This window comes from Paenibacillus sp. P4_A9 (genome assembly GCF_056402415.1).
The window spans coordinates 1-57,252 of sequence record NZ_JBFUHL010000010.1; the positions used below are offsets into that span (position 1 = coordinate 1).

63 protein-coding genes, 1 pseudogene and 1 other annotated feature are annotated in these 57,252 nt (G+C 45.3%); of the genes and pseudogenes, 28 read left to right on the plus strand and 36 right to left on the minus strand.

Annotation, left to right across the window (positions count from 1 at the left end; translation table 11 throughout):
• The coding region (locus AC1DVJ_RS09870) for an IS3 family transposase (protein ID WP_477590321.1) at positions 1–216 on the plus strand (216 nt) is incomplete at its 5' end.
• A 438-nt stretch (positions 217–654) separates the two neighbouring features.
• On the opposite strand, the gene AC1DVJ_RS09875 is transcribed toward AC1DVJ_RS09870, so the two are convergent.
• Complete coding sequence (locus AC1DVJ_RS09875) at positions 655–999, minus strand: thioredoxin family protein (protein ID WP_477590322.1); 345 nt, start codon at positions 997–999, stop codon at positions 655–657.
• A gap of 186 nt (positions 1,000–1,185) precedes the next feature.
• Here AC1DVJ_RS09875 and AC1DVJ_RS09880 point away from each other — a divergent pair, with 186 nt between their 5' ends.
• From AC1DVJ_RS09880 to AC1DVJ_RS09890, 3 genes are all read left to right on the plus strand, one after another.
• Positions 1,186–2,031, plus strand: a complete 846-nt coding sequence (locus AC1DVJ_RS09880) for an SPFH domain-containing protein (protein WP_477590323.1) — start codon at positions 1,186–1,188, stop codon at positions 2,029–2,031.
• 12 nt (positions 2,032–2,043) lie between these two features.
• Positions 2,044–2,235, plus strand: coding sequence for a type II toxin-antitoxin system antitoxin (locus AC1DVJ_RS09885; RefSeq protein ID WP_477590325.1), 192 nt, complete (start codon positions 2,044–2,046; stop codon positions 2,233–2,235).
• 156 nt (positions 2,236–2,391) lie between these two features.
• Positions 2,392–3,687, plus strand: coding sequence for a DUF2515 family protein (locus AC1DVJ_RS09890; RefSeq protein WP_477590327.1), 1,296 nt, complete (start codon positions 2,392–2,394; stop codon positions 3,685–3,687).
• Between the two features lie 17 nt (positions 3,688–3,704).
• Here the strand turns inward: AC1DVJ_RS09890 and AC1DVJ_RS09895 are convergent, their stop codons facing one another.
• From AC1DVJ_RS09895 to AC1DVJ_RS09935, 9 genes are all read right to left on the minus strand, one after another.
• Positions 3,705–5,399, minus strand: a complete 1,695-nt coding sequence (locus AC1DVJ_RS09895; protein ID WP_477590329.1) for a putative polysaccharide biosynthesis protein — start codon at positions 5,397–5,399, stop codon at positions 3,705–3,707.
• Positions 5,400–5,445: 46 nt separating this feature from the next.
• Positions 5,446–5,925 carry a DUF456 domain-containing protein gene (locus AC1DVJ_RS09900; RefSeq protein WP_477590331.1) on the minus strand — a complete coding sequence of 160 codons (480 nt, stop codon included), beginning with the start codon at positions 5,923–5,925 and terminating at the stop codon, positions 5,446–5,448.
• 49 nt (positions 5,926–5,974) lie between these two features.
• Complete coding sequence (locus tag AC1DVJ_RS09905) at positions 5,975–6,712, minus strand: Cof-type HAD-IIB family hydrolase (RefSeq protein ID WP_477590332.1); 738 nt, start codon at positions 6,710–6,712, stop codon at positions 5,975–5,977.
• 42 nt (positions 6,713–6,754) lie between these two features.
• Complete coding sequence (gene asnB, locus AC1DVJ_RS09910; protein ID WP_477590334.1) at positions 6,755–8,629, minus strand: asparagine synthase (glutamine-hydrolyzing); 1,875 nt, start codon at positions 8,627–8,629, stop codon at positions 6,755–6,757.
• Positions 8,630–9,105: 476 nt separating this feature from the next.
• Complete coding sequence (locus AC1DVJ_RS09915) at positions 9,106–11,169, minus strand: peptidoglycan D,D-transpeptidase FtsI family protein (protein WP_477590336.1); 2,064 nt, start codon at positions 11,167–11,169, stop codon at positions 9,106–9,108.
• Between the two features lie 24 nt (positions 11,170–11,193).
• Positions 11,194–11,928 (minus strand): HAD-IA family hydrolase, encoded by a 735-nt coding sequence (locus tag AC1DVJ_RS09920; protein WP_477590338.1) that lies wholly within the window; start codon positions 11,926–11,928, stop codon positions 11,194–11,196.
• Positions 11,929–11,938: 10 nt separating this feature from the next.
• Entirely contained in the window at positions 11,939–13,087 is a 1,149-nt protein-coding gene (locus tag AC1DVJ_RS09925) for a transglutaminase domain-containing protein (RefSeq protein WP_477590339.1), read from the minus strand.
• Between the two features lie 40 nt (positions 13,088–13,127).
• On the minus strand, positions 13,128–13,556 hold the full coding sequence (locus tag AC1DVJ_RS09930; RefSeq protein WP_477590341.1) for a hypothetical protein: 429 nt from the start codon (positions 13,554–13,556) through the stop codon (positions 13,128–13,130).
• Between the two features lie 55 nt (positions 13,557–13,611).
• A complete protein-coding gene (locus tag AC1DVJ_RS09935) occupies positions 13,612–13,767 on the minus strand; it encodes a hypothetical protein (protein ID WP_477590343.1) in 156 nt (51 codons plus the stop codon).
• Positions 13,768–13,993: 226 nt separating this feature from the next.
• Here AC1DVJ_RS09935 and AC1DVJ_RS09940 point away from each other — a divergent pair, with 226 nt between their 5' ends.
• Positions 13,994–15,172 (plus strand): MFS transporter, encoded by a 1,179-nt coding sequence (locus AC1DVJ_RS09940; RefSeq protein WP_477590345.1) that lies wholly within the window; start codon positions 13,994–13,996, stop codon positions 15,170–15,172.
• 161 nt (positions 15,173–15,333) lie between these two features.
• The gene (locus AC1DVJ_RS09945) at positions 15,334–15,687 is read left to right on the plus strand and encodes a toprim domain-containing protein (RefSeq protein ID WP_477590347.1); all 354 of its coding nucleotides are present in this window, start codon (positions 15,334–15,336) and stop codon (positions 15,685–15,687) included.
• Between the two features lie 11 nt (positions 15,688–15,698).
• Here the strand turns inward: AC1DVJ_RS09945 and AC1DVJ_RS09950 are convergent, their stop codons facing one another.
• From AC1DVJ_RS09950 to AC1DVJ_RS09985, 8 genes are all read right to left on the minus strand, one after another.
• A complete protein-coding gene (locus AC1DVJ_RS09950) occupies positions 15,699–16,331 on the minus strand; it encodes an SCO family protein (RefSeq protein ID WP_477590348.1) in 633 nt (210 codons plus the stop codon).
• Positions 16,332–16,353: 22 nt separating this feature from the next.
• Entirely contained in the window at positions 16,354–17,331 is a 978-nt protein-coding gene (cyoE, locus tag AC1DVJ_RS09955) for a heme o synthase (RefSeq protein ID WP_477590349.1), read from the minus strand.
• Between the two features lie 395 nt (positions 17,332–17,726).
• Positions 17,727–18,581 (minus strand): urease accessory protein UreD, encoded by an 855-nt coding sequence (locus AC1DVJ_RS09960; protein WP_477590351.1) that lies wholly within the window; start codon positions 18,579–18,581, stop codon positions 17,727–17,729.
• On the minus strand, positions 18,574–19,233 hold the full coding sequence (ureG, locus tag AC1DVJ_RS09965; RefSeq protein ID WP_477590352.1) for an urease accessory protein UreG: 660 nt from the start codon (positions 19,231–19,233) through the stop codon (positions 18,574–18,576). Before ureG ends, AC1DVJ_RS09960 begins: the two co-directional genes overlap by 8 nt.
• A gap of 30 nt (positions 19,234–19,263) precedes the next feature.
• Positions 19,264–19,980: an urease accessory protein UreF gene (locus AC1DVJ_RS09970; RefSeq protein WP_477590354.1), complete on the minus strand. Its 717-nt coding sequence runs from the start codon at positions 19,978–19,980 to the stop codon at positions 19,264–19,266.
• 30 nt (positions 19,981–20,010) lie between these two features.
• Positions 20,011–21,726 carry an urease subunit alpha gene (ureC, locus tag AC1DVJ_RS09975; protein ID WP_477590356.1) on the minus strand — a complete coding sequence of 572 codons (1,716 nt, stop codon included), beginning with the start codon at positions 21,724–21,726 and terminating at the stop codon, positions 20,011–20,013.
• On the minus strand, positions 21,707–22,090 hold the full coding sequence (ureB, locus tag AC1DVJ_RS09980) for an urease subunit beta (RefSeq protein ID WP_477590550.1): 384 nt from the start codon (positions 22,088–22,090) through the stop codon (positions 21,707–21,709). Before ureB ends, ureC begins: the two co-directional genes overlap by 20 nt.
• Positions 22,091–22,112: 22 nt before the next feature.
• Positions 22,113–22,415 (minus strand): urease subunit gamma, encoded by a 303-nt coding sequence (locus tag AC1DVJ_RS09985; protein ID WP_477590358.1) that lies wholly within the window; start codon positions 22,413–22,415, stop codon positions 22,113–22,115.
• Positions 22,416–22,698: 283 nt separating this feature from the next.
• On the opposite strand from AC1DVJ_RS09985, the gene urtA reads away from it, so the two are divergent.
• From urtA to gerQ, 7 genes are all read left to right on the plus strand, one after another.
• Positions 22,699–23,949, plus strand: coding sequence for an urea ABC transporter substrate-binding protein (gene urtA, locus AC1DVJ_RS09990; RefSeq protein ID WP_477590360.1), 1,251 nt, complete (start codon positions 22,699–22,701; stop codon positions 23,947–23,949).
• 159 nt (positions 23,950–24,108) lie between these two features.
• Complete coding sequence (gene urtB / locus AC1DVJ_RS09995; protein ID WP_477590362.1) at positions 24,109–25,014, plus strand: urea ABC transporter permease subunit UrtB; 906 nt, start codon at positions 24,109–24,111, stop codon at positions 25,012–25,014.
• Between the two features lie 21 nt (positions 25,015–25,035).
• Entirely contained in the window at positions 25,036–26,118 is a 1,083-nt protein-coding gene (gene urtC, locus AC1DVJ_RS10000; protein WP_477590364.1) for an urea ABC transporter permease subunit UrtC, read from the plus strand.
• A 36-nt stretch (positions 26,119–26,154) separates the two neighbouring features.
• Positions 26,155–26,946 (plus strand): urea ABC transporter ATP-binding protein UrtD, encoded by a 792-nt coding sequence (gene urtD, locus AC1DVJ_RS10005; RefSeq protein ID WP_477590366.1) that lies wholly within the window; start codon positions 26,155–26,157, stop codon positions 26,944–26,946.
• Complete coding sequence (urtE, locus tag AC1DVJ_RS10010; RefSeq protein ID WP_477590368.1) at positions 26,939–27,634, plus strand: urea ABC transporter ATP-binding subunit UrtE; 696 nt, start codon at positions 26,939–26,941, stop codon at positions 27,632–27,634. Before urtD ends, urtE begins: the two co-directional genes overlap by 8 nt.
• A 217-nt stretch (positions 27,635–27,851) precedes the next feature.
• Positions 27,852–28,544: a response regulator transcription factor gene (locus tag AC1DVJ_RS10015; protein ID WP_477590370.1), complete on the plus strand. Its 693-nt coding sequence runs from the start codon at positions 27,852–27,854 to the stop codon at positions 28,542–28,544.
• 151 nt (positions 28,545–28,695) lie between these two features.
• Positions 28,696–29,139: a spore coat protein GerQ gene (gene gerQ / locus AC1DVJ_RS10020; RefSeq protein ID WP_477590372.1), complete on the plus strand. Its 444-nt coding sequence runs from the start codon at positions 28,696–28,698 to the stop codon at positions 29,137–29,139.
• Between the two features lie 56 nt (positions 29,140–29,195).
• Here gerQ and AC1DVJ_RS10025 read toward each other — a convergent pair whose 3' ends face one another.
• Positions 29,196–29,492 carry a hypothetical protein gene (locus AC1DVJ_RS10025; protein WP_477590374.1) on the minus strand — a complete coding sequence of 99 codons (297 nt, stop codon included), beginning with the start codon at positions 29,490–29,492 and terminating at the stop codon, positions 29,196–29,198.
• Positions 29,493–29,618: 126 nt separating this feature from the next.
• Here AC1DVJ_RS10025 and AC1DVJ_RS10030 point away from each other — a divergent pair, with 126 nt between their 5' ends.
• Complete coding sequence (locus AC1DVJ_RS10030; protein WP_477590375.1) at positions 29,619–30,602, plus strand: metal-dependent hydrolase; 984 nt, start codon at positions 29,619–29,621, stop codon at positions 30,600–30,602.
• Between the two features lie 169 nt (positions 30,603–30,771).
• On the opposite strand, the gene AC1DVJ_RS10035 is transcribed toward AC1DVJ_RS10030, so the two are convergent.
• Positions 30,772–31,002: a small, acid-soluble spore protein, alpha/beta type gene (locus tag AC1DVJ_RS10035; protein WP_477590377.1), complete on the minus strand. Its 231-nt coding sequence runs from the start codon at positions 31,000–31,002 to the stop codon at positions 30,772–30,774.
• Between the two features lie 169 nt (positions 31,003–31,171).
• Between AC1DVJ_RS10035 and AC1DVJ_RS10040 the strand changes: the two genes are divergently transcribed.
• Complete coding sequence (locus AC1DVJ_RS10040) at positions 31,172–31,357, plus strand: DUF5325 family protein (protein WP_477590378.1); 186 nt, start codon at positions 31,172–31,174, stop codon at positions 31,355–31,357.
• A gap of 58 nt (positions 31,358–31,415) precedes the next feature.
• Here the strand turns inward: AC1DVJ_RS10040 and trpS are convergent, their stop codons facing one another.
• Positions 31,416–32,399 carry a tryptophan--tRNA ligase gene (gene trpS / locus AC1DVJ_RS10045; protein ID WP_477590380.1) on the minus strand — a complete coding sequence of 328 codons (984 nt, stop codon included), beginning with the start codon at positions 32,397–32,399 and terminating at the stop codon, positions 31,416–31,418.
• A gap of 75 nt (positions 32,400–32,474) precedes the next feature.
• Positions 32,475–32,746, minus strand: a binding site (T-box leader).
• Positions 32,747–32,972: 226 nt separating this feature from the next.
• On the opposite strand from trpS, the gene AC1DVJ_RS10050 reads away from it, so the two are divergent.
• On the plus strand, positions 32,973–33,962 hold the full coding sequence (locus AC1DVJ_RS10050; protein ID WP_477590381.1) for a permease: 990 nt from the start codon (positions 32,973–32,975) through the stop codon (positions 33,960–33,962).
• Between the two features lie 298 nt (positions 33,963–34,260).
• Here AC1DVJ_RS10050 and ilvD read toward each other — a convergent pair whose 3' ends face one another.
• The 3 genes from ilvD to AC1DVJ_RS10065 all read right to left on the minus strand — a co-directional run bounded on the left by ilvD (position 34,261) and on the right by AC1DVJ_RS10065 (position 37,268).
• Complete coding sequence (gene ilvD, locus AC1DVJ_RS10055) at positions 34,261–35,946, minus strand: dihydroxy-acid dehydratase (protein ID WP_477590383.1); 1,686 nt, start codon at positions 35,944–35,946, stop codon at positions 34,261–34,263.
• A 139-nt stretch (positions 35,947–36,085) separates the two neighbouring features.
• Complete coding sequence (rnhA, locus tag AC1DVJ_RS10060; RefSeq protein WP_477590384.1) at positions 36,086–36,733, minus strand: ribonuclease H; 648 nt, start codon at positions 36,731–36,733, stop codon at positions 36,086–36,088.
• Position 36,734: 1 nt separating this feature from the next.
• Entirely contained in the window at positions 36,735–37,268 is a 534-nt protein-coding gene (locus AC1DVJ_RS10065) for a hypothetical protein (RefSeq protein ID WP_477590386.1), read from the minus strand.
• Positions 37,269–37,387: 119 nt separating this feature from the next.
• On the opposite strand from AC1DVJ_RS10065, the gene AC1DVJ_RS10070 reads away from it, so the two are divergent.
• On the plus strand, positions 37,388–37,624 hold the full coding sequence (locus AC1DVJ_RS10070; protein WP_056613391.1) for an alpha/beta-type small acid-soluble spore protein: 237 nt from the start codon (positions 37,388–37,390) through the stop codon (positions 37,622–37,624).
• Positions 37,625–37,711: 87 nt separating this feature from the next.
• Here AC1DVJ_RS10070 and AC1DVJ_RS10075 read toward each other — a convergent pair whose 3' ends face one another.
• Complete coding sequence (locus AC1DVJ_RS10075) at positions 37,712–38,707, minus strand: ABC transporter substrate-binding protein (protein WP_477590388.1); 996 nt, start codon at positions 38,705–38,707, stop codon at positions 37,712–37,714.
• A gap of 187 nt (positions 38,708–38,894) precedes the next feature.
• Between AC1DVJ_RS10075 and AC1DVJ_RS10080 the strand changes: the two genes are divergently transcribed.
• Genes AC1DVJ_RS10080 through AC1DVJ_RS10090 form a run of 3 tightly spaced genes read left to right on the plus strand, consistent with a single transcriptional unit; the run spans position 38,895 to position 41,828 of the window.
• Positions 38,895–39,917: a FecCD family ABC transporter permease gene (locus tag AC1DVJ_RS10080; RefSeq protein ID WP_477590390.1), complete on the plus strand. Its 1,023-nt coding sequence runs from the start codon at positions 38,895–38,897 to the stop codon at positions 39,915–39,917.
• A complete protein-coding gene (locus AC1DVJ_RS10085) occupies positions 39,914–40,963 on the plus strand; it encodes a FecCD family ABC transporter permease (protein WP_477590391.1) in 1,050 nt (349 codons plus the stop codon). Before AC1DVJ_RS10080 ends, AC1DVJ_RS10085 begins: the two co-directional genes overlap by 4 nt.
• 34 nt (positions 40,964–40,997) lie before the next feature.
• On the plus strand, positions 40,998–41,828 hold the full coding sequence (locus tag AC1DVJ_RS10090) for an ABC transporter ATP-binding protein (RefSeq protein ID WP_477590393.1): 831 nt from the start codon (positions 40,998–41,000) through the stop codon (positions 41,826–41,828).
• A 612-nt stretch (positions 41,829–42,440) separates the two neighbouring features.
• Here AC1DVJ_RS10090 and AC1DVJ_RS10095 read toward each other — a convergent pair.
• The 8 genes from AC1DVJ_RS10095 to AC1DVJ_RS10130 all read right to left on the minus strand — a co-directional run bounded on the left by AC1DVJ_RS10095 (position 42,441) and on the right by AC1DVJ_RS10130 (position 45,625).
• Positions 42,441–42,662, minus strand: coding sequence for a hypothetical protein (locus AC1DVJ_RS10095; protein ID WP_477590394.1), 222 nt, complete (start codon positions 42,660–42,662; stop codon positions 42,441–42,443).
• Positions 42,663–42,743: 81 nt separating this feature from the next.
• Positions 42,744–42,869, minus strand: coding sequence for a hypothetical protein (locus AC1DVJ_RS10100; protein WP_477590396.1), 126 nt, complete (start codon positions 42,867–42,869; stop codon positions 42,744–42,746).
• Positions 42,859–43,134 (minus strand): hypothetical protein, encoded by a 276-nt coding sequence (locus AC1DVJ_RS10105; protein ID WP_477590397.1) that lies wholly within the window; start codon positions 43,132–43,134, stop codon positions 42,859–42,861. Before AC1DVJ_RS10105 ends, AC1DVJ_RS10100 begins: the two co-directional genes overlap by 11 nt.
• 2 nt (positions 43,135–43,136) lie before the next feature.
• On the minus strand, positions 43,137–43,385 hold the full coding sequence (locus AC1DVJ_RS10110; protein WP_477590399.1) for a hypothetical protein: 249 nt from the start codon (positions 43,383–43,385) through the stop codon (positions 43,137–43,139).
• A 187-nt stretch (positions 43,386–43,572) separates the two neighbouring features.
• A complete protein-coding gene (locus tag AC1DVJ_RS10115) occupies positions 43,573–44,139 on the minus strand; it encodes a hypothetical protein (RefSeq protein ID WP_477590401.1) in 567 nt (188 codons plus the stop codon).
• 16 nt (positions 44,140–44,155) lie between these two features.
• A complete protein-coding gene (locus tag AC1DVJ_RS10120; RefSeq protein ID WP_477590402.1) occupies positions 44,156–44,464 on the minus strand; it encodes a hypothetical protein in 309 nt (102 codons plus the stop codon).
• Between the two features lie 17 nt (positions 44,465–44,481).
• Positions 44,482–44,670: a hypothetical protein gene (locus AC1DVJ_RS10125; RefSeq protein ID WP_477590404.1), complete on the minus strand. Its 189-nt coding sequence runs from the start codon at positions 44,668–44,670 to the stop codon at positions 44,482–44,484.
• Between the two features lie 286 nt (positions 44,671–44,956).
• The gene (locus AC1DVJ_RS10130) at positions 44,957–45,625 is read right to left on the minus strand and encodes a tyrosine-type recombinase/integrase (RefSeq protein WP_477590406.1); all 669 of its coding nucleotides are present in this window, start codon (positions 45,623–45,625) and stop codon (positions 44,957–44,959) included.
• Between AC1DVJ_RS10130 and AC1DVJ_RS10135 the strand changes: the two genes are divergently transcribed.
• Positions 45,625–46,506 carry a tyrosine-type recombinase/integrase gene (locus AC1DVJ_RS10135; protein WP_477590407.1) on the plus strand — a complete coding sequence of 294 codons (882 nt, stop codon included), beginning with the start codon at positions 45,625–45,627 and terminating at the stop codon, positions 46,504–46,506. The genes AC1DVJ_RS10130 and AC1DVJ_RS10135 overlap by 1 nt on opposite strands.
• 769 nt (positions 46,507–47,275) lie before the next feature.
• Here AC1DVJ_RS10135 and polYB read toward each other — a convergent pair.
• Positions 47,276–47,425: pseudogene (polYB, locus tag AC1DVJ_RS10140) on the minus strand (DNA polymerase IV); the annotation flags it as partial.
• 486 nt (positions 47,426–47,911) lie between these two features.
• Between polYB and AC1DVJ_RS10145 the strand changes: the two are divergent.
• Genes AC1DVJ_RS10145 through AC1DVJ_RS10155 form a run of 3 tightly spaced genes read left to right on the plus strand, consistent with a single transcriptional unit; the run spans position 47,912 to position 51,402 of the window.
• Positions 47,912–49,180, plus strand: coding sequence for a nucleotide sugar dehydrogenase (locus tag AC1DVJ_RS10145; RefSeq protein WP_477590409.1), 1,269 nt, complete (start codon positions 47,912–47,914; stop codon positions 49,178–49,180).
• Between the two features lie 24 nt (positions 49,181–49,204).
• Positions 49,205–50,314, plus strand: coding sequence for a DegT/DnrJ/EryC1/StrS family aminotransferase (locus AC1DVJ_RS10150; RefSeq protein ID WP_477590410.1), 1,110 nt, complete (start codon positions 49,205–49,207; stop codon positions 50,312–50,314).
• Complete coding sequence (locus AC1DVJ_RS10155) at positions 50,311–51,402, plus strand: Gfo/Idh/MocA family protein (RefSeq protein ID WP_477590411.1); 1,092 nt, start codon at positions 50,311–50,313, stop codon at positions 51,400–51,402. Before AC1DVJ_RS10150 ends, AC1DVJ_RS10155 begins: the two co-directional genes overlap by 4 nt.
• 58 nt (positions 51,403–51,460) lie before the next feature.
• On the opposite strand, the gene AC1DVJ_RS10160 is transcribed toward AC1DVJ_RS10155, so the two are convergent.
• Positions 51,461–52,846: a glycosyltransferase family protein gene (locus tag AC1DVJ_RS10160; RefSeq protein ID WP_477590413.1), complete on the minus strand. Its 1,386-nt coding sequence runs from the start codon at positions 52,844–52,846 to the stop codon at positions 51,461–51,463.
• A 225-nt stretch (positions 52,847–53,071) separates the two neighbouring features.
• Here AC1DVJ_RS10160 and AC1DVJ_RS10165 point away from each other — a divergent pair, with 225 nt between their 5' ends.
• The 4 genes from AC1DVJ_RS10165 to AC1DVJ_RS10180 are packed head-to-tail and all read left to right on the plus strand — an operon-like array spanning position 53,072 to position 56,645.
• Positions 53,072–54,025 carry an NAD-dependent epimerase/dehydratase family protein gene (locus AC1DVJ_RS10165; protein WP_477590414.1) on the plus strand — a complete coding sequence of 318 codons (954 nt, stop codon included), beginning with the start codon at positions 53,072–53,074 and terminating at the stop codon, positions 54,023–54,025.
• A 34-nt stretch (positions 54,026–54,059) separates the two neighbouring features.
• Positions 54,060–55,010, plus strand: coding sequence for a CgeB family protein (locus AC1DVJ_RS10170; protein WP_477590415.1), 951 nt, complete (start codon positions 54,060–54,062; stop codon positions 55,008–55,010).
• Positions 55,011–55,035: 25 nt separating this feature from the next.
• Positions 55,036–56,004: an ATP-grasp domain-containing protein gene (locus tag AC1DVJ_RS10175; protein WP_477590417.1), complete on the plus strand. Its 969-nt coding sequence runs from the start codon at positions 55,036–55,038 to the stop codon at positions 56,002–56,004.
• Positions 56,001–56,645, plus strand: a complete 645-nt coding sequence (locus AC1DVJ_RS10180; RefSeq protein ID WP_477590418.1) for an HAD family hydrolase — start codon at positions 56,001–56,003, stop codon at positions 56,643–56,645. Before AC1DVJ_RS10175 ends, AC1DVJ_RS10180 begins: the two co-directional genes overlap by 4 nt.
• A gap of 192 nt (positions 56,646–56,837) precedes the next feature.
• Here AC1DVJ_RS10180 and AC1DVJ_RS10185 read toward each other — a convergent pair whose 3' ends face one another.
• A complete protein-coding gene (locus tag AC1DVJ_RS10185) occupies positions 56,838–57,200 on the minus strand; it encodes an O-methyltransferase (protein WP_477590420.1) in 363 nt (120 codons plus the stop codon).
• Positions 57,201–57,252: the final 52 nt, after the last annotated feature.

The window sequence follows — 57,252 nt, forward strand, 5'->3', positions numbered from 1 at the left end:
GGCAACTGTTATGACAATGCCTGTATCGAGGCTTTTCATAGCATCTTGAAGCGTGAATTCATCTACAGCAACCCCAAATTCAAGACGAAACTAGAAGCCCAGCAGAAGCTGTACCGATATCTTGAGTTCTTTTACAACCGGACAAGATCGAATAGCACGATTGGCTACATATCTCCAGCGCTCTTTGAGCAGCTGTATTACCAACGGGTGGTTTAACTAAGCGACGTCCACTTTCTTGACAGAGGAGCAATTATCGAATTAATTTCACTGTCCGCGTCATCTTTTCTTAATTAGTCCGAAATTGCCCATCTAAATCGACCCAAACACCCCTTACGCAAGGAAAATGGTTAAATAGTTCGGCAAAATCGAACTATTCGTTCTATTTTGAAAGGAATCCTTGTTTTAGTTCGGAGATTTCGGACTAATGCAGATTTCGCCGAGGAGCTTAAGCGAGCAGTAGTGATATAGTGATGATAAGTATCTAGTGTAGTTTCTTGCGTGATGCAAAATAAACGGCTACGCCGTCCTCTAAGGACGTATCACAGTGTTTATGGAGAAATATAGCCGACTTATTATGTGAAACATATAAATTCTTATATTTTAATAAAAACACCGCCATCGGATTTTTTCCGACGACGGTGTCCATAGGCCGTTCTAAGGAGCTAACGCGTTCGCTACTTCAAGCGCACGATCAAGGAATTGCTCGATTTCCTCACGGGTTTTACGTAGCTTGCTGACGAAACGAACAAGTTCTTGGCCGCCACGGAAAGCAATAAAGCTTGGAATGCCTAATATGTTCAATTGTTCACAAAGATCCGGGAACTCATCGCGATCTAGTTCAATGAATGTGATACGACCTTCATAGGCTTGTTCCACCGCAGGCATAAAAGGATCAATATAATGGCAATCCTTACACCATGTCGTCTTGAAAATGGCAATCGTCACGCCTGATTGGGAAATTTGTTCTTGATATTGTTGTTCAGTTGTAACTTTACGCATAGGGACACCTCTTCATTTCTGGAATTTACTCTCTTATAGCATGCAAGAAAATGAGTGTCAAGCGTTGATGATGATGACATGACCGGTCTAGCGTATGTTTCATGACAGCGTTCATTTACAATTAAAGTAAAAAGTGATATCATATGAATATCAAAATAATATACTTGTTAAGGAGGCTTTACATCAATGAAAGAAACTAATTCATGGTCATTAAATGGCTTTATTGGCTTATTCTTATTTTTCGCCGCACTCGGGCTAGGCTTTTACAGTCTCATACGAGAGAGTCCTTATTTTTTGATTGGTTTTATCTTGATCATAGTTAGCATCATCTCCCTGTCGACAATTACTGTCGTTCAGCCGAATCAAGCAGCGGTCATTACTTTTTTCGGGAGCTATCTAGGGACGATTCGCAAAAGTGGTATGTGGCTCGTTATTCCCTTCTCTTCGAAGAAGAAAATATCGCTGCGGGTTCGCAATTTTAACAGTGTCAAATTAAAAGTGAATGATATCAATGGGAATCCGATTGAAATTGCTGCTGTGATCGTTTTTAAAGTTGTAGATACGTACAAAGCATTGTTCGATGTAGATAGTTATGAGAAATTCGTTGAAATTCAAAGTGAGACTGCGCTTCGTCATGTGGCCAGCAAGTATCCCTATGATCATTTCGATACGGAAGGCTATTCGTTAAGAGGGAACGCCGATGAGGTTGCTGCTGAGCTGAGCACGGAGCTTCAACATCGTCTTTCCGTTGCAGGTGTTGAGGTGATTGAGTCCCGTCTGACTCATTTGGCCTACTCAACCGAAATTGCCAGTGCGATGCTTCAGCGTCAGCAAGCCTCTGCGATTCTATCCGCACGTTCGATCATTGTAGAAGGTGCCGTTGGCATGGTTCAATTGGCTGTCGAGCAATTGGAAGCCAAGGGTTTGCAACTTGACGAGGAGCGTAAAGCTGCAATGATCAACAATCTCCTAGTTGCGATTGTATCTGATCGTTCTGCGACTCCGGTCATTAATACCGGAACGTTGTACTAACGGAGCCATGTTATGGCTCCTAAGAAAAATTTCCCGCTTCGACTAGATCCGAAGCTGCATCAAGCTTTGGAGCAGTGGGCTGAGGATGAGTTCCGTAGTGTTAACGGTCACATTGAATATTTACTCCGCGAAGCGGTCCTCCGTTCGGGAAGGCTCCCCAAATCTAGTACCGGGCAGCAAGCAACCGAAGATTTGGACAAATGACAAACAAACATCTTACACGGCATCCGCCTGTAAGATGTTTTCGTTTTCTCACATCGTGATCGATCTTCGCTCACATTTTTCTTCCAACCCTGTCATACCCGTAAATTAACAAGCAAATAATAGAAGAATGGAATTCGCTCTTGTAAGGAGGCTATGATGAGAGTAAATCTGCCACCCGAAAACAAGGACCATACGAGATTTTACGGAAAAATGAGGGGATTGCCAGGTGCGATAGTTCAGCTTGTTAAACAACAAGCCGCTAAGATGATTACCTCCTCTGAGCTAGCTCACGAACTGCCTTTGCGTATCGAAATATCTCCCTTAGCACTAGCCAGAATAGCTAAAGGGGTCGAGCAGCAGGTAGCTTTGCAGCAAGATGGCGTCACTTCTCATACTCCTACCGCTTTGGAACAACAGATTCTGCAGCGGATCGTCGCCAAGACGCAGAAAGACAATCGCAATAATGTGACACGTACCCAAGCCTATTGGGCATGCTACCGCGACTTTCCCGAGCTGCATTGGGCATTATTGGCCCATATGGTCTCTCGGAACGGAGGCTGGTGCATGACGGATCTACGTGGAGAACTTTTCCCACATTTGCTGAACAACGCAGCCACGGGACATTTTTTCTCCTTTCTTGAGCGTGCGAATGCCCTTGTCTTCCAAGATTCTTACCCGCAAATGCTGCTGTATGCCGAAAGCAAACGGAGGAGACTCAGCTTATTTCATCTTCTTCCTCATTTGCACATATCCGTTTGGATGCTACCGATATGGCAAGATTTCTGGCTTTATCAGGATACTGCCCTCCTCACCATAGGTCTGATTGTCAATGAGCAGCATTACATCGAGGAGCGCGTTGTTCAAAATCCTATCTACAAACAAACCGTTTTAGATACGCCTCAATTCAAAACGCATGCCTGGCTGCAGCTCAATCAAGTCGGATTCCCCTTTCGTTCTGCTTCGATAGATCCGCCTCAACCACACCTTGTAGGCCTTATTCTTGAAAATTTCACGAATCTCTCCGAACGTATCCAGTTCGGCAGAAGCTTGTATGCGATCCTATTTAGGGCTCCAGGTGTGCTACAAGGCGTCATAGCTTATGCAGCTTCTACTCCCCATACGGGATCACGTTCCGACTACTGGCCTCACCTGTTCGCTCCCATACGAAAAGCCCCTCCTGATCTCAAGTATCAGGAGAGGCTAGATGGCTACAGCCTTAAGAAAGGTGCAGCGCCGTTCTATAGTCCTCCGCTTCACTCGGTGTGGCCTGACAGGCCGCTAGCGCCGGTAGAGCGAGGTGATTGGTTCACGCATGGAAAGGAACCTTTACAGCATATGCGAACCATTTCGGTTCCCAGTGCTAACGATTTGACGCAAGACATGTGTCTTGGACTGAGCAAGCTTGAATTAGCTGTCGTAGGCGCTCAATCAATTAAGAAACTCATCCTCTGAGGCCGTTACGTTACTACCTAAGCTCGTTTCAAGACGCGACTTACTTTACCAATCAGCTTCTGAACCGGTGACGGAAAGCTTTTCACATCATCCTTCGTCACCACACGCGTAACCATCAGCAAGATCGGATACAAAGCCACCGTAAATCCGCAAATCAGCACTGCTTGGATACCTTGATTTAAGCGGAACCAAGGCGTTGGCAGCACATACGTATGTGTCAGCCATTCCGCTGCAAAGCCGAGAACACCGATTACAATGATCGTAACGATGAGTCCGCCGAAACGACGTCCAAGAATCGTGAATGTTACTTCTTTACGAAGGGATCGAAGGTTCAGCCATGACATTGCGATGAAGCATAACCCCGTAGAGATAATGATGCCATAGATGCCCAACCATTGCCCTAACACGAAGCTGCCAAGCAGCTTAATTGCGATGCCGACAGCCACATGAGCCATCAATGGCTTCATCCGTCCCATGCCCATGAGAACGGCTCCTGAGGTCTGCATGATGATCTGGAACATCGCGCCTGCTGTCAGCAAGGAAATCATGGCAGGTCCATGCGCAATCCCATAGGCGGAATCCTCAAGGCCAAATAGGAAGAAGTCGAGCGGCCTAGCAGCTATGCTGATCATCAACACCGCAGGGAGACCCGACAGAATCGCGAGTTGAAGCACACGTGTCGTCTGCTGTCCTACAGCTTTTAGATCTTTGCGTGAGTATGCTGCCGAGATAATAGGCACAACTGATTGACTTAATGCGATGGCCAAAATGATAGGAATTCCCGCGAGCGATTGCGCGCGTCCGCCAATGATCCCAACCAAGCCTAAGGCTTCCTTGGCACCGATTGAATTCTCTAGCAGTGGAATAATCATCGAGGTATCGATGGCGTACACGAGCGTAACCGTGACCGAGAAAACGACGATCGGGATCGATAGCTTCAGCAAGCTTCGATAAATATCCCGGTATCTGAACATTTCCGCTGGTTGATCTCCTGTCCGTGTAGCACCGATCTGCTCAGCCGCGGCTTGTGAAGCGGCTGAGACTGCTTGGCGCGTTTGCGCATCATTTCTTTTTAGCTTCCTAGCATAGTATAGCATCACGGCAAGTGCAGCAATCCCCCCGACAACACCACCAAAGGAAGCACCAGCTACACCCCAACCAAGCGAATAATTAAGTAAGAAAAACGCCAATGCAATCGACGTGATCAATCGGAATATTTGTTCCACAACTTGTGAAATACCGTTCGGCATCATATGTTGTCTGCCTTGGAAGTAGCCGCGCATGATGGCGATAAGCGGGAAGAACAGCATCGCTGGTGCAATCGCTCTTGTCGCTAACGTAGCATCCGGTCCACCGTGCGAAATATTTTCCGCATAAATGGGTGCGAAGACAAACAACAGTACCGTCATCCCGCCCCCAGCAACGACAGCGAACCAAATCGCAGCCCGATAGATCCTTTGCGCTTCATGCGGTCGACCGATGGCGTACTTCTCGGCAACCATTTTACTTAATGCACTCGGAATGCCCGCTGTTGCGATAACAAGCAGGATCGAATATAGATTAAAAGCAATGGAATAACTGCCCATTCCTTTCTCATGAAGCAAGTGAACCAGCGGTATTCGCTGGAAAACGCCGAGAAACCGCGCTACAAGCGCGGCCACGGTGAGAATGAGCGTCCCTTTTACAAGGGAATCTTTGGTTACCTTCGTCAAGTCCGTTCCTTCTCTCTCTTACAATTTACAAACGTCCTTCTATGCCTTAAAAGACCCAGATGAAAAAAATAATAATCATGGCCAGCTGCAAAGCAATTTTGACGACAGAGCTGGCAAAGAAACCAAGCACAGACCCAATTCCCGCACGTACGGCATTTTGCCAGGAGGTTCCGATAATCAATTCACCCAATACGGCACCTATGAACGGACCCAGGATGATCCCGAATGCTGGTATCACGAAGGGGCCAATAATCAGACCAACGGTGCTGCCGATAATTGCCGCTTTGGAGCCGCCGAATTTTTTGACCCCTAATGCACTAACCGCATAGTCCGCCACGATAATAATGATGACGATCAGGGTCTGGATCAACCAAAACCAGAAGCCGAAAGACTCCCAGCTGATCAGCCAGCCATAGATGAAAAAAGCAGCATAAATGGCCAGTACACCCGGCAGTATCGGATACACAGCCCCCACCATTCCGACAACAAATAAAAGAATAACGACAATCCAACCTAAGGTAATCATGCTCAGTTACTCCCTCCATTTATACGAGAATGTGATGCTTTACTCTCATTTAGGCCAGCATGTAGGTGCGAATGACATGTGCGACAGCATGCTCATCGTTGGTCACGGTCGTGATATCGGCGATTCGTTTCACTTCATCCTGCGCGTTCCCCATGGCTACACCGAGCCCTGCTTCACGTATCATTGCGATATCATTCTCGCTGTCACCCATGGCGATAACCTCGGACATCGAAATACCCAGAAGTTCACAAACCGCTTCAACACCGCTTGCTTTGCTGATCCCGAGCGGATTCATCTCCAGGTTCTCTGGATGCGAGTTGGTGATTTCAAGCGTCCCCCAGCTCGACACAATATCGCGAAGTCGTTGTAATTTCTCCGCATTGTCTGAGAAGTAGCCGAATTTAAGCCATTCATGTTGGTTGATATCAAAACCTTCACTTTCGCGATTGAACACACCTTCTACGGAGTATGCCCACCACCAGCAATCATTTTCCACCGCTAGCTGATGTAATTCCCGTATCGTTTCAATCGGTACAAGCGTTCGTTTGAGCAATTTATCCGGCGACGCCCACACTTCACTGCCGTTTACCACAACAAGGGGCGTTGAAAGCCCCAGCTCCTTAATGTAAGGCATGGCGCTTATCGCACCGCGACCCGTGGACATGATCACCACTTTGCCTTGGGAAGAGGCTTCTCGAATCGCCGCTTGATTCTCAGCAGATATTTTTTTCTCCTCATTCAACAAGGTTCCATCCATGTCGAGCGCGATTAATTTATAAATTCCCAAACGTGTCAACTCCCATCTCGATGCCGCCATTTGTTTGTCGACCTAGTAAGCAGTTAGTACTTTCTTAGGCAGCTCTTCCATGAATGTTTTGTGCCAAAGTGCAAAGATATACAGGGTCCACAAGCGTCTTGCGAAGTCCCCTTGACCAATACGATGCTTATGAAGCATTTTCTCAACAGCTTGAATATCGATGTAATCTTCGATTCCACTCGATTTGATTTGCTCCATGACCATGTCGCCCATTGCACCTTTCATCCAATCGCGCAAAGGCACTGGAAACCCAAGCTTCGGACGATTCAGAATCGGATCTGGAATAATGCCTTCCATTGCCTTACGGAAAACGTACTTTGTTGTCCCATTCGCAATGCGATATTTCGCTGGAATGCGGCGAGCCACTTCGAACAGTTCTTTATCTAAGAAAGGAACGCGCAGCTCCAGGGAGTGCGCCATTGTCATTTTGTCGGCCTTCATCAAAATATCACCAGGCATCCACAAATTCATGTCGATGTATTGCATCCGACTAACCGGATCTAGATGTTTCGTTTTGTTATAATAATCACCGGCGATTTGCACGGGATTTTTGTAGGCGCGCAGCATCTCGCTATCGAGACGCAGTACTTCTGCCTTCATATCCTCGGAGAAGATTTTAGCGTTGCCGAGGAAGCGTTCTTCCAGCGGAGTCGTCCCCCGCAGCACATAGTTGCGGCCCTTTACGCCGCTTGGCAATATGCGTGCGAAGCGGTTCAGCATGCGCTTCACCGATGACGGCAGTTGATCTAGCGGCTTGAGCGATTGCGGCTCGCGATAAATGCGATAGCCGCCGAACAGCTCGTCCGCGCCTTCGCCGGACAGCACAACGGTCACATGCTCGCGCGCAAGCTGCGCCACGTGATAGAGGGCAATGGCCGAAGGATCGGCGACAGGCTCGTCCTGGTGCCAGATCGCCTTCGGCATGGTCGCGAAGAAATCATCCTGCGTGATGATTTTGTCGTTGTGCTCTGTCCCGAGCGTTGCTGCGGTCTGAGCAGCGATCGGCGTCTCATTGTTGGCGCCTTCGAAGCCAACGGAGAACGTGCGTATCGGTTCGATATTCCGCATATGCGTAGCAATCGCCGTCGAGTCGATCCCGCTCGATAGGAAGCATCCGCGTTCCACGTCGCTGACCATGTGAAGCTTAACGGACTCTTTCAGCCCTTCACGGATCTGCTCGACGTAGTGGTCGAATGGCTTGTCTTCCGGTTCAAACATCGGATCCCAATACTTATGTAGCGTCATTTTACCTTCAAAGGTGATTGTAACCGTATGAGCAGGCGGCAGCTTATAGATGCCTTGGAACATGGTATTCGGCTCTGGTACATATTGAAAGGTCAAATAATTCAGCAAGCTGTCCGTATGGATCAACCGATTCATGCCTTCCGCCGCAAGCAAGCTCTTGATTTCCGAGCCGAACACAAATTGACGGTCACTCACATGATAATAAAACGGCTTAATGCCGAAGTGGTCTCTCGCTCCGAACAGCTGCTTCTTCTTGCGATCCCAGATCACAAAGCCAAACATACCGCGCATGTGCTTCACGCAATCCTCGCCGAATTCCTCATACAGATGGACGATGACTTCTGTATCACTTTGCGTGCGGAAAATATGACCGCGCTCCTTAAGCATCGTGCGCAATTCTTTGTAATTATAAATTTCACCGTTGAAAATAATCCAAACGGTTTCATCTTCATTCGTTAATGGCTGATGGCCCTCTTTGATATCGATAATGGATAATCGTCTAAAGCCTAAGCCAATGCGATTCTCCGTCCAGAAGCCGACATCGTTAGGTCCACGATGCACAATCACATCCGTCATTTGCTTCAAGCTTGCCTCAGTTGGTTCTCTATCTTCAAAATACATTACACCCGTAATACCACACATGGTGAGACTCACTCCTCCGTACTCTCATCATCTTTCTCTTGGACAACCGATATATTAGTATACCATATCAGCCCGTCATTCTGGAAATACCATGAGCGTACGAGAATCGAAAAACCCAGATGCCTATAGAAAAATGATGGAAATGAGAAGTCGTTTTAACGAAGCAGATAACCGGCTTTTTTTCATGAGATTCGACCACCTTTCCTCTGCGCACAAAAGTTGACCTGAGGCAACATTTAGGGTGAAGCAAGTTCTTCCCCCTTGAAATAGGGTATGCGGCCATGGCGTAACTGGTGCAGTGCTGAGTGGCAGGTTTTATGAGAAAAACTTCTATCGAAGTCCTTCGAGGATGAGCGACCGCGTTTTAAATGTTGTTTTTATCGCCAATTAGACAGATGTTTTCGGGAACCGAAAACTTATACTTTCTAATGTGGTCGCAAAAAAAGAGCTTGCCGAAGCAAGCTCTTTTCCATTCATTACCACGGCCGCTTCCCGCCGCCAAGCTTTGTTAAAATGCCACCATTCGCCGCGTCATACGCTTCGAAGATTTTCGCTGCAATCGGGGATGCCCCGTAACGTCCGAACCCACCTTCCGGTACTACGACAGCAATCGCCAGCTTCGGATTCTCGACAGGCGCGAAAGCGATAAGCACGGCATTTTCTACTCTTCCGCCAGCCACATCCTGCGTAGATGTTCCGGTCTTACGAGCGACATTGAATGGTAATTCATCAATGCCTTGAGCGCCGCTTTTCATCCCATGTATGATCGTATTCCAATCTGCTTGCGAGAACTCCTTGGATACATCGTCAAGAACCTCAGGCTCAATCTTTTTCACTAATTCACCTTGATAATCACGAATTTCATCTACGAAGAGAGGCTTCATCCGTTTTCCTCGGCTCGCTACAGTTGCCGTATATTGCGCTAATTGAAGCGTAGTCGTTTTCTCATTCTGTCCCCAAGATGCGTAGACCATCGCAGATTGATAACTGTCTTTCTTAGCATTCGGGATAAAGTCATTGGAACCCACGAATTCACCTGGCAGTCCGCTTCCCGTCTTCACACCCATCCCAAACTTGGCCAGATACTCGGCCCATTTGGCTGTCACATTCGCGTTCTCTCTCCCATATTTATTCCAGAAAGGGATACCTACCATCGCCGACATATATGTATTCGAGGATACCTCAATAGCGGACGAGGCGTTTAAGGGGCCATAAGCGTGTTTATCGGAATTCGAAATAGCGCTGTTGTTATCCCTACCAAAAGTAAATGTACCTGTATCATAGTACGTCTGCCCCGCTGTAAAGAGCTTTTCTTTTAGTCCAATTAATACGGATAACGGCTTAATCGTTGAACCCATGAAAACAATGGAAGACGGATGCTTTGCATTTTCTTTGTCATCTGGATATTTCGCTTTGGCATTCATAATCGTACCATTCGAAATAAAAGTACTAATGTCTTTATAAATGGCAGGCGAAATACCACCGGTCCAAGCATTTGCATCATAATCCGGATAATTAGCCATCGTGACGATTCGACCTGTATCCACTTCCATGGCAACCGCGAAGCCCGAGGAAGCCTTTACCCCAAATTTCAAATACGGATCATTCGCATTGGCAGGAGTACGTAAATATTGAATATGATCCTGTATGAATTTCTCCGTCGTCTTCTGAATATCCTTATTGATCGACAGGTACAGATTATTCCCCTTAATCGGTGCTGTAACCTCTGCTCTTCCAATAATTTTCATCGCGGCATTAACGGGATATTTCTTACTGCCATTCTTGCCGCGCAGCTCATCCTGATACATCCGCTCAATGCCATCGAAGCCAACATTCTCATTGCTTAAATATTCATCACTATTCGGATTATCCTTATAGATTTCTTTCGCTGTCTGGGTCGAAAATGCATTCGTATAACCGACCAATTGCGTGGCAATTGTCGTCTTGTTGTCATCATCCATTTCGTAGGTACGGATACTTTCTTCCGTCACTTCCAACCACTTAAACTCATCGCGATGCTCGAGTAAAAAAGCAATTTCGCCATTGGATAAATCTGCTTTAATGCGGCGTGGCACATAAAAGTAGCTCGGATCTTTCACTTTATTCTTATTAATGTCATAGCCCAGATCCATCGCAAGAACGATCTCTTCAGGGGTAGGACTCACTGTGTTCGGTTTGGCAAATTTGTCAAAAACTTCGGTTTTGAGACGATGTGCTAAATCAATAATCGCATCCTTATCCTGCTGGCCTGGTTCAATACGGAAAAATAAGGACTGTACGGGAATTGTATATGCCAGCGGGGATTTCGTTGAATCATAAATATTGCCGCGAATCGGGGCGATCTTGTTGGTTTGATTCGTATTGGTATTCTCTGCAGCCTTCAGATCCTTGGCTTGAACAAATTGAAGAATCGCTAACCTAACAATTAGCACGGAAAACAGTAAAAAAGTAACGAAGAAAAATATATTGATCCGAAACGAAAAGTGCCGTTTTTTTGTAATTTCTTTTTTCTTCGGATCATCCATAATGGATGACTTCATGCTGGTTCATATCCTTTCTCTTTCTCACTTAGGTCGTACATCGCCGGCAGGCGCCTCAATCAGTTCGAGCAGGGAACGGATCCCATCTCCCGTGTGATAAGGGTACCGGATTATACGAACAGCATCGATTCCTACTTGATTAGGGGCCCAAATATCATTCGTCTCATGATCCCCAATATACAGCACATCCTCTGCCTCAACACCTGCCATTTGTAAAGCAAGCTGAAAAATTGCAGGATCCGGCTTCTCTAAGCCAACTTCAGTTGATACAAGTATCGGGTCAAAATAATGTAAGACCCCTTTGTCCGCCAGAATGGCTTTCAACGTTGGAGCAAAATTAGAGATGATTCCGATACGAAAGCCTTGTGTTCGCAGTTCTTCCAGAAATGGCTTCACGTCATCAAACAAATCATAATACTCCGGTGCGGTGAAAATTTCATACAGCTCGTGACAGCAATTGAAAATTTCTTCCTCTGTCCAATCTTCATGAACGCCTAGCTTATGCAGGACATAGTGGTATAGGTTAACCCAGAATTCACGATCTGACTCTGGACTGCACACCACGAAGTTATCTTTTTTCTCGACATAATAAAATAGACGAAATGCTTCTGTAAAAAGTTCATGAATATGAGCTTCATCTCGGTCAACAGCGCGCAATTCCAAGTATTGCTTCAAAATTGTTTGTGCTGCAGGAATGGTTACTAACGTGTCACCCGCATCTAAGTAAATCATCTTGTATGACTTTAACTCTTTTCGCATTTCGTCTCCTCTAAACGTCTCTCACGTGTGTTTGATCAAATTTCGGGGGATTAAACCAATTCGCTCCGCTTGCAACCCAAGTAGAATCCAAAGGCACCCAGTTATTGGTTTCCTTGAGAAACACTTCATTCCAAGCATGCGGACCATATCCACCCTGTCCATCATATCCCAGCCCCGTGACAACCTTCACATCAAGTCCAATGGATCTTGCCATTTGCGCATATAACCTAGAATAATCAATACAAACGCCCTCTTTGGTATTGAATGTATCCTCTGGCGTTTGCTCCTTCCAAATCCGCTGTTCTTCATATAATTTCACTTTGTTCCAATCATACTTGACCCGGGTTCCCACCCAGCTGTACAGCAATTTAGCCTTCTCTTCATCCGTCTTTGCGTTCGCCGTAATTTCTTTCGCCGCATCTGCAATATTGCCCGGGATTTTCGCATCGAGCACTTCATATTTCCGTTGTAAAATATTCGTGAATTCCTGCTCAACCGCACGTGTGAAAACAGGCGCCTTCTCCGCTATAAAATCACCTGTAAACGGTGATATGACTTCCTGAGCTCCTTTTTGATACATTTGCGAGGACTCAATATAGGGGGTTATCATCGAGTGCGGGAACAGTGAGACATAAATGAATAAAATAGCGATTAACATAAGCGCTCTAACAAATCCGGCTATGGAGCCTATTGCCCCGCCTGAAACGGAGCTCAATAAGGAATGACCCTGATTAGGCTCCGAATAACGTTCTGCCAGCCAACGCCCCAGCCATACATCAACCAGGTGATTCAAGATTTGTTTGATTATGACATAGCCAAGGATAAATAAAACTCCGAAACGGAGCAGCGGAAAATCACGCAGGCTAGTGATGACGGTATAGTAAGCTTGTTTCAGCGCACTTATGTCGATGGCCGGAATTTGTAGATCCTGCCCCTTTAACCACGTTTGAATCCATGGTGAAATCAGTTGCACGCCTTTCCAAGCTATAAACATGGACAAGATGGCGAGCACTGCTTCCACCAACATAGCTGCGAAATGTCTGGCCGAGCCGGAGCCACCACGGAAAAATCCTTGCAGCACGGAAGCTGCAATCGTGAGAACGATCAAGATGGATATGAAGTTGATTGAAGTGGTTGAAAGCCACGAGTTATCCGTCATGCGTGCTCACCTTCCCTTGATAGGCTATCTCCGTTAATCGCTAGGCATTTTTCTTTGCTTGCTCAATGAAAGCTTTCACAGCAGAATTCGCATTCATTTTAAAGGATTTTCCAAGAAAAGTGATCTGAACCTCGTCCGATCCTGGTTTACCTTCCACTTGCAAGCTTTTTGTCGTAATCACAAAGGAACCGTCTGGGTTGGCCTTAAATTTGGCTTCTTTGGCCTCGGACGTCAAGGCACTAACTGCTTTATCCTTGATATCATCACTGACTTGGGAAACAACACTTGCCCCAATATCCTTTATTTTATCCTTATAGTTGGCTCCATAAACGATAAGCGCTCCAACAATGGCAAGGACAAGCACCCACTTCACCACGGTTTTTACAATCCCAATCACAATAAATAGTACAATAATAGCCCCTACAATTAAATACCAACGATCCTGTGCAAACGAAATCCACTGATCCATCTTTAACCCCTCCTCGTTATCCAAAAGTCCTTTCCTATCATACTACATGGACTCTCTAATCTTCATCTCTTTTTTTCCTTAACTGTGCTAACTTCTGCTCGATTTCTTTGGTTTTATCGATGCTTTTACCTGTTCTGCGAAAAGATTGTCTTAAACGAAAAATAAGAAAAATACCAACTGCGGCCAAAAGTATAAAAACAATTGGGTCCATAATTCCTCCTACGATCGAAATTGTGTCATTTGCCCCGAAAGGTCATATCTGTGGGACGAGCGGCGTAAAACTTAAGAAGAGATGAGAAAACCTTCTATCGAAGTAATTCGAGGATGAGCGACCGCGTTTTTAAAAGTTGTTTTTATCGCCAATTAGAAAGATGTTTTCGGGAACCGAAAACTTATACTTTCTAATGTGGTAACTAAATGATCGAGGTGGTGAGACTGTGCGGACAGCCATATGGTTGTACTTATTTATGTTTGTTGCATTCTTTGATTTACATGCGCAATACCCGATTTTATCCCCTTTCGCCTTATCACTGGGAGCTGCTCCCTCATTCATAGGGCTCATCATGGGCGTATACTCGCTTACACATCTACCTGGCAATCTTATTGCTGGATACGGTGTAGACAAATTCGGCAGCAAAATGTTCATCGTCTTTAGCTTAATTGTAGCAGGGATCATCTTACTATTTCAATCGAACGTCAAAGATCCTTGGCATCTGCTTTACATTCGTTCCATCAGCGGATTTGTACTTGCCTTCCTATCACCGGCTTGTTTATCCTTACTGGCTCGTATTGCGCGTGATCGCATTCATCAGAGCAAGCTCATGGCAGGCAATGGACTCGTTCACACGCTTGCGTCAGTGGTTTCTCCTGCGGCAGGTGCTGTGTTAGTGGCCAAAATTGGCTTCACAACCGCATTTTCCGTGTTAGGCTGGATCCTTATTATCACGGGAATTCTTGCGATCTTCGGCGTTAAGGAGAAAGAGCTATTAGCTGAGCAGGGGAAACATGCCGGTCAAACCGCCGTCTTAGACCCTCATGGTCACAATCTAAAGCAGGTTGAGAACGACATCTCGGACGGTGTCTCTATCCCATGGCTCTTTTTCCTCATCCCCATGGCACTCTCTTGCTCACAGGGGATTTTGTTCTTTGAGCTTCCTCTGATGAAGTCTGCACGGGAGTCGATCCTTACGTCTGGTGTCTTTTTCACATTGGTCAGCTTAGGTGCGCTGCTTAGTATCTCATTCTGGTTTTTGAACAAAATATCACCCTTTATTCGGACGATTTGCGGTAGCATTGGACTGGCCGCAATTTTCTTCGGATTAGCCGTCAAGTGGCCGATTCCACTCTCGGTTTCTCTCTTCTTAATCGGTATGGCCAAAGGTGTCATTTATCCAGCACTTGCAGCGTTACTCGCCAGTATAACCAGCAGCGCTCGATACGGTCGCGTCTTTTCCTTGCTATCGATTTCTTACTCCGTTGGTGCATTTATCGGCCCAATGATGGCTGGTCAGCTTCGCGATCATATTTCCTCGTACTTTATCGCGTTCTTCATTCTCATGTTGGCACTTTCGCTCCTGCCGCTTCGCACGTTCAAATCTCCTGTAATCACTTCATAAAAATGCTTTTCAGAAAGGCTTGATGTCGACCATCAGGCCTTTTTTCTGCTGTCACACGCTGTAAATCCTTGTCATTTCCCAGGAAATAACGCAGCTTCGAGACACTTGGATCGCCGCTCCAAACAGGGTATACTACTCTAAAAAGGAGTGAAGGTGACCCTATGTCCATTGCCATTATTGTTGAAGGAAAAAATGATAAAAGCCGTTTGAAACGCGTGCTTGATGATTCGGTTAGCATCCATTGCACCTTCGGAACTCCCAGTTCCATTACCCTTGACGCGCTGCGAAAAAAAGTTGGCGATCTACCCGTTTATATCTTTACCGACAATGATTCATCCGGCAAAAAAATCCGTTTTTTGCTGCGTGATACGTTTCCAGACGCTGAACAGATTTATACTCGCAAGGGCTATGCTGGGGTAGAAGGAACGCCTGAAGAGTATATCATTCAGCAATTAGAAAAAGCAGGACTGGACGCGTATATTATCTACCCTGCGCCCAACCCTGCTTATGAATAACTACGTTCGAATTATTTCCCTTTTGAAAGGGTTACAACATCTTTGACGATATGATCCGCATCCAACTCCGGATTGCTTGCATCATAATAATTTCTTAGCTGACCTTTCGGATCAACAAGCAAGATCGCATTGGAATGCGAGAAATTACCGTCCTTCTCTTTGATCACCATGATACCGAAGTCCTCAGCAAGCTTATGAACCTTCGCTTCCTCACCTCGGAGGAACGTCCATCCGCCTGGAATCGGCTTCGATTCGAAGCGATTTCCGAATGCTTTTAACACCTCTGGTGTATCTCTAGTCGGATCTACTGTAATGGATAAGATCTCAGCTTTATCACCCAGTAATTTCTTTTCTTTCAATTCATCCTGTACACGTGAAAGTATGGCGCTCGTTGGCAGACACACATCCGGGCAGTAGGAGAAGAAGAAATACACTAGCCTCACTTTACCTTCCATATCTTGAGAGGTAACCGTTTTGCCATCTAAATCCTGAAGTGTAAATGCAGGCGCTGCCTTCATCGCTGTTAATCGTTCATCCGGCTTACTGTCGTTCGCCCACAATTTATAAGCAAAAGAGGCAATCATCGCGATTAATATCGCCCCTAGTGCTAACTTAAACCAGTTTTTCTCGAAAAACGTCCCCATTCGTTTTTGTCCCCCATACGAACTAGATTTTCGCTGTTGTATCAATGACCATCAAGATCGATAACAGCGTTAAATATAGAAGGGAGAACAAGAACATACGCTTAGCCCATACAATTTCCGCTTCCCCAGTTGCTTTAAAACCTTTGACACTCATGAATACCCACGTTAACCCAAGAATCGTTGATACGATCAAGAATACAGTTCCTACATAACCATAAGCCGTTAACATAACAGTAACTGGTACTAATAGCACGACGTAGCGCACCATACTAATTTTCGTAACGAAAGTTCCTTTGACAACCGGTAATAGCGGAAAGCCTGCAGCACGGTACTCTTCCATACGGCGAATGCCCAGTGCCCAGAAATGCGGCGGCTGCCACAGAAACAAGAATAGGAAGATCAATATTGCCCCTAAATCTACTGTCCCGCTAACCGCACAGTATCCRATGACGGGTGGTGTTGCACCCGAGAAGGCGCCAACGAATGTGCTCCAGACAGAAGTCCTTTTGAACCATGCCGTATAAAGCCAAACATATAAAAACAATCCAAGTAAACCGATCAATGTTGCTAACGGTGATTGGGCCCCAAAGTATAGAACACCTAACCCGATTGTGCCTAAAATAATACCGTACCAGAGCACGAAATTAGCGCTGAGTCTTCCGCTTGGAAGTGCTCTATTCTGCGTACGCTCCATCTTCGCGTCCATCTCACGGTCCAGATAATTGTTCAGTACCGTACCTCCAGCCATCACCAGTGCTGTACCCAGCATCGTCATAATGAGATGGATCCAGTCCACATCCCACTGAGCAGCTAGCCAGTAACCAGCAAATGCCGTCATGAGATTCGAATAAATAATACCCGGCTTCACCAGGCGGTAAAATTCTTTCAGGGTCACAGGTTCTGCCGCACCTTTGGCAAGGTTAGCTTCTATAGAATCAGTTCCAACGGACTCTTGGGACGAGCCTTTCGAAACGGTTTCGTAGGTGACTTGATTTTCCATGTATATTGACCTCCTCTATGTTGAAATTTCCGATCCTACTTCTAAATGAACAATCTCATCATACCAACCCCTACATCATTTGACAATGAAGCACGGGCAGTTGTCATCATATTGTCGATTCTCCTTCCAGTATGCGTGGAAAATAGACTTGCCATTCGATTCCATTTTGGGAATACGTGAAAAAGTTGTGGGGAGTAACGCGTGGGACACCTTAACGCCCATATCGACGCTCTCATAAAGGTACCTCCCACCACTATCCCCTTCGCTCAGTTCAGCAAGAGTCGGTCCTTCTGAGTCAATGGGATAGTGCCCATAAGCTTTAGCGTTAAACATCTTTCCCCACCCAGTGCCACATAAATAGGAAAAGGAAGCAGCATGATTGCTGCCTCCTTTTCCTATTTATTCACCAGCAATGGTGTTAAATCAAATAAACTGCGGCGGATTTGATGCCAAGCCTTCGTCAAAACATCTTGCAGCTGCCAAGCGTGTCGTCCCATGACGGTTACGACAAGTCCGTGCTTGTAAGTGAGACTGGCCCCAAAGCGAACCGCACCGCCCTCCAGTTGGTTTAATCTCTCCACGATGGCCTCAAGATGACGCGGCCCAAGCCGATCCGAGAAGATAAACAGATTTCCGAGATGCGTCTCACCCTCCCAGCAGCCTGGGGAACTAAGTAACATCTTCGCCGGTTCGATTCGCTGGTTTTGGTAAAAAATGAGCTCACCCTCGTACCAAACCTTCATCCGGTTCACATACCGCGCATACTGAAATATTTCCCCTCGCTGCGCTCGACCAGGGCAGATGACATCAGAGAATATCAACGCTGATCCCTTTGATAAATGTGCCTCTGTTTCCGCGAACAAATCGGCGTCCTTATACAGCATCAATGGCTCAGGAATATACTCTAGCATCGCGTCAGCTTCCAGTCGAAGAATCTGCTGCTGCGTGCTTCCTTGCCCTACCGTTGAAGGGTGAACCTTCGTGAAAGACTGGTTCGTTAGAAAAACACGTGCGCCCTCTTCAAGGCGCACGTTAATTTCGTAATGATCCCCCGACATGAGTCCAGGTGAACAATCCATCATATAGACGCCCAACTGATCCATCGGCGGGGCATCCTCCACGAACCTTTCGTTCTCATTACGAAAGGTTTTGGCGATTTTGAGCGGGGAGGCATGATATTTGTAAACGAGCCGCGTCTGGCCGCTGCGTACCGCAAATTGCGCGGAGATCTCCCCAGTCAACTTAGGCATGACTGAACTCCGTTTCCACCCAGCTAACAATATCATCCAACCCTGTGCCACCCATTAAGTTAGAGAAAATATACGGGCGTTCGCCGCGCATTTTTTTCGTATCCGAGTCCATCACTTCCAAAGAAGCGCCTACATAAGGAGCAAGATCGATTTTGTTGATGATCAGCATATCTGAACGCATGATGCCTGGACCGCCTTTGCGCGGGATTTTCTCACCTTGGGCCACATCAATGATATAGATGAAGCGATCCACAAGCTCCGGACTGAACGCAGCAGCCAAATTATCGCCGCCACTCTCAATGAAAATGATATCGAGATTCTCAAACCGCTTCTCCAACTCTTCAATCGCTTCAAAATTCATCGATGCATCCTCACGAATCGCTGTATGCGGGCATCCGCCTGTCTCTACGCCAATGATTCGCTCCTCTGGCAATACTTCAGAGCTAATCAGAATGCGTGCATCTTCCTTGGTATAAATGTCATTCGTAATAACAGCAATACTGTAGCGACTGTTTAGCTTCCGTGCTAAGCGCTCTACTAGCGCTGTTTTTCCTGAACCAACGGGACCGCCGATGCCAATTCGCATAGGGCGATTGCGATCTGCTGCCGGTTTCTCCCATTCGTGATGATGATGACCGTTACCTTGACACATCGTCATTCCTCCTCGGATCTGGATTTCTTTTTAAGACATAAATAAACGTGAATATAGAGTTTCGTGCTGCATCATTGCTAGATCCGCCGCAGGTGAATTCGTGTATGCATCCATCGGATCCAAATGCGCAAATCGCTGCCATTCGCTACCAGTCAAAGGAACCAGCTTCGCTAATAGCATCTGACCTTGTGTTTGTCCCATGGACATCAGCCTGAGCGCACTATTGATACAAGTCATGATACACGTATATAAGTAACCTTCGACAGCCTGATATAGATGAACTCCCAGATGGTAGCTCACCCAACCGTGAACAACAGGATGATTCGAACTGCATTTCCCCGCACTTACAGCATCATCGAGAGGCTGCCAATTCAGCTCTGGATACAGCGAGCGTGATAATTGGAGCAGCCTGCGTCCCATTTTCTGAACACCAATCCGCGTCTCACTTCCTACCCGTTGCACGTGGAGCATATGGTCAATGTCCCAAAGCTGTCCCAACTCCCCTCGAGGAATGTGCATATAAGCCGCTTTGATAACCATCGCATCCGATGATGTCCAACTGTTAGCAAGCATCGATTGAATGTAAGCTTCTAGCTCCGCGACCGTCGTCAATCTCCCTTGTTGAACCAGAGCCTCCAAACCAAACGAGTGCGAAAATCCGCCAATCGGAAGCGCAGAATCCAAGAGCTGCTGATAGGCTAGCCAATGAAATGGTGGATGTTCTGTTCCTGTTCCTGTTTCCGTCACTTTCGTCACCCCACTCGGGTCATACTCATCCTAAAATAAGAAATACAGCTGAGCCATCGGCAACTCTGTCGCCGGCTCGCAGGTCACAGCCTCCCCGTCAACCTTCACCTCGTAGGTTTCCGGATTCACTTCAATGGAAGGCGTCCCGTCGTTATGGATCATATCTTTCTTGGAAATGCTGCGGCAGCCTTTTACCGGCTCAACCCGCTTGTGCAAACCGAATCGTTCCGCGATTCCGCTGTCATACGCAGCCTGAGAGACGAACGTAATTGAGCTTTGCGTCAACGCTTTCCCAAAAGCAGCGAACATCGGCCTTCCGAAGACAGGCTGCGGCGTTGGAATCGAAGCGTTCGGATCGCCCATTTGCGCATAAGCAATGCTGCCGCCTTTGAGGACCAGATCCGGCTTCACGCCGAAAAACATCGGACTCCAAACGACCAAATCTGCAAATTTCCCGGGTTCAATCGACCCGACAAGATGCGAGATACCATGCGTTATGGCTGGATTTATTGTATATTTCGCCATATAGCGCTTAATGCGAAAATTATCATTATCCTCGGTATCAGGAGCAAGCGGACCGCGTTGTTTTTTCATTTTATCCGCCGTTTGCCACGTACGAATAATAACCTCACCCACTCGCCCCATCGCTTGGGAATCGGAGCTCAGCATACTGAATACGCCGAGATCATGAAGAATATCTTCCGCTGCAATCGTTTCAGGGCGGATCCGAGAATCTGCGAAAGCGACATCTTCCGGAATTCGACTATCCAAGTGATGACACACCATCAACATATCCAAATGCTCTTCAATCGTATTAATCGTATAAGGCCGTGTCGGATTGGTTGACGAGGGTAGGACGTTCAGCTCAGCCGCTGCGCGGATAATGTCAGGTGCATGCCCGCCTCCTGCCCCCTCGGTATGATAGGTATGAATCGTACGTCCTTTAATCGCAGCCAGCGTGTCTTCAAGAAACCCCGCTTCATTTAACGTATCGGTATGAATCGCCACTTGAACATCATAGCGACCTGCCGCTTCCAAACACATGTCAATGGCTGCCGGCGTTGTTCCCCAATCTTCATGAAGCTTCAAGCCAATGGCGCCCGCTTCAATTTGTTCAGTCAGAGGCTCTAGGAAGGAAGAGTTCCCTTTGCCGGTAAAGCCCAGATTCATCGGAAACGCTTCGGCCGCCTCTAGCATCCGTTGCAAATGCCAAGCACCCGGTGTGCAGGTTGTCGCGTTCGTTCCCGTTGCTGGCCCCGTCCCACCGCCGATCATCGTCGTCACGCCTGAGGAAAGCGCTGTTTCAATTTGCTGCGGACAAATGAAATGGATATGCGCATCGATGCCGCCAGCCGTTACGATTTTACCCTCACCCGCAATGACCTCCGTGCTTGCACCTACGATCATATTGGGATGCACCCCATCCATAATATCCGGATTACCTGCTTTTCCGATGCCAACAATATGACCATCCCGAATACCGATATCGCCTTTGACAATCCCCCAATGATCAATAATGACAGCATTCGTAATTAATGTATCTAAAACACCCTGCGCTCGGGTCGCGCCGCTAGACTGCCCCATGCCGTCACGGATAACCTTTCCGCCGCCAAATTTACATTCATCTCCATATACGGTGTAATCATGCTCGATTTGCGCCCAAAGCTCCGTGTCTGCCAACCGAATGGCATCGCCTGTTGTAGGGCCGAACATCAGTGCATAGTTCTTACGATCTATTCGACTCACCGAGCATCCCCTCCCAAGCCTGCCATCTTTCTTTCGTTTCTATCGACATCTTGTCTTTTTCCGCTAAGCCTTGACTCAAATTATTAAGTCCATATGATAGCTTCGTCCCGCCTAATTCGACGAGTTGCACCGGCTTCTGCTCGCCAGGCTCGAATCGGACAGCCGTCCCTGCCGGGATGTCTAAACGCATGCCAAAGGCTGACTCTCTCGGAAAGTCCAAACCTCTATTGACTTCAAAAAAGTGAAAATGCGATCCTACCTGAACCGGTCGATCTCCTGTATTGGTAACGATGATTTCAATCGTCTGTCTACCTACATTCATTTCAATAAAGCCTTTGGCTATTCGATATTCGCCGGGAACCATGCGCTCGCCCCTTTCACAAATATTATGTAATCGGTTCATGTACAGTAACTAATTTTGTCCCATCAGGAAACGTGGCTTCAACTTGCACTTCATGAATCATTTGAGGTACACCTTCCATGACCTGTTCTGCCTTCAGTATAGTGGTACCGAACGCCATGAGCTGCGCGACAGTCAAGCCATCCCTGGCCCCTTCCATGATCTCGGAGGTCAAAAGCGCAATGCTCTCTGGATAATTCAGCTTTAATCCTCGGGCTAGTCTTCGCCTAGCTAGGTCAGCAGCTACGGTTATGAGTAATTTCTCTTTCTCTCTTTCCGTTAAATGCACGTTTCTCACCTCTTCAAAAACCGAATAATGGTAATCCTTTACACTTATTATATTCGTGTATTTAACGAATGTAAATCTTTAATGTTATATATACTCACATTAAAAACGCGATTTTTAAACGAATTTTTCGTTTTCATGTGATTTTCACAAGATTTTCACTCGCGTTTGTGCATTTTAAACAAAAAATATTTCATTCGTGTCATATATATTGACATAAACTTGTATCGCCATTTATCATAAGCCATGTAATCCAAATCTTGTAAGGCAAGGGAGTGGGACGTGAATGAGAGAGATAAGAAACAAGGGTAAGCTTACAGTTGCACTAAGTATGGCTTTGATGTTAGTAGCGGCCGGCTGTGCGAAGACAGAAACTACCACCTCTACGACGACTGCACCTGCGGCTGGGGCAACATCGGGCGACACCGTACCAGTGGGAATTCTTCACTCACTAACAGGTACAATGTCCATCAGTGAGGTATCTGTTCGAGATGCTGAGCTCATGGCAATTGATGAAATTAATGCAGCTGGGGGACTATTGGGCAAAAAGATTAAACCCGTGATCGAAGATGGGGCATCGGATTGGCCAACTTTTGCAGAGAAGACAAAGAAGCTCCTGCAGAAAGACAGCGTAGTAACGATTTTCGGTTGTTGGACATCGGCTAGCCGTAAAGCCGTGCTTCCGGTTGTCGAGCAAAACAAAGGCTTACTGTGGTACCCGGTTCAGTATGAAGGCGTAGAATCTTCACCTAACATCTTCTACATCGGTGCAACAACGAACCAACAAATCATCCCCGCAGTAACTTGGCTCCTGCAAAACAAAGGTAAGAAGTTCTTCCTCCTCGGTTCCGATTACGTCTTCCCAAGAACAGCCAACAAAATTATTAAAGAGCAGTTGAAAGCAGATGGCGGAACGCTTGTTGCGGAAGAATACACACCACTTGGACACACCGACTACAATACAATCATTAGTAAAATTAAAAAGGAAAAACCAGACGTTGTCTTCAACACATTGAACGGTGATAGTAATGTTGCCTTCTTCAAGCAGCTGCAAGACGCAGGCATTACGTCTAAAGATTTAACAACCATGTCCGTAAGTATCGCCGAAGAAGAAGTTCGCGGTATCGGCGCTTCCGTTCTCGATGGTCACTACACAGCATGGAATTACTACCAAACAACGGATATTCCAGAAAACAAAAAATTCGTTGAAGCTTACAAAGCCAAATACGGCAAAGATCGTGTAACAGATGACCCGATAGAAGCTGGATACACAGCCGTATATTTATGGGCTGAAGCGGTGAAAAAAGCAGGCTCTTTTGATGTAGAGAAAGTAAAAGCAGCTGCGAAGGGCATTGAATTTAATTCACCTGAAGGTAAAGTTACGATCGATGGTGAGAACCAACATATTTACAAAACGGCACGTATTGGTCAAATCACGGCAGATGGCCAAATCAAAGAGATTTGGAACTCAGGCAAAGCTCTCAAACCTGATCCATTCCTCAAAACATATCCTTGGGGCGCAGAAGTAACGAAATAATCCAAGGTCTTCGTATTCAGAAACCAGGACTGTCTAACACAGTCCTGGATTTCCTTATTTACTTCGATACCAAGCCTATGCTTCCGATGCGAGTTTTGAGGTTTCAATAACCTGCTTCGCTTGTATGGAGAACTCAAAACTTTTAAAGGAGAGGTTGCCATGAGTTTGCTGCTGCTTCAATTATTTAACGGACTCAGCTTAAGCTCCATTCTGCTCTTAATCGCAATCGGTCTCGCCATCACCTTCGGCCTCATGAATGTCATGAATATGGCACATGGCGAATTTATTATGATCGGTGCTTATATGGCTTATCTCGTACAGAAGGGGTTCCAATCCTATATGCCCGCTTCTGCATTCGGATGGTACTTCGTCGTTTCACTTGGCGTTGCTTTTGTCGTCGCTTTCGCCATAGGCTGGCTGCTCGAAGTTGTGCTCATCCGCTTCATGTACGGCAGACCGTTGGATAGCTTATTGGCTACCTGGGGAGTCTCTCTCGCCTTACAACAAATTGCCCGATCCATCTTTGGGGCACCCAATGTCGCTGTTAAAGCACCGCAATGGCTGGAAGGCGGATGGCATGTAACCGCAGACTTAATTCTTCCATATAAGCGACTCTTCATTATTGGACTCGTCGCACTTTGTATCTTCATTATCTACATGTATCTGTATCATTCTGCTGGCGGCAGACGGATGAGAGCCGTCATGCAAAATCGTGAAATGGCTTCTTGCTTGGGCATATCTACGCGTAGAGTGGATGCTCAATCCTTCGCCTTTGGCTCTGCCATGGCTGGTATCGCTGGCTGTGCCCTTTCCTTACTCGGACCGATTGGACCTACGATCGGCACGTATTACATTGTGGATGCCTTTATGGTCGTCGTGCTCGGCGGAATTGGCAAGCTAATAGGCACAGTAGCTGGCGCATTAGGAATCGGTGTATTCAATACCGCCTTAGAATATACGACCAGCGCTACGCTCGGTAAAGTACTTGTCTTTACACTGATCATTGCCTTCTTACAATGGAAGCCGATGGGACTTGTGACGATGCGTTCAAGATCCTTAGATTGAAGAAAGGATGTGACCTCTTCTATGCTCTTGGCCAGACAATCTAAGATCAAGCTATCTATCTATGGTATTTGTATACTACTCATCGCGCTTGCCCCCCTATTCTTGTCTGACTTTCGTTTATCCTTACTCGGCAAATTCCTGGCTTATGCCATTATCGCGATCGGAATTGATTTAATCTGGGGATATACCGGCATTTTAAGTCTGGGTCATGGTGTTTATTTCGGACTTGGCGCTTATTGTATGGCCATGCATTTGAAGCTTGCTTCCACGCCTAATCAATTGCCTGATTTCATGTCCTGGAGCGGTGTCAAAAGCTTGCCATGGTTCTGGGTACCGTTTCATAGTGCCACGGCCGCGTTCCTGTTGGCGCTTATTGTACCGATGATTGTCGCCTTCATTCTCGGATATTTCACTTTCCGTAATCGGATCAAAGGTGCTTTTTTCTCCATTTTATCTCAAGCTTTAGTCATCATTACGGTGACGCTATTCGTCGGGCAGCAAGGCTATACAGGCGGAACCAATGGACTGACCAACTTTACAACCTTCCTTGGACTGAATCTGCAATTACAATCGACGAAGCTGCTTTTTTTCTATCTCACCCTAGGCGTCGTGCTCATTGTTTTAATCCTTAGCACTATGCTTGTGACCAGCCGACTAGGCAACATTCTTACTGCCATTCGGGATGGCGAAAATAGGGTGCGTTTCATTGGTTATAACCCCGTGACTTATAAAGTTTTCATCTACTGCGTCTCCGCAGGATTAGCAGGACTTGCCGGCGTACTCTTCGTACTTCAGGAAGGGATCATCTCACCTGCTCAAATGGGTATCGTGCCATCGATTGAAATGGTTCTATGGGTAGCTATTGGCGGTCGTTCAACCATTGGCGGCGCTATTCTTGGTGCATTAGTTACGAATGCAGCTAAAACAACCTTTAGCGAAGCTTATCCTGCTTGGTGGCCCATCATGCTAGGAGCCATGTTCATTATTGTCGTTTTATTGCTGCCGAAGGGAATCGTCGGAACATTGACCCATTATTTCTCAAATTGGAAAAAAACCACCCGCCCTAAGCAGATCTCGACATCACAAGAAGTAATAGAAACATGAACTCCGATTATGTATACCGGAAAGGGGAACATTTCAATGCTAGGACAATTAGTGAAACAACAACCGACAACTGACGAGACAATCCTGAGCGTCAAGGGACTTGAGGTGAACTTCGACGGTTTCAAAGCCTTACGAAATCTAGATTTCTCGTTAAAATATGGCGAACTGCGCTTCCTTATCGGCCCTAATGGCGCTGGTAAAACAACATTGCTCGATGTGATCTGCGGAAAAGTAAAGCCTTCCCAAGGCCATGTCTTTTTCAAGGATTCCATTGATCTCACCAAGCACCAAGAGCACCAAATTGCCCAGCTGGGCATCGGACGTAAATTCCAAGCACCTACCGTTTTTTCCACCTTAACGGTTTTTGAAAATTTAGCACTTTCAATGAAACAGCAGCGCGGACTTCTCAGTGCTCTCTGGGCCAAAACCACTAGTGAACAAAGAGATCGACTCCATCTTAGATTGGAAATGATCGGTCTTCAAAGTAAAGCCAGCGAACGAGCAGGCTCACTCTCCCACGGGGAGAAGCAGTGGCTCGAAATCGGCATGCTCCTTATGCAAGAGCCCGATCTCTTGTTGCTCGATGAGCCTGCCGCTGGCATGACCGACAATGAAACAGAGAAGACTGGCGAGCTGCTGCATGAAATTGCAGCGAATCAAACCATTATCGTCGTCGAACACGACATGGCGTTCGTGCGCCAGTTCGCCAGAACAGTAACCGTTCTTCACGAAGGAACCGTCCTGCGAGAAGGCACGATGCAAGACATTCAGAATGATGACAAAGTAGCCGAAGTATACCTCGGAAGGAGAGTTGAGCGCGGTGCTTAAACTACAAGGCATTGAAGCCGGATATGGCGAAAGTATGGTCGTCCGGGGCGTTAACCTCGAGGTTAAGCCTGGCCAGATCGTTTGTCTGATGGGACGTAACGGGGTTGGGAAATCAACATTGATGAAGAGTATCATGGGACTCATTAAGCCCAAATCCGGCAAGATCCAGTACATGGATGCAGACATCACTTCGTCCTCACCAGATCGCCGCGCCAAGTCAGGTATTGGCTACGTCCCTCAAGGCCGGGAAATATTTCCTCAACTCACTGTCGAGGAAAATCTTTTATTAGGCCTAGAGGCCGCATCAGATCGCCGTATGAAACTGCCAGACACACTTTTCGATACGTTTCCTGTTCTTCGCCAAATGCTTCATCGCAAAGGAGGGGACCTCAGCGGCGGTCAGCAGCAGCAGCTAGCCATCGCAAGGGCATTAGCTTCTGGACCGAAGCTAATGCTTCTGGATGAACCAATGGAAGGGATACAGCCATCTATCGTCATGGAGATCGAGGCGATCATTGAAACGATTAAGCGCAATCGAGAAATCGCGGTGCTTTTAGTCGAACAAAGTTTAGAGTTTGCAACAAGCATTGCTGATTACTACTATGTTCTCGACCGCGGCACCATCGTTGCCGAAGGGAAATCGGAGCATTTAAGCGAAGATCTCGTTCGAAAGCATTTAACCGTATGATTGTTTGCTTCCCTAAACCTTTTACCACAAAGAAGCTGACCAACTTGACCTAAGGAATTAGGATTCAAGTAGCGTACAGCTTCTTTTTTTTACTGGGAAACAAGTTAAAACTGGACGTCACAAAATGGATAGGATAACATGTCATATAGATAGGATCGATTTTTGCGCACGGCATATCGAGCACCTAACCTTTTAAAGGAAAAGGAGGGGAACCTGTATGTCAAAAATATTAATCATTGAAGACGATTTAAGTATCGGTGAAATGATGGCTATTTACTTATACGAAGACGGCTATGAAGTGAAGCGCGCGGAGAATGGTCGGCAAGGTGAGGCCTTATTTCGAGAATTCCAGCCTGATATGATCATTCTTGATCTCATGTTGCCTGATATGGATGGCATTCAGTTGTGTACGACGATTCGTCACACCTCGACCATTCCGATCTTGATGGTGTCCGCTAAGAATGAAGTTTCCGATCGTGTGAAGGGCCTTCAGACTGGCGCTGATGACTACTTGTGCAAACCATTTTCGATGAGAGAGCTTTCAGCAAGAATACAAGCCTTACTTCGTCGTTCCAACGCTTTTCCTCCACAGGCGCCATCAGCTTCAGACACGCCCAATCAACAAGGAATCCACTTGGAATTTGAGAAGCGCTGTCTATATGTTGGCGGCAAAAATATAGAAACCACGTTCTCCGAATTTGAAATCATGAAGCTTTTTTGGCAAAATCAAGGCAGGGTTTACAGTCGAGAAGAGCTGTTAAATCGGGTTCGCGGCTTTGATTCCCAGGTAACCGAGCGTGCGATCGACGTCCACATTGCCAACCTTCGCAAAAAAATAGAAGATGATCCCAAAGAACCCAAGCACATTAAGACCGTGTGGGGTGTCGGATATAAATTTCTACTTATGTAAAGCTCCCTCGGGAGCTTTTTTTGTTTTGCAAAATTCGTCACCAAATAGGCATCCGCACAATATGATGATTTAGGAAAATGACTTTTACGAACAGACTTACATTCTAAGAAGAAGGCTTTCGTGTTGAAAGCTCAAGGAGGAAATAATTATCATGTTAAACAATCCTTACAAAATAGGCAATCAAGCAATGCCGCAAGTTCAGTATGGCAATCCATATCCTGCATACCCGGTCCCTACAAGCATTACGAACCAAGTCGTCCCCATGACACCAGCCGGATCGGTTCTAACGCCACCTGGCGGCTTACAAACAGGCGTGAATGTACTTCCTCCAATCGAAGAATCCTATATCGAGAATATTCTTCGTTTGAACCTTGGTAAAATGGCAACAATCTACATGACATATGAAAACAACCGTGACTGGAATGCCAAAATTTTCAAAGGAAGATTAGAAGCTGCTGGTCGTGATCATATTATTATCAGCGATCCTGTAACTGGCATGCGTTTCCTATTACTTATGGTGAATTTGGATTACATCACATTTGATGAAGAGCTTAATTACGCTTATCCCTTCCGCGGCGGAGCCCTCTCCAGATAATAGCTGAATAGCATACGAAAACCGTTGCTCTGATGAGGGAGCAGCGGTTTTTCTGTTTAGGCAAACTTAGTTGCTGAGAAGTGCCACATATGCAGCTTCTTGATACCGCCCTGGATCCATTGCTCCCAATCTCCCTGCTGGCCGCCTCCCAGCCCCTCCTCCAAGCGTTCTTGCTTCATGTTCAGATAGTCCTCATAGGTAACTTCATTCCAAATTTCTACATAAAGTCCCTCCTGATCTGTTCCCTCCAATAGCTCCAAACGCCCTTCCCGCCTCATAAGTCCCTGCATATAGATGAGAAATGAAGCACGATATTCTGGTTTTATGGCATACTCCACAAAAACTTTAGACATTTTTAGTTCTCCTTTTGATTTATTTTTTACTCTAAAATGGTAAACTAAGAGCAAGATGTCTTACGACCCGTCACCCCAAGATACAGAAACCTAAATCTGTACAGAAACACTTAGGAGGAAAACCAGTTGGATACAGGTACTCATCTCGTCTTTGGCTTAGGTTTAGCAGGACTTTCGCAAATCGATCCGAGTATTTCCGCAGATGCGGCAGCAACGACTGCTGTTTTTATTGGAACCGTCGTAGGGTCTCAGATTCCTGATATAGATGGRCTCCTCCGGTTCAAAGGAAATGCTGTATATATTCGCAATCACCGCGGTCGCTCACATTCCTTACCAGCCATTCCCTTATGGACGCTGTTGATAACTGGGGCACTCGCGCCATTCTTCCAGGGTATTTCCTTTATGCATCTTGCCATGTGGATCGGCATCGCCGTTTGCGTTCATGTTTTCTCCGACTGTTTCAATACCTACGGAACGCAAGCCGTTCGACCCTTTTCAGAAAAGTGGGTATCGTGGAACATCATTCACATCTTCGATCCCATTATATTCACTAGTCATATCGCGGCGATCTTCATGTGGTCCTTTGATCTAGCGAGGCCACAGCATATTTTCCCCACCTTATACGGCTTACTCGCGCTTTATTACATCTGGCGAACACTCGACCATGCCATTATCGAAAAAGGGCTGTATCGGAAAGATGCCACCTATCAGCCTGGCGATAACTATACGCTTATTGTAACATTCAACCTGTACGTCTGGAATGTTGTGAAGGAGCGAACCGATGGGACGTATCAGTTAGGAGAGCTCAAGAACGGCAAGCTGAAGTGGTTGGACACCGTTACCTGCTCTGACCACCCTGCCATCGAGATTTCCAAGCATCATGAAGACATTCAAGCGCTGCTCTATTTCTCCTCCTTCACCGCTGCCGAATTAAAGGAACATCAGTGGGGTTATGAAGTGAGATGGGCGGACGTGCGCTATCGTCATCGCAAGCAATTTCCATTCGTCGGCGTCATCCTTATGGATCACAATTTCCATACGCTCGATTCTTACGTCGGCTGGGTAAATGATTCCAAGCTCGGTAAGAAGCTGAAGGTTGATCTGTATTGAGCTTATGTCAGCCCCAGCAAAATACATTCAAGGCCTACGCGTAAACTGCATGGGCCTTTTTTTTGTAGCGCTGAGCACGACGCACGCAACAAAAGCCCAGGAGCTATTTAGGCTCCTGGGCTTTATTATTACATAGTTCGGGTATGCTAGTACGGAGACAATGATCTAATTAACGGAAATTAGATCCAGATTGCCCCGCGAGCGTTTGCTCGGCGATTTGTACCAACCGGCGAGTAATGGCACCACCAATAGATCCAGTGTCACGGGTTGCCATGTTTCCATAGTAACCATCTTGAGGAATTTGAATGCCCAACTCCTGAGCTACCTCATATTTCAATTGGTCTAAAGCTTGATTGGCTTGCGGAACTACCAGTGTGTTGCTGCTTCGAGATTGTGCCATCAGGATCGTACTCCTTTCAGTCAGCTATAATCTTTGATGTATTTGCAAGCTTGCAAAGATAGTATGTGGAGGAAATGAATTTATATGCACAGCGCTCAAAAAAGTTTAAAATAAGAAGATCCTAGGATAACACCTTGAACAATCTTCTAGAAAGTAGGTCGTCACCAGTATGAGTAAACCACTCGCTCTCCTATTCGCAGTTGTTGGTACGCTGCTGCTCGCTTGTATTTCCCTCTTCATCGCCCTTCGGGAGCCCTGGATGGTGCTCGCTTGCACTATCGTTTCGTTAGGATTTATCGGATATGGCTTCGCAGTGAAAGCCAAGATGCGTCGGAAAAATACGCCTTCCAAGTGAAAAAAAGCTCAAATCCCACAAGTAGGGATTTGAGCTTTTTGGTTTGTAATCGATGAGCTTAGCGAACAATAAAGCCCATCCGTTTCTTCACCTCAAGCAGCGTTTGATTGGCCACTTCAGCAGCTTCGTCAGCGCCTTTTTTCAAAATATCAAAGATTTCTCCTGAACTACGAATCTCATGATAACGTTGCTGAATTGGCTCCAGAACAGAAACAATGTGCTCAGCCAACTCCTTTTTGAAAGGACCATACCCCTGCCCCTCATATCTAGCCTCAATCTCCACAAGACTCATTTCCGCAAAGTGCGAGTAGATCGACATCAAATTACTAACCTCTGGTTTGTTCTGAGGATCATATTTCACTTCACGACCTGAATCCGTAACCGCGCGACTTAGCTTCTTACGAATCACATCTGGCGTATCGAGCATCGCGATGAAACTTCCGGCATTCGGACTGCTTTTGCTCATCTTCTTAGAAGCATCATCTAGTGACATAATTCTGGCGCCCACCTCAGGCGTATAGGGCTGTGGCATCACAAACATATCTCCGAAACGGTTATTAAAACGGTTAGCCAAATCACGCGTCAGCTCCAAATGCTGCTTTTGATCGTCTCCAACAGGAATTAGATCTGCGTTGTACAACAAAATATCAGCAGCCATCAGCGACGGATACGTGAACAATCCTGCTCCAACAGATTCTTTACCTTCTGATTTATCTTTAAATTGTGTCATGCGCTCTAGCTCGCCCATATGTGTCAGCGTCGTCATAATCCAGCCTAACTCGGCATGCGCATGTACATGGGATTGCAGGAAGACAGAAGCCTTATTTGGTTCTAGCCCTGATGCGATATAAAGCGAAGCTATGGACTCCGTTTGTTCCCGGAGCGCCGCTGGATCTTGCGGTACGGTAATGGCATGCATATCAACCACCATGAAATAGCAGCGATGCAATTCCTGCAGTTTCACAAAGTTACGAAGTGCGCCAATATAATTGCCAATTGTCAGCTGACCGCTGGATTGCATACCTGATAGTACTCGTTTCATTTCAAAAACCTCCTATAAATTTAGTTACTTACACAATTCGTATACCTAAAAAAGACAACAAAAAAGCCTCCCTCCGCAAGGGACGAGAGACCGTGGTACCACCCTAATTTGTCTACTAACATAACCAAAGTTATGTGCATGTAAACCTTCAGGCTCTGATAACGGAGAGCTACCGTTTAGCATAATTAACTGTGTGGCTTATTCCGGCCTAGGTCCCGGTAAATCTTCACAGTGTTCAGCTTCAAGCTCAAGGATCCATTCGGTTTGCTTGTTCCACCGGTTCGCACCAACCACCGGCTCTCTGAGAAACGCGAGACAAACGTACTTGTTCCTATCATCGCAATTGATTTTCTATTATTATACACCCTTAGTGATCAATGTCAATCAAGGACGTTGTCCTAGATAGCCCAGCATGTACATAGGATAGATACATACCAATCCTTCCGGCAAAGGGGTGTCAACGCATTGTCATCAACTCTATACCGCTGGAGCCTTCCCGTCTCCACGGTGATTTGCGCGTTTCTTATGATTCTTATCGTGACAACAAGACAACTTCCCCCAATGGGGATGATCATGGAACCAGTCAGCCAAGTGTTCATGTCCTTTATGGACATCTTCTTAGATGCCCTTCCGTTCATGATTCTCGGTGTTCTGCTATCTACGATCGTAGAAAACTTCATTCCTGAGGGCGTCATCCAGCGAATGACCCCCAAACACCCACTAGGCGGTGTGTTGTTTGCCTGTGTGCTGGGCATAATGTTTCCCCTCTGTGAATGTGGCATGATCCCCTTCGTGCGCCGCCTGATGCGCAAAGGGATGCCTGTCTACATCGCCGTCATCTTCATCCTCGTCGGGCCTATCCTTAACCCAATCGTATTTGCCTCCACTTGGATGGCTTTCCGCGGCAACCCGGCGATGGCTTATTCACGCATGGGGCTCACCTTCGGTGTTGCGCTTGTGATCGGCTTCCTGCTCACACGATTTCTCAAGAGCAATCCGTTGCGGCACCCGATTGAGCCTGCTGCAAGCCAAACACATCAGCACACACATGATCACAACCATGATCACAAACACGAGCATGGTCACGTGCATCATCACGACCACGGACATCATCATCATGACAACCATCATGGGCACAACCATTCCCATGGGGATAGTCGTCTCATGACAATGGTCAGCCACGGCTCCTCCGAGTTGTTCGAGATGAGCAAATACTTAATGCTAGGCGCTTTGCTGACAGCGCTGATTCAGACATTCGTCGCGCAGGATAGCTTGAGCTCCCTCGGTCAAGGCGTCTTCATCTCCCATGTGTTCATGATGGGCTTCGCCTACCTGCTCTCCTTGTGTTCCACAACAGACGCCTTCGTAGCTGTCTCCTTCGCCAAATCATTTTCACCTGGCTCCTTGCTCGCCTTCCTTGTATTCGGCCCGATGATCGACGTGAAGAGTACGCTGATGATGCTTTCGATCTTCAAGGCCCGTTTTGTATTAACACTGTCGATTGTCGTGGCGATAACCGTATTGAGCGGCTCCCTGTTATTCATGCATTTCTTTTTGGCTTGATCGGAATCGACGACTACGCCTAGTGAAAGAGTTACGGAACGTCGTTCCGCTATGTTGGCTTAAAAGTAGCCAATGGGGCCGTCTTAGTCTAAATAACGTCCACCCGTTCCGTAACTATTAAAAATCACTCTCAACCACCTAAATAACGGAACCACGTTCCGTATCTCGGTCGGTGAGGATACAAAAGGTAAAAAAGCCTTGGTAGTTCGTATGCAATCATACGGTAACTACCAAGGCTTTTCTTTAAATATTTACTGAACAGAGATAGCTTGTTAACTGCCATCCCCTCTGATATCAATTAGATTTTCAAAATAGCGCCAGCACTTGCGTTCGTCACCATTTTGGTATAACGCGCCAAGTAGCCAGAAGTAATCTTTTGTTGGAATCCAGACCAAGTCTCACGACGTTTGGCAAACTCTTCATCGCTGATTTGCAATTCGATTTTGCGTCCATCCATGTCTACGTCGATGATGTCGCCATCATGTACGAAAGCAAGTGGTCCACCTTCAGCAGCCTCAGGTGACATATGACCAAGCGAGATCCCGCGGGATGCGCCAGAGAAACGTCCATCTGTAATCAAGGCTACTTTCGCGCCTAGACCCATACCTACGATTTGGGACGTTGGTGCCAACATTTCTGGCATACCAGGTCCACCTTTTGGTCCTTCATAACGAATGACAACGACGTGTCCTTCTTTAACTTTTCCATTAGCGATACCGGACAAAGCTTCATCTTGTGAGTCGAAGCAGATTGCCGGGCCTACGTGACGTCCACCAACGGACTTATCAACGGCACCGACTTTAACGATACTGCCTTCAGGAGCCAAGTTACCGAAAAGAACAGCCAATCCACCGCGCTCACTATGTGGGTTCGTCAACGGACGAATAACGTCAAAGTTCTGAATCTCACAACCAGCTACATTCTCGCGAAGTGTTTGTGCCGTAACAGATAGACAGTCACCGTTGAAAGCACCTGGTTTTTTGAGCAACTCATTGATGACTGCACTTACTCCGCCTGCCAAATGCACATCTTCGATGTGGTAATCGGAAGCTGGAGCGATTTTTGCAAGATGAGGAACGCGTTCTGCTACTTCGTTAATACGAGCGATCGGATACTCGATTCCCGCTTCTGCCGCGATTGCCAATGTGTGAAGAACTGTGTTCGTGGATCCACCCATCGCCATATCCAAAGCAAATGCGTTATCAATCGCATCAATCGTTACGATATCACGCGGCTTAATGTCTTTTTCGATCAGAACCATCAGCTGTTTTGCACAATCTTTAACGAATTGTTTACGCTCATCAGCAACGGCAAGAATCGTACCGTTACCTGGCATTGCTAGTCCAAGACCTTCAGCTAGACAGTTCATGGAGTTCGCTGTAAACATACCGGAACATGATCCACATGTCGGACAGCCGTATTGTTCTAGCTCTTCCAGACCCGCTTCATCTAATTTACCCGCTTGGAAAGCACCAACGCCTTCAAATACGGAAGAAAGGGAAATGGATTTACCGTTTTTATCTTTACCAGCTTTCATCGGTCCACCGCTTACTAACATCGTTGGGATGTTAACACGAAGAGCACCCATGATCATACCCGGTGTAATTTTATCACAGTTAGGAATACAGACCATACCATCGAACCAGTGCGCGTTAACTACCGTTTCCAAGGAATCCGCAATAATCTCACGGCTTGGCAAGGAATAACGCATCCCGATATGACCCATCGCAATACCATCGTCAACACCGATTGTGTTGAACTCGAAAGGAACTCCGCCTGCTTCGCGAATTGCTTCTTTCACGAGCTTACCGAATTCTTGCAAGTGAACATGTCCAGGAATAATGTCTATATAAGAGTTACAAACCGCGATAAACGGCTTGCCGAAATCTTCTTCTTTAACGCCGGCTGCACGTAGTAAGCTACGGTGTGGAGCGCGGTCGAAGCCTTTTTTGATCATGTCACTACGTTGTTTTGGATGTGCCATTCTTTATTCCTCCTAGAATACATTTCAGTTATGAAAACAATGAAACTATCATACCACACTTCTCAAAAAATTTCTTCCTTTAGTGTGATAACGCATCAACGTGGAAGTAAAGTATCTATTATGCTCTTCAGCAATCAACTTACTTCCTGCCAAAATCCGCCTTAATTTCGCCCCACTTTTTCGTATCCCATTTGACGATTTTATTCGTGTACGTATTCGTATGCAGCCATTTCAAGRCACGATCCACCAAGGTCCATATTTCTGCCGTGGACGCATCTCTAACTAAATTAGTCGATACTTCCTTCTTGCGAATCCAGCTCAGCGCTGTGACCGAATCGGTATAAATGGTTTGTTTACTGCCTTTTTTCTGTAGGTAAGCAAGTCCATGTACGATGGCAAGAAATTCGCCTAGGTTATTCGTTCCCTTCGAGATCGGTCCTTGGTAGAAAATGATCTCACCAGTTCGTGTATCCACGCCCTTATATTCCACGATTCCCGGGTTTCCTGAGCAGCCTACGTCCACAGAAATACTATCATAATCCACCTCAGGCGCTGACTCAGGAGTCGCTGATTTTTTGCCAACAGCGGGACCCCCAGTGCCTTTACCGGCAAAATTAAGTGATTTCTGCCAGCCCTTCTCCAGTGCTTGACGCGCTTCACCTTCGGATTCATAAGACTTGAACTTCGCTTGCGGATACCCGTTAGTCTGCGCCTGGCATTCAGCCCATGAACGGTAAACACCAGGCTTGTGCCCTACCCAAACGACATAAAATTTCGCTGCAGCCATATTATTCACTCCGTAATTTAAGATGTAATTGCTCCACCAGCTCTTCGACGACCTTCACCGTATCTTGAAAATACGGTTTGTAATCCAAGTCAGCGATAAATCGAAGATACGTTTCACCAATATCTACTAGTTGCTTGCGATATTCTATGCTAGGAATGACATGCGTCTCAAGCTCGCGGTACGTGCCGTTCGTTCGCTCCTCTACAGAAGATAGCTCAAGCTGTTCCTCCGCTAGATGACGCACAACGAAGGAGAAGCCTCTACATTCCGGGTCACCGCAACCGCAAACGAAGAACGGCATTCGTTCCCACTGATCAGCAGGGGCGAAGCGGTTCGGTGCTGTGTCGTGCATCGCACTATATAATAAGGCAGGCAGACCAACATCTATGCATAGGGGTTCTTCAATAATCAAACTATCTTCCACAGACATATGAACATCCGCTTGAATGATTTGTAAATCTTTATCTAAGGACCAGCCTTTAATCGCTAGTTCAAACATGCTTTCTCCCCGCTTTCCCGACTTCCATTTTTCCATTATAACAAAGTCGAAACGTTCTTGCTTTTACGCTTTTAAATAAGGATAAAATTCCCAATAAAAAAATGAGTAATATTAACAAAACTGTTCATACTACCTATTACTGGAGGTGATATCAGATGGCTACAGGACAATCTCGCAGCAGTAACTCCTTAGTAGTTCCTCAAGCTTCATCAGCCCTAGACCAATTGAAGTATGAAGTTGCTCAAGAATTGGGCATCCAAATTCCTCAAGATGGCTACTACGGTTATATGACGTCTTATGACACAGGATCTATCGGGGGCAGCATCACTCGTCGTCTCGTTCAAATTGCTGAGCAACAACTTGCTGGTACAAGCAATAAATTCAGCAGATAATCTCGATCTCGCTCCACTATACTTAAGCAACAAAAGGGCCTTCATCCGGGTAGATACTCGGAGAAAGCCCTTTTTTTTCATCTCAACCTATTTGATGTCGTAGATCTTGTACAAATCATCCAACATGATGTTAGCCGATCTAACGCCGCCGCCTGTATTCCAAGTTGCATCATTTACTTTTACTAATTTATTTTCTTTCACCACTTTAAGATTTTTCCAAAGCGGATCATTCATCCATTCTTGCTCTTGTTTATTCCCTTTACCGTCGCCGATTTCATACGTAAAGTAGAATACGCGATCAGCAGCATCCAGCTCAGTCAAACGTTCTTTCGTAATATCTTCGAAGGATTTCTCATTACTTTTAGCATCCGAACGAGCGAAACCAAGTTGTTTAAAGACAACTCCTGAGAACATATCGTCGTAATAGAATCTCGTTTTTCCACCCATAAATCGGATGACTGCCACTTTTTCCTTCAGCTTATCGCCTGCTTTGGATTTGAAATCTGCAATTCGTTTATCGAAGCTGCCAATTACTTTGTCGCCTTCTGCTTTCTTATTCAATGCATCAGCGTAAAGACTGAAGTTATTTTTCCATTCTCCGCGCAGCGTTTCTGAGAAAACTGTCGGCGCAATAGCTTTTAATTGCTCATATATTTTTTCTTGACGAAGCTTATTCCCAATAATTAAATCTGGTTTAAGTGATGCGATAACTTCCAAATTCGGTTGTCCCTCTACACCTAATGTAGTAACACCTTGCATATCCGCTTTAAAGTGGTCATACCAAGGGTTGCCATAGAAAGATTCAACTGCTCCAACCGGCTTAACCCCAAGTGCGAGTAAAGCTTCTGTTCCTTCATTCGTCAAAATAACAACACGTTTGGGATTCGCAGGTACTACAGTTTCACCCATAGCGTGTTTAATTGTACGCGGAGCTTCTGCTTTCGCAGTTTCTTGCGGCGCTGCAGAGGCAGACGACTTTGTTTCTGATTTGGCTCCACATGCAGTTACGATCATACTTAAAACAACGAGACATGCAACAATAGCCCACGTTCTTCCAAACGCAAGGTGTTTTTTACTAAACATAATTATGAAGTTCCCCCTAGTTGTTTTTAATTGTGATAACGATTCTCATTCTCTAACACATATTAATAGAATTGGGCATTCATTGTCAACCTTTTTTTGATAATGATTCTCATACTCGTTGACTTCGACTAAGGTTAACCTTAGAATATATGAAGCAAGAAAGGTAGGAAGGAAGCAGGTAACCATCATGCATACATCAACGTCAGAACGCCTCTCTCATTTTTATAAAAGTATCGGATTACTAGCAGCCGTCTGTATTCTCCTTACATTAATAATAAGCAGTGTCCGCTTCGGTCTCCATGCCTATTCCTGGGATCAAATCATGACATCCTTTAATCCTTCAGACAAACCTACGAATGAATCGATTATCATTCAAACTGTACGTATACCTAGAGCTTTGATTGCCGCACTCGTTGGCGGCAGTTTGGCCGTAGCAGGCGCATTAATGCAAGCGATGACTCGAAATCCACTCGCTTCGCCTAGCATTTTCGGAATTAACTCTGGAGCAGCTTTTGCCATTGTTGTCGCTGTTGGCTTTTTCAATGTGTCTAGTCTTACGCACTTTACATGGATTGCTTTTCTCGGTGCCGCAATCAGCGCATCACTGGTCTACGGGCTCGGATCGCTAGGCCGCGACGGCTTAACACCGATGAAAATCACTCTGGCAGGTGCTGCGATGACAGCCTTTTTCGCTTCGCTCACACAGGGCATTCTACTTGGCAATGGCAAAGCCTTTGAGCAAGTGCTGTATTGGCTTGTTGGTTCTGTAGAAGGACGAACCATGGCTATGCTGCAATCCGTGTATCCCTATATGCTGCTCGCATGGGTTGGTGCCATCCTATTATCTCCACACATCAACGTCTTATCGATGGGTGACGATATTGCCAAAGGACTAGGGCAGCAAACCGTTTACATAAAACTAATTACTGCACTCATAATAGTTATACTTGCTGGCGGCTCAGTCGCTGTGGCTGGCCCTATTGTATTTATCGGCCTCATGATTCCTCATATTGTCCGCTTCCTTGTGGGCATTGACTACCGTTGGGTTATTCCCTATTGTGCAGTGCTTGGCGGAATCCTGTTGGTTAGTGCAGATATTGGGGCTCGCTTCATTATTATGCCGAAAGAGGTTCATGTCGGCGTTATGACAGCTATTCTTGGCGTTCCTTTCTTTATTTACATTGCGCGCAAAGGAGGACTCCTCAAATGATTGCTTCCAAGCGATATGTTACGATTCGAAGTAAAAGCTACTCTTTTTTAATTAGCACAAAATCCATCATAATTACACTAGCCCTGCTTGCTGCTGTCATCCTTATGATGATAGTGAGTACAGGTATCGGCAGTATTACGATTAAACCTTTTGATGTCATACGCGCTGTATTTGGTTATGGAACGGATCCAAGTACAATGATTGTTCGATCATTGCGTTTGCCTCGTGTCATCGTGGCTGTCCTGATCGGCGCCGCTCTAGGCGTCTCCGGGGCTATTTTACAAGGAATCGTGCGCAATCCGCTCACATCACCGGACACAATTGGTACAACAGGCGGCGCAACGCTAGGCGCTGTTTCTTTCTTCTTCTTTTGCTCAGATAAACTAAGCATTCATTGGCTACCAGTCGCCGCTATTCTAGGGGCATTCCTTGCAACCTTGTTGGTTTACATTTTTTCTTGGAAAAATGGCATTACACCGTTGCGACTCGTCCTCATTGGGACTGGGCTCACAGCCGCAATGAGCGCTTTATCTTATTTAATGATGCTTACTGGACCTATCGTACTCGCCAATCAATCACTTACTTTTATGACTGGCAGTATATATGGCGTATCCTGGGCCAAAGCCGTATATCCATTGCTGCCTTGGGTTGCTGTATTAATACCAGTTATTTTCTTCTATGCGCGGCATATTACCATCCAATCCTTAGGAGAGGATATTGCTCAAAGTGTTGGAAGTCGTGTTCAGCGTCAACGGTTTCTGTTAATCATGCTAAGTGTCGCCCTGTCGGGCGCTGCTGTCGCATTTGGCGGAGCCATAAGCTTCATTGGGCTCATGGCTCCGCACATTTCACGCAAACTGGTCGGTCCTAGCTTCGGTTCTTTGATCCCTGTCTCTGCCTTAACAGGCTCTTTACTTCTGCTTCTTGCAGACTTAGCTGGACGTTCCCTATTCAAGCCACTTGATATTCCGGCAGGCGTCTTCACGGCAGCCATCGGCGCACCTATCTTCATCTACGTCCTATATCGCAGTAGAAATCGTGGATAACCTCCCCATGTCTACGAAAAAGGAGAACGAGCTCATGACTACATTAGACCAAGCACTCGAAGCCCAATCGCTTCAATTGACATATGGAGATACAACGATTTTCCAAAGCTTAAATCTGCAGATCCCTAAAGGTAAAATAACTGTTTTTATCGGCAGTAACGGCTGTGGAAAATCCACCCTTCTGCGCTCACTTGCCCGACTTATGAAGCCTGCCTCTGGTAGTATTCTTTTGGATAGCCATGAGATTGCTAAACTCTCTACCAAAGAGGTTGCCAGACGAATGGCGATCTTGCCCCAAGGACCTACTGCACCAGAAGGACTCACCGTCAGACAGCTCGTCAAACAAGGACGCTATCCTTATCAAAGCTGGCTGCAGCAATGGTCCGCGGAGGATGAGAGCAAGGTCATGCGCGCTCTCGAGCTTACCGATATGCTGGAATTTGCCGATCGCACCGTCGACTCACTCTCCGGAGGACAGCGCCAGCGCGCTTGGATTGCGATGACATTAGCTCAAGATACGCCTACTTTACTCTTAGATGAACCGACCACCTACCTCGATCTTACCCATCAAATTGAGGTACTGGACTTATTGTTTGAGCTTAACGAGAGAGAACAGCGCACAATTGTCATGGTTTTGCACGACATTAATCTAGCATGTCGCTACGCGCATCATATTGTTAGCATCAAGAAGGGTTCCGTTTACGCGGAAGGAAAGCCTGAGGACATCGTAAATGCACCATTGCTGCGTGAAGTTTTCGGTATGGATTGTCAGGTAATGACGGACCCTATCTTTGGAACCCCCATGTGCATCCCTTATGGCAAGGGCCGCATTTTGCTGCAAAAAGAACCCCAATCACAATTGTGATCGGGGTTCTTTTGATGAAATAATAGGAGTATGAGTGCTCAATCGTTCTTGCATAAGTAGCCATATTATAACTGCTTTCAAACTATTTTAATTCTGTAACATCGTTCATATTGGTTCACAGAAGTGCGTAAAATCAAGGGTTCTGAGTAATTCTCTTGTAACATCGTTCACGTTTGAACACACTAATTGACCACATTGCGTGGTCTTTTTTGTGGTCAAGCTATATCCTATAATTAAAGGTTTTTTTATATGAATTATCTGTAACATCTGTAACAAATCCTTAAAACCATTGGTATATATGGGTTTATAGTGTTACAAATGGTGTTACAGATGGTGTTACAGATGGTGTTACAGATGGTGTTACAGATGGTGTTACAGATATTTATTATTTGTAACAGATTCAACCCTTGTGGCCACATGTTCTGCTTGTTCGCTGTTTATGGGCAATGGTGGGTGTCACTCCAATGTACGTTAATACAAAGAATCATACATTCGTTTCCTTTATTTATAGGCAATCGCTATAAAAATCTATATTCCCGACTTTGGCAAAATAAATCATACATTCAAATCGTTGATTTTATTGAACAAAAAAAGGATGATCCAAAATTGGATTCACCCCTTCTCTTTCATTGCGTTATTGATCTTTTTAAGCTCTTCTAGGCTTTCGCCTATGTCCTTAGCTACCGTTTCCACCTGGGCTAAGCCGGATTCACGATCAATATACTTGATCTCCCTATACATCAAATACCCTATAATACCGAATATGATGAACATAATAAGTGATGCATATAGAGATATAGCTGGACCTGTTATTTCAGTAATCATTTCACTCATTGTCACTCATCATTCACCCCATACACTAAACATGCTCATATCATGCCCAATGCATACAAATAGGTCTACGTGGTGCAATCCTTACTCAATCAATACATCTTCGTTACTGGCTTCCTGTTGCTTCTCCCACAACTCAAAGGCCTTTATCAAGTTGTTCTTTGTTTCTTCGTCCAAATTCAAGGCAATCTCTTCTGGTTTATTTAACATGGTTTTCCTCCGTAAATATCTTAAGTGTTCTGCCATCTGGCCGAGGAATCTCCAACCTGGGAACGTCATTAATTATCCTCACCCAATCATCGTATTTTTTCTGAGCAAGAAATTCTTCTGCCGCTGCTTTTGTCCCTTTAAATCCAATTGGATAAATGCTAACGGATCCATCTTTCTCATACTCAATGATAAACACGCCATGCTGTACTTCAGGATCAGACGCGTTCAAAGCCTGTTGGAGCTTCGCCAATCTCGCTTTGCTCATACTTACCGCCCCTTCTTCCCTTGCTCGGCTGCCTGTTCTTCTAAGGCCGCTAAGCGATCCTCGATTTCGCCTTCCTTCATCGCGGTTAGCATGACATTGGCGATATATGTAATCGTCCTGGCTTGTTTATCAATCATGTCATACTCTTCCGGCTTAGCGTTTTTAACCCTGTTGACCATATCCTGCAATAGTTTACGTACGTCGTTGGGCTTCTGAAGTCGTACCCTAGCCACCCGGGCCATACTTGCCATATCGTACCCCCCTTTCTCTTTATCCCTTGATACACCTATATTGGTGCTACTTTAACCATTACAAAAAGTGTCATTTTAAAGCCTGTAAAAGCCCTTCTAAGTAACATTTTTCCGTGGTGGTAATGTGGTAATAATGAGCCTATATAAGGCAAGAGAAGCCCATTTCTGAGCCTCTCTGTGTGGTTGCTTAGTKGAAATGAACATGATCCTTCGCTCGGGTAAGTGGCGTACCTGGCATAACCCAAGACCGATGCTTCATCGCTGTTTTGCTTTCTTCGTCAATATCCAAGTGATCGACGACCGGAATAAATTGTGTGCTCGTCAGAATGCTGGCATTTTCATGAAGTGTATTATATTCGCGGTTAAGCTCCATTACTTTGTCGTAAGCTACTTGAAGAATCTGTACTGACTCTTCCCACATCCGATTCTGCTCAGCACCCACGTCCACTAAGAAGCTCTGAAACTCGCGATATACGTCTTTTGCCATCTGCTTTTCACGTAAATCAGACGCTGAAATTAAATCGAGCTCGTCCCGGATTAGTGAGATTGCCGTCTTAACATTAGCGATCTTGCTCGAAATGGCAACTGGAATAGTATCGCCCTCGGTATACTCTTTAAGATACTGCTGCTGTAGATTCGCAAGCTCAGATTCCTTGACTGCTTGTTGACTTAACAGATCGTTATTTTTCGAAGTCATCTTGTCCTCGTAACTTTTGAACGCGGCGTATGTGCTGAGATTGAACTTAATTCCCATGTGTAATTCCCCCTATTTAATAGTCTGTCGTTGCCCAATCATCGTCCATAAGCGCATCGTCTTCTGCTTCTTTAATTACTCTTTGAACTGACTCGACAAGGCTCAAGTGTCTGCCAGTTTCAAAATCGAATTGGTTAAACTTCTCAAATATCTCCGCCGGAATGTAACCGGCTTCATAGCGTTCGCCCGTTTCTGCTTCATACCAGGCGTGGAAGTCGCGGAACTCAGAATTTAAGCTCTCCTCTGTTTCATAACGATTGAAGTCAACATTAAAACCATCATCGTCATCAGGTACTGCTCCCCCTAAATCATCGTTGAAACCCATTTATTTAACCCCCTTAACTAATGTGTTCTTATAGCCGTTTCTGGCTCTTCATATTTGTACTCTTCTCTGTAATTCGCTTCAAAATCGTATTTATCACGCTGTATAAGCATCCGTAATGCACCATTCATCGTCTGTCCTCTAGCTGCACATCGCTTGCGAAATTCCTCACGTTCACCATCGGGAAGAAGAAGTAATATCTTTTCCATGTCATCAACTCCCTTATATATTTAACTACCTAAAGTATATCATACTTATAGATAAAAGTTATCACTTTTCAATAAAACATAAATAATATTTATCGATTTTACGATTTCGGAAAACTCGGAATACAAAAAGAAGCCGCTCATTGAGCAGCTCCCGATCTGTGGTGTATAATAACCGTGTATTGGTATTACCTGGGCGCTTGAACTGTTACAGCAGTTGAGCGTCTTTTCTGCATTGTTCTAACTAATGCCATTCGCATAGCTGGATACTTCCTCCACATTCGATAAATCATGTTTTCACCCCTAGCTTAAATTTAGCGAGGTTCGATCTAATTCCTTCAGCTGTGATTCCAATGTATCGCAATGTAACGTCCGGCTTACTGTGGTTGAGAATTTTCTGAAGCTCGGCTACGTCCTTAAACTGTTTATAGTGCCAATAGCCGAACGTCTTACGAAGCGTGTGATTCCCAACGTGTTCAACACCAGCCATGTCGGCCGCTTTATTTAGCTGCCTGTAAGCTTGTGTCGGAGTGATATGGCTGTCACCCTTCCTTGATGGGAATAACCATTCACTGTCCAATGTATCGATATAGGCGTTTAGCTCATCATAGATGTTTTCGAGTGCCAGTGTATCATTAGTCTTACCTGTCTTGCCTTCTTTGAGTTTCATCTCCTTCTTACGTTTAATGTCCTTAACTTTGATCTCCACCAGATCACCCACTCGAAGCCCGGTGTTGATTCCCAATAGGAATAAAATGTAATCGCGCTCGCTACAGTGGCGGCGTAACGCCCATATCATGTCATCGATCTTCTCCTCACTCCGAATCGGTTGGACATCCTTTTCAAGATTTTGTTTCTTCAAAACTTGTTTGTATGCCGTATCCAAAGATACTTTATTCTCTTCCACCTTCTTATAAAGTTCAGGATCAGCTTTCTTCACTCGGTTTATAGCTTTCATTGTGGCGATATCTACGCCTGCCAGATCCGACGTACGAAGCCCGGCTTTCTTTTGTTCACAATCACATCATTCCGAAAATGGGACATATCCCCTTAATGAAAGTCACACCTATGGATATCCAGAAGTTCTATAACGATCTTGCTCAAACATGCTCAGTTGGACATATAAACAATATTGCTAACCTTGTAACAAAGTCATTTAAACAGGCCTATGAATGGGGAATGATTCCGAAGAATGTAGCAGCACTTGTTAAAAAACCTGCTATGGGAAGAAAGAATGCCAGCTTGAAGGTTTGGACTGTAGAACAACAGAAGCAATTCCTGGATTATACGAAGCTCGTATCTCCGTTTTATTACTGCATGTTTCTTCTATCCCTGACCTCTGGTATGCGGATCGGAGAAGTTATTGCTCTCAACTGGAATGATGTTGATTTGAAATCCAATATGATATCGGTGCGGCGTACCATGGTATTCGCTAACAAGCAAATCTACATTAAGGACTCGCCAAAGACAGAAGGATCGGTACGAAGCATTACAATTGCGAAGAATACCATTAAGGTATTGAGGCAGTATAAAATTAAGCAGGCGCCTAATGAATTAAACTTACTATTTCCAAGTCCAAAGACGAACCACATTTTGTATCACAATTCCGTTTCTAAAGGATTCAACAGGATGATCGTCGGGGCGGGTGTTCCAAGAATAACGCTTCATGGATTGAGACATACATTTGCGACCACATTACTCGAGCTTGGTGTCAATGCGAAAGTTGTGCAAGAAATGCTCGGACACTCCACGATTAAAACTACAATGGACACATACTCCCACGTACTTCCTAATATGCAAAAAAGCGCTGCTGAACACATCAACGCGGCTTTGTTTTAGGATCAATGTGGTCATATTGTGGTCATATACCCCTTTAAACACAAATAAACCCTTACAGGTAAAGGGATTCCAAGGAAAGCATATAATTGCTTTCAAACTATTGTTGTTCTGCAACATCGTTCCCGTTATTTCATGAGAGCGCTTGAAATCACATTTTCTATAGATTTTAACTGTAATATCGTTCACGATAAAACACACTAATTGACCACATTGCGTGGTTGTACGAGTTGCTTTGCTAAAGTAATATTTATTCAACTAGTTGTCCGAATAAAAAAGAACCCCTTTCGGGGTTCCTCTTCGACGGTGAATAGATTGATGGTACTTTTGCCTTGAACCTTACTTGGCTGGGTCTCTACCTCATCACACTAATTGCAGTACATGACTACATTAATGAGCTCACGGCACATCGCCTCGCTTCAATATGGATTCAAAAACAACTTCCCTGGTGTTTTATCTTTGAATGCTCTGCGACACTACACCTCGCTGTTTTCACCGTCGTAAGATATTATGTTCGATCCCTACAGTTTTAATACGTGAATACAAAATGTGTCTAATTTTCTATCCTCTGCCAGAGCTAACCACCACTTCTGTTTGGATGTAATTTCATAAATTCACTCTTTGCAGCTTACATGTACAATTGGGCTTTATTATACAGCAACGATTAAAACAAAAAAAGCCACTCCGTTTGGAGTGACTTTGGATTGTTAAAATGAAAAAGACCCCACAATAAAGTGAGGTCTAAATCGACGGAGAAATCAACGGATTTCAGACTATCGTCGAGACCATTGGCAGTCCGCCACATAACCTCTGCTTGTATATCCGATTGCTTACCAAAACGAGCTCGAAACTTCTGCTTGAGGGCAGCGAGAGAAGTTCGAGCAACATGACCAATCGTCGTCATTCCAAGCGCCACAAAGTGCCTCGTGCTGCCAAAATTATTCCTGATCTCCTAGCAGGATCTCCGGCCACAATCGCCCTCTCTCCATCTATTGACAAAAAGGCAAAAAAACGACGGTTTATTTTAAATGCAGTCTGACTTATGTCCAAGCAATCACTATGTACCGAGCGTAAATTATACCGTAATGAAAATTCACTTACTGAGAGGAATGAGTAAATATGAGCGGAGTAGGTTATGGTGTTGTTGACAGCCAGTAAGATGACCATAACTACGATGTTCTTCTTGGAGCGTAACCATGAGCTTTCCGTCTCGCAGTTTGAAATAGACTATTGACGCCATCGCTTCGGAAGTAACACGCCTTTAGTGTTATCCTGTATGTTTTTATTGGATGGCTGTCCCCGTCTCAATGACCAATAAAAATAATTGAATAAATAGAAATTTCATCTTCATCACTTTTAGATATTTCTTGTACTACAATAAGAACGTCCTGAAGGAGGTCTGGCACTTATGTCCAACAATAGGGAAACTGTTGCCATTATTGGCTTAGGTTATGTGGGGCTGCCTCTCGCCATTGCTTTTGTTAAAAAAGGTTACAAGGTATTCGGTGTTGATATTAACGAAAAGAGAATCGAGGTATTGCGTAATGGGAAAAGCTTTATTTCTGACATAAGTGATGATGAGATCGGAGGACTCATAGATTGCAAAAGATTTGAAGCAACAACGGACTACCTTGTTCTAAGTAAAACGGATCATATTATTATCTGTGTACCAACTCCCCTGCGAAATAAAGAGCCGGATTTATCTTATGTGTACTCAACTATTAATCAGATGGCACCTTATCTGCAGCCGGGACAATTAGTAGTACTCGAGAGCTCCACTTATCCTGGAACTACAGAGGATATCATTAAGCCGCTTTTGGAAAACCATGGCTTTACAATAGGTTCTAATCTTTTTCTCGGATATTCTCCGGAACGAATTGATCCGGGCAACATGCAGTTTACTCTGGAGCAAATTCCGAAAATTGTGAGTGGGGTGACGGATTGTTGTCTCGAGAAAGTAGCAACGCTGTATAGAGACGTTTTCCAAACAATCGTTCCTGTATCTTCCCCTCGTATTGCGGAGTTCGTAAAAATCTTAGAAAATAGCCAACGGCTTATTAATATTTCGTTTATCAACGAGGTCAACATGCTGGCAAACTTGCTGCAAATCAATATATGGGAAGTCATTCAAACGGCATCCACGAAACCTTTCGGTTTTACCCCATTTTATCCCAGCCCAGGAGTCGGCGGGCATTGCATCCCTGTCGATCCATTTTACTTAACATGGATTGGCATGCAGGAGGGGTTTCCTTTAACAATGATTCAGCAGGCTGGAATTGTGAATGAAATGATGCCCCACTTTGTAGTCAAACGGATCACGCAGATTCTTTCGGAAAGAGGAGTTTCCGCCCAGCAAGCAAATATTGGTATCATCGGCCTCACCTACAAAAAAGATGTAAACGATATTCGAGAATCGGCTTCCATGAAGGTGATTGAACTTTTGCTTAATAAAAAAATGAAAGTCTCCGTTCATGATCCGGTCTATCAGGGGAACGTCCCTTTTAACTTGCCTATCCTTCAAATAGATCAATTGAAGTTACAGGAGTTGGACGCCATCGTAGTGCTTGTCGATCATTCTTGCATCAAATGGAATGATGTAGTCAACCATAGCCGGTGCGTGATCGATACGAGAAATGTAACGGCCTCCTATAAGGGCGATCATATTGTACGAATTTAGAAAACAAAAGGGAGTGAATGGGGGATGATTCCTTTAGTGGACCTCGCTCGCCAGTTTCAATCCATCAAAAAAGAAATACTGCAGCAAATGGAGGGCGTGATCGACAGCGGCAAATATATAATCGGTGATCATGTGAGGCAAGTAGAGCAGAGGATTGCGGAAAAGACAAGTGCAGCCTTCGCGATAGGCGTAGGAAATGGAACGGATGCCTTAATCATGACTTTGGATGCGTATGGCATCGGGGAAGGGGACGAAGTCATCACGACTCCTTTTACTTTTTTCGCTACCGCTGAGGCCATATCCAGATTAGGCGCCAAGCCGGTGTTCGTTGATATTGATCCACTCACTTATAACATTGATCCTTTGAGGGTAGAGAAGGCCATTACACCGAAAACAAAAGCGATTATACCCGTTCATTTATTTGGCCAACCCGCCGAAATGGACGTACTGATAGAGGTGGCAAAGCGGCATCATTTAATCGTCATTGAAGATGCTTGCCAAGCTTTTGGATCAGCGTATAAAGGAAAGCCTCTAGGAAGCCTTGGTGATGCGGCCTGCTTCTCCTTCTTTCCTACCAAAAATTTGGGAACTATCGGAGATGGCGGGATGATCACCACGTCTAATCCGGAAATTGCCGCAAAAATCCGCAAGCTGCGCCAACACGGAAGTTCCATGAAGTATTATCATGATATGCTTGGGTATAATAGCCGCCTGGATGAACTGCATGCTGCGATTCTGAACATCGCTCTGGACCACATCGATGAATGGAACCGCATGCGCAGGAAGCTGTCGGCTCGCTATCGAGAAGGGTTGGAAAATCTGTCATATCTACGGATACCGTATGAAAATGACGACAACACGCATATTTATCATCTCTATTGTATAGAGTCCGCAGAACGGGAAGCGATCACCGCTAAGCTCAAACAGTCTGGCATACAAACAGGTGTTTACTATCCTTGTCCGCTTCATCTGCAAAAGGCGTACGCTCATCTTTCCTACAAGAAAGATGATTTTCCAGTGGCAGAGAAGCTGTCACTCCAGTTGTTTGCAATCCCGATGAGCCCCTTCTTACAGGAAAGTGAACAAGATTACATTATTTCTGTACTGAAAAGCTATGGTAGTGAATCGACATGAGCGTGACCTTCGGCATCATCGGCTGCGGCAGGATCGCCGAACGTCACCTTCGTACGCTCGCCCGCTGCAAGGAGGCAAGGCTGATTGCGGTAAGCGATGTCGCCGAGGAACGAATGGAACAGGCAGAAGCATTGTGGCAACAAACGACGGGCAGCTGCGCTACGTTGGCAAAATCGACCGACTACCGAGTCCTGCTTGCCGATCCCTCCGTTCAAACCGTCATCATCTCCACTTTATCAGGAATGCATGCGGAAATGGCCAAAGCGGCACTTCTTATGGGCAAACATATCGTGTTGGAGAAGCCTATGACGTTATCACTAAAGGACGCAGATGAAATTATTGAACTGGCAGCCGCTCAGCAGCGCTTCGTCCAAGTATGCCACCAGCTCCGATATCGGCCGATCATGAAAAAGATTAAGGAGATCATTGCAACCGGTGCTCTTGGCCGGATTTACATGGGATCGGCAACGCTAAGAATTAATCGGTCATCCAACTATTATAGTGAGGCTTCCTGGAGGGGAACATGGTTGCAGGATGGCGGAATGCTGCTTAATCAAGGTATCCACGTCATCGACCTGCTTCAATGGTTTCTTGGCGGTGTTCAGTGTGTTTATGGAGAATTGTCTAATGGAAATATCCGAAAAGAGACGGAGGATATTGCTCTGGGCATCCTTACTTTTGAAAATGGCGCGAAAGGAATCATCGAGGCGAATTCCGTTACCCTTCCCAATAATCTGGAAAATTCGATATCCATATTTGCCGAAAAAGGGACGATATGCATCGGCGGCACTTCCTTGAATAAGCTGGAACGGTGGCACATGGAAGAGACCGCGATCAGTACGGATGAAGCGATGAAACTAATGGACGATACGGATGAACATCTATATATGTATCAAAGTTTCATTGATGCTGTGTTGGGACAAAACCATCCGACTCTGATTGATGCTATCGAAGGGAAACGAGCTCTTGAAATCATTTTCGCGCAATATATATCATCCATTAAAGGTAATCCTCAAACATTACCGATAGATTCCTTTTCGACAAACATGATGAAGGATACCGGACCGAAAACACCAAATACGTTTTAAGGGAAGCGGTGGGATTGCCGATACAGGCTCTCTCACCGCTTTAGTGTCAGAATACTTTCTAATCAGCCAAAGTTAGTATAAGAGAAGGATGTCTCCACAATTTTTTCGAAATGTAGACACCGTGGTTTCTCAATTGGCCGTTGTGCCAGCTTTTGGTTAAAAGAGTGCAATCCCAAGCTACAACGGAGCGAATAGACTTCTTCTTCTTTCCGCGCTGAGCGATCAATTTTTTTATAGGCTTTCGATATAGTATCGGCCGTTTATAAGGAATTCTCTTGCGGTCCCATCCTGTTTTTACGCGAAATACCGATACTTTTTTTTGTTTGCCGACTATGACGGGGAAATGCATAACAGCATTTACGATCGACACGGATGAAGGGACTTGTGCCAAATTAAAGGAAAAATATGATGCCGCCCTCATCTTTCCTTTCCTCGTAAAAAACCGATTGGGTTGCAAAGAAATACTGTTGGTCTTTGGTTTATTCGGAATCATTGCCACTTCACTTTGATAAATTCGGTCCAGTTGGCGGGCTACTTCAGGAAGCGCATGCTCTCTCTCGACATACTCCCTTCCTGCTCTACCTTTTTCCTTACGAAGCGCAGGATTCTGAAGCAAAGAGGCTACAGCATTGTATAGGTTGGCAGGATTGGCGGAAATAATCGGCAAATCTGACGGATAACGATGCTTAAGGTCCTCCCTGATATAGGAAATAACCGGTTTTCCCAAAGCCATCCCTTCGATGGCCACTAAACCGTATGATCCTCTTAACAGATGATCAATAATGATATCGGCTTGCCGATATCGCTGTAAAGCTTCATCTCTGTTCAAACCCTCAACTCGTTCATAATGGAAGGAATATCCTTCACTGCGAAGCCGGTCCAATACTTCCTCAACATATTCAGTTCCTTTGCCTTCCATCGGAGCATGGATAATAAGCGGTTCGCTTCTATGCGCCGATGCGGACGGGGCCAGATTGTCTATTTCTTGTAAGTCTACAGCAAGCGGGAGAACATATACCCGATCGTGCACCTTGGATGCGTAGGCTTGTAATTCATAATCTTTGACAATACAAGCGGGGAATTTTTTCGAAATCATATCCAAGGTTTGTTTAATCTTCTCATCCTCAAAATCATATCCAAGTCTGATATAAGGATTATGAATGATGGCTTCTTCTTCGGTTCGAAGATCTTTTCCCCAGTATTGAAGCAGCTTTTTTGCATGGTCTAGCTTTTCAAATTCTGGGCCGGTTAGCTGCTCTGAAAAATACAGTCCATTATGAAAATGAAAAATGTCGGCGGTCTGATTGGCGACATTCAATAGATGCCGCAGATCCTCAGCTTGATAAACTGAAGCATCGTGTCCTAGATTCTTTAATCCTTTCATGAATAGTTCCATCTGCCCCCCAATTTCGGCAGCACAATGTATGACCTTCAAATGTTTCATCTCCTTTATCAAAAGATATCCGTTAACTAAAAACCTAGTTCACTCTGTATATGCTTATGTCAATGTAAGCTAGTGCGTATGGACATATCTCCTCCCTTGTTAGCCTAAGATGGGGGGACAACGGCTATTCGTGCAGCAATTTCCCGTTTTCTTTTGATTTAGGTAATCGTACAAACATCTGCAACTCTGCTCGCATACTCTCATAAACGAAGGGAGATGTTGTTAATGCGCTTTAGTCATGTCTTGGTAACTGGAGGGGCTGGGTTTGTCGGTTCGCAGCTCGTCCGCAAATTAGAGCCTATCTCAGAACATATTTATGTCATCGATGATTTGTCCGCCGGGAACCGAAATTCCGTTTTGAATTCCGACAAGATCACTTTCTATCAGGATAGCATTACAAATGAAAAATTGTTGGAAGAAGTACTCCCTAAAGTGGAATGGATTTTCCATCTGGCATGCCGCAGTCTTACTCGATCTGTCCTGAATTTGCATGAAGATTTCCACACAAACCTCTACGGCGGTTTTTTACTGCTTCATAAAGCGAAAGAGCTTTGTCCCCAATTAAAAAGGATGCTCTACACGTCTACAGCCTCTGTCTATGGAAATGCATCCGTTCGTCCTACACCCGAACACTGGCATCAGCTGACTACGCCTTATTCCGCCAGCAAGTTTTCCGTCGAGCATTATTGCGAAGTGTTTTATCACATGTATCGTTTCCCCGTCACGACGGTACGGTTGTCCAACGTTTTTGGGCCCGGTCAGTTGCCATCCAATCCATACTGCGGTGTCGTGGCCAGATTTTTTGAAGCGTTGGAGAACAATGTGCCGATGGACATATACGGGGACGGGGAACAAACCAGGGACTTTACGTATGTTGAAGATGCTATAGAAGCTTTGCTTGCTTCCATCACTCATCCAAACAGCCTTGGGAAGCTTTATAATATTGGCACAGGAAAGGAAACAGCTGTCCGTCAGCTCGCAACCATGATATCCGACGTCGCGGGACGTCCGAATTATCCGATTACTTACAGACAGAAGAGAGTGATCGACAATGTCAGCCATCGTTCTGTTGATATAAGCGCTATCATGAATGATTTACAATGGTGTCCAAAACACTCCATGCAGGAAGGCCTCGATAGTACCTATCAATGGCTGCGTCACCAAAATCACAGCTTGTAAGAGAGGGGATAACGTTGTGAAAATACTTTCACTAATGACTCTGGATATGTTCCGCTTGACATTCGGATGGGCACTGGAATCAAATGGTCATCAGGTATACCATCTCAACGATATTAGTGAGGAGCTGCTGGAGCAGGCGATTCACACATTTCGACCCGACATGATCGTAACGATCGGATGGGATGTACTGCATACTAAAACGGATGTTTTTGCGGAGTTTTTAAAACGCCATCGTATTTTTCATTTATATTTCGCGGAAGAGGATTGGTTTCATTTTGAACGTTGGTCCAAACCGTATGTTTCCAAGACATCCCCCCAGTTTGTATTGACCCGTAGCGCCGATAAAATTTCTTCTTATCAAACAATGGGGATAAAAGCCGAATATTTAGACGTCGGCTGCAATCCACATTTTCACCGCCCCATGCCTCCCAATCCAAAGTATGCATGTGATGTTTCCGTGATCGTGAACGGGCAGTTCATGTGGGATATTTTTCGCCGAAAAAGCATCATGAACTTGGTGGCTCCGTTATTGGACGCTCCCTTTCATACGAAAATATGGGGGCGCGATTGGCATGAGATGAAAGACTATCTTGGCGTATCGCCGCGAAGCGAGATGATGCAAGGCAGTATTCCTTATCACCTGACGCCTCAAGTTTATAATTCGGCCAAGATCAATATTAGCGTACAAACCGTTGAGGACCAAATCAGCAGCCGCACTTACGATATTTTGGCATCAGGCGGTTTTTTGCTGACATCGGACAGTCCGGGAGTCCGGGCCAAATTGTCATCGGAGAATGATTGTGCAGTCTCAAGCTCACCGGAAGAAACAATCGAAAAAATCAAATATTATTTGGAGCACGAAGATACACGCAAAAAAAAGGCTGCAAACGGATTAAAGTATGTACGCGAACGGGCTTCCTACCAAAGCACGATTGCTAAGGTATGGCCTCAGATTGAAAGAGAAGTCAAAGCATTTTATGGTTAGTTTTAACCTGGGAGGCTGAGCGACGATGATTAAAAACTTAACCATATTGATTACCTCTGCAGGAGGGCTAACCGGAACATTCTTAATAAAACACTTATTGCAACATCCCATTAAAGGATATAAGTATCATATCGTAGCTGTGGATAGCAGCGAATACGTGTACGCTAAACATGTGGTCGACTCGTTTTATAAAGTACCTGCCAGCAGTGACCCGAGTTACGAAAACATTGTTCTTTCCCTAGTCGAACAAGAACACGTTGACATCATATTTCCAACCACCTCATATGACACGCCATTTTACTCCAAACACAAAGCGGACTTATTAAAAAAGGGGGTTAAGTTGCTTGTTTGCGATGTAAACACCCACGAAATACTTCACCATAAGCAAAAGATGTATCTRTTTATGAAGAACATTGGGCTGCCCGTTCCCGAGGTATTTGAGACGAAAGAAGCCGTTACTTATCCGGCCATCATCAAAAAATGCGAAAGCAGCGGGAGCAAAGAGGTTCGAAAGCTCGAAGATCGTATGGACCTCGACTATTGGAGTGTAAAAATGAAAGATTATGTCGTTACGGATTACATCAGCGGCAAGGAATACACGGTGGATTGCCTTTTTGATCAGAAGGGACAGTTGATTGTTTGCAATCAAAGAGAAAGATTGAAAATGTTAGGCGGAGGAGCTGTCATCTGCCAAAATCAGCATCCTCTGGAAATAAGAGATTACATTCCCTCCATATCTAAACATATCCATTTGGAAGGCCCCGTCAATTTCCAGTACATTCTCAATAGGCATAATCAGCCGTTTATTATCGATTTTAATACCCGATTTGCTTCCGGAGGGCTCCCGTTAACAATTGCTTCCGGTTACGATATTCCAAATTTGATGATTCGCCTCATGCTGGGCGACCCCATCGATGAGCATATCAAGTACAAGAAGGACCAATTAACGATGTACCGCTATTTTCAAGAATATTTCACCGAGGAACCTTCATGAAGCCGACCATATTTTTTGACCTCGATGGAACGATCATTGATGTATGGCACCGATACTATAGCATCATGAGCTCCTTTTTTGAAAATGAGACGGGGCTGCCGTTCCCTTCCTTGGCCGATTATAAGCKGTTGAAGCTGTCTTTAACCGACGATACATCCATCGTCCATCGTATTTATGGTAAGCTTGTTGCCAACCAGCAGGACACGATGCAGCGCTATAAGCATTATAAAAGCAACCGCTTGGAAAGTATGGACTTACTAGATCTGGATACGATGATAGAAGACTTCCCCAGCTTTGCCGCCAACGTGAAGGGGAAATACCATCTGGCTCTGATTACGATAAGAAATCAAAATGAACATGTCTATCTTCAACTTAAACGTCTAAGGATTTATGACTTGTTCGATCATATTTACGTTGTTACGCCACTGAAGGGAGGAAATCCGAAGCAGCGAGCTTTAATGAATATCGCGAGACGCAACGATGTGATCATAGGAGATAGTGAAATCGATATAGAATGCGGGAATAGGTTAGGAATGAGTACATTTCATGTAAGCACTGGTCTAAGAAGCTACGAATTCGCGACTAAGCAAGGACCGGCAGTCAGGCTCGGCAATTACACGGAACTGCTGGAGTATTGTTAATTCTACTTAAAATTGGACAATTAGAGTGGGACTGTTTGATAACCCATGCTTCCCCCTCAAGGACAACTTTCCCATTTGTGGTTGGAACCCCCATGTGCATCCCTTATGGCAAGGGTCGCATTTTGCTCCAAAAAGAACCCCAATCACAATTGTGATCGGGGTTCTTTTGATGAAATAATAGGAGTATGAGTGCTAAATCGTTCTTGCATATGTAGCCATATTATAATTGCTCTCAAACATGATACTGATCGAAATGATATTCTTTCTTACCGTAAAATCAAACAATATTTCCCCATGTGTCCAGCTCTTCTTGCGTTTAAGAGATTCGATCGCCATCTGACGAAAAGATTGAAATTGCAGCTCAGTTAGCCCCATGCTAGACGCTGCAGGTAACACTCCCTCTGAACTCTCAAACGGTAGATGTTTAATGCCAAATTTGCCAATCTCATTGTTGCGAATGTGAACAAAAACCGTGCCCGAGTTTACGTGTGAAAGCTCTTCCTTAAGCTTACGAAATACTACATCGATTTGTCTAGAAAGCGTCAACTGTTCCAATTTGTAATTAATCCCCCTCAAATTATTATTATTTACTAATTATGTTAATATC

Bases quoted from the DNA above. Each gene is read 5' to 3' on its own strand.
- AC1DVJ_RS09945 (WP_477590347.1), top strand. From the start codon at position 15,334: ATGTCCATTGCCATTATTGTTGAAGGAAAAAATGATAAAAGCCGTTTG.
- AC1DVJ_RS10155 (WP_477590411.1), top strand. From the start codon at position 50,311: ATGAGCGTGACCTTCGGCATCATCGGCTGCGGCAGGATCGCCGAACGT.
- AC1DVJ_RS10040 (WP_477590378.1), top strand. From the start codon at position 31,172: ATGAGTAAACCACTCGCTCTCCTATTCGCAGTTGTTGGTACGCTGCTG.
- AC1DVJ_RS10085 (WP_477590391.1), top strand. From the start codon at position 39,914: ATGATTGCTTCCAAGCGATATGTTACGATTCGAAGTAAAAGCTACTCT.
- ilvD (WP_477590383.1), bottom strand. From the start codon at position 35,946: ATGGCACATCCAAAACAACGTAGTGACATGATCAAAAAAGGCTTCGAC.
- AC1DVJ_RS09880 (WP_477590323.1), top strand. From the start codon at position 1,186: ATGAAAGAAACTAATTCATGGTCATTAAATGGCTTTATTGGCTTATTC.
- asnB (WP_477590334.1), bottom strand. From the start codon at position 8,629: ATGTGTGGTATTACGGGTGTAATGTATTTTGAAGATAGAGAACCAACT.
- AC1DVJ_RS10035 (WP_477590377.1), bottom strand. From the start codon at position 31,002: ATGGCACAATCTCGAAGCAGCAACACACTGGTAGTTCCGCAAGCCAAT.
- AC1DVJ_RS10110 (WP_477590399.1), bottom strand. From the start codon at position 43,385: ATGGCAAGTATGGCCCGGGTGGCTAGGGTACGACTTCAGAAGCCCAAC.
- AC1DVJ_RS10170 (WP_477590415.1), top strand. From the start codon at position 54,060: ATGACTCTGGATATGTTCCGCTTGACATTCGGATGGGCACTGGAATCA.
- AC1DVJ_RS09890 (WP_477590327.1), top strand. From the start codon at position 2,392: ATGAGAGTAAATCTGCCACCCGAAAACAAGGACCATACGAGATTTTAC.
- urtA (WP_477590360.1), top strand. From the start codon at position 22,699: ATGAGAGAGATAAGAAACAAGGGTAAGCTTACAGTTGCACTAAGTATG.
- AC1DVJ_RS09900 (WP_477590331.1), bottom strand. From the start codon at position 5,925: ATGATTACCTTAGGTTGGATTGTCGTTATTCTTTTATTTGTTGTCGGA.
- AC1DVJ_RS10025 (WP_477590374.1), bottom strand. From the start codon at position 29,492: ATGTCTAAAGTTTTTGTGGAGTATGCCATAAAACCAGAATATCGTGCT.
- AC1DVJ_RS09925 (WP_477590339.1), bottom strand. From the start codon at position 13,087: ATGACGGATAACTCGTGGCTTTCAACCACTTCAATCAACTTCATATCC.
- ureB (WP_477590550.1), bottom strand. From the start codon at position 22,090: ATGGTTCCCGGCGAATATCGAATAGCCAAAGGCTTTATTGAAATGAAT.
- AC1DVJ_RS09920 (WP_477590338.1), bottom strand. From the start codon at position 11,928: ATGCGAAAAGAGTTAAAGTCATACAAGATGATTTACTTAGATGCGGGT.
- AC1DVJ_RS10100 (WP_477590396.1), bottom strand. From the start codon at position 42,869: ATGTTAAATAAACCAGAAGAGATTGCCTTGAATTTGGACGAAGAAACA.
- AC1DVJ_RS10065 (WP_477590386.1), bottom strand. From the start codon at position 37,268: ATGGAAAAATGGAAGTCGGGAAAGCGGGGAGAAAGCATGTTTGAACTA.
- gerQ (WP_477590372.1), top strand. From the start codon at position 28,696: ATGTTAAACAATCCTTACAAAATAGGCAATCAAGCAATGCCGCAAGTT.
- AC1DVJ_RS10070 (WP_056613391.1), top strand. From the start codon at position 37,388: ATGGCTACAGGACAATCTCGCAGCAGTAACTCCTTAGTAGTTCCTCAA.
- AC1DVJ_RS10150 (WP_477590410.1), top strand. From the start codon at position 49,205: ATGATTCCTTTAGTGGACCTCGCTCGCCAGTTTCAATCCATCAAAAAA.
- AC1DVJ_RS10080 (WP_477590390.1), top strand. From the start codon at position 38,895: ATGCATACATCAACGTCAGAACGCCTCTCTCATTTTTATAAAAGTATC.
- urtD (WP_477590366.1), top strand. From the start codon at position 26,155: ATGCTAGGACAATTAGTGAAACAACAACCGACAACTGACGAGACAATC.
- AC1DVJ_RS09950 (WP_477590348.1), bottom strand. From the start codon at position 16,331: ATGGGGACGTTTTTCGAGAAAAACTGGTTTAAGTTAGCACTAGGGGCG.
- urtC (WP_477590364.1), top strand. From the start codon at position 25,036: ATGCTCTTGGCCAGACAATCTAAGATCAAGCTATCTATCTATGGTATT.
- AC1DVJ_RS10165 (WP_477590414.1), top strand. From the start codon at position 53,072: ATGCGCTTTAGTCATGTCTTGGTAACTGGAGGGGCTGGGTTTGTCGGT.
- trpS (WP_477590380.1), bottom strand. From the start codon at position 32,399: ATGAAACGAGTACTATCAGGTATGCAATCCAGCGGTCAGCTGACAATT.
- AC1DVJ_RS10125 (WP_477590404.1), bottom strand. From the start codon at position 44,670: ATGGAAAAGATATTACTTCTTCTTCCCGATGGTGAACGTGAGGAATTT.
- AC1DVJ_RS10105 (WP_477590397.1), bottom strand. From the start codon at position 43,134: ATGAGCAAAGCGAGATTGGCGAAGCTCCAACAGGCTTTGAACGCGTCT.
- AC1DVJ_RS09875 (WP_477590322.1), bottom strand. From the start codon at position 999: ATGCGTAAAGTTACAACTGAACAACAATATCAAGAACAAATTTCCCAA.
- AC1DVJ_RS09885 (WP_477590325.1), top strand. From the start codon at position 2,044: ATGGCTCCTAAGAAAAATTTCCCGCTTCGACTAGATCCGAAGCTGCAT.
- AC1DVJ_RS10095 (WP_477590394.1), bottom strand. From the start codon at position 42,662: ATGAGTGAAATGATTACTGAAATAACAGGTCCAGCTATATCTCTATAT.
- AC1DVJ_RS09960 (WP_477590351.1), bottom strand. From the start codon at position 18,581: ATGCCTAAGTTGACTGGGGAGATCTCCGCGCAATTTGCGGTACGCAGC.
- ureG (WP_477590352.1), bottom strand. From the start codon at position 19,233: ATGTGTCAAGGTAACGGTCATCATCATCACGAATGGGAGAAACCGGCA.
- AC1DVJ_RS10130 (WP_477590406.1), bottom strand. From the start codon at position 45,625: ATGAAAGCTATAAACCGAGTGAAGAAAGCTGATCCTGAACTTTATAAG.
- AC1DVJ_RS10050 (WP_477590381.1), top strand. From the start codon at position 32,973: ATGGAACCAGTCAGCCAAGTGTTCATGTCCTTTATGGACATCTTCTTA.
- AC1DVJ_RS10160 (WP_477590413.1), bottom strand. From the start codon at position 52,846: ATGAAACATTTGAAGGTCATACATTGTGCTGCCGAAATTGGGGGGCAG.
- AC1DVJ_RS09930 (WP_477590341.1), bottom strand. From the start codon at position 13,556: ATGGATCAGTGGATTTCGTTTGCACAGGATCGTTGGTATTTAATTGTA.
- AC1DVJ_RS10145 (WP_477590409.1), top strand. From the start codon at position 47,912: ATGTCCAACAATAGGGAAACTGTTGCCATTATTGGCTTAGGTTATGTG.
- AC1DVJ_RS10075 (WP_477590388.1), bottom strand. From the start codon at position 38,707: ATGTTTAGTAAAAAACACCTTGCGTTTGGAAGAACGTGGGCTATTGTT.
- AC1DVJ_RS09935 (WP_477590343.1), bottom strand. From the start codon at position 13,767: ATGGACCCAATTGTTTTTATACTTTTGGCCGCAGTTGGTATTTTTCTT.
- AC1DVJ_RS09915 (WP_477590336.1), bottom strand. From the start codon at position 11,169: ATGAAGTCATCCATTATGGATGATCCGAAGAAAAAAGAAATTACAAAA.
- urtB (WP_477590362.1), top strand. From the start codon at position 24,109: ATGAGTTTGCTGCTGCTTCAATTATTTAACGGACTCAGCTTAAGCTCC.
- AC1DVJ_RS10120 (WP_477590402.1), bottom strand. From the start codon at position 44,464: ATGGGTTTCAACGATGATTTAGGGGGAGCAGTACCTGATGACGATGAT.
- AC1DVJ_RS10090 (WP_477590393.1), top strand. From the start codon at position 40,998: ATGACTACATTAGACCAAGCACTCGAAGCCCAATCGCTTCAATTGACA.
- AC1DVJ_RS10015 (WP_477590370.1), top strand. From the start codon at position 27,852: ATGTCAAAAATATTAATCATTGAAGACGATTTAAGTATCGGTGAAATG.